Here is a 56,060-nt window from a genome sequence, read left to right on the forward strand (position 1 = left end):
CCTCGCCGTGCCGGAGCACGTGCACGATGGTGCGGGACTCGGACGGGGCAGGTTCGGTCACGTGGGAATTCCTCGAGTGTGCGTCGGGTGTGGTGGCGTGGGAGGGCCCGCTCAGACGGTGGCGGCCGCCGCGGCCTTCGCTGCGTGCGGCAGTGCGTCGGCGATGCGGGAGAACGCGTCGTCGTCGAGCACGGAGGAGACGAACCACGTCTCGAACGCGCTCGGCGGGGCGTAGACGCCGTGGTCGAGCAGGGCGTGGAAGAACGCCGGGAACCGCCACGTCTGCGCGGCCTTGGCCTGCGCGTAGTCGGTCACCGGATCCTCGGTGAAGAAGACGCTGAGCATCGTGCCGGCGAACTGGACCCGGTGCGCGACGCCCTCGGCCGTGAGTGCCTCGCCGATCATCCGTCCGAGGGTGGTGGCGTTCCGGTCGAGCGCGGCGTAGGCGGCGCTGTCGGCGGCGCGCAGGCTGGCCAGCCCGGCGGCGACGGCGACCGGATTACCCGACAGGGTGCCGGCCTGGTAGACGGGCCCCGCCGGCGCGAGGTGGGCCATGACGTCGGCGCGGCCGCCGAACGCGGCCGCGGGCAGGCCGCCGCTCATCACCTTGCCGAACGTCATGAGGTCGCCGGCGACACCGTCGATGCCGTACCAGCCGGCCGGTCCCGCCCGGAACCCGGTCATCACCTCGTCCATGATCAGCAGCGCGCCGTGCTCGCGGGTCAGCTCGCGCAGGCCGGCGTTGAAGCCCGGCAGCGGCGGGACGGTGCCCATGTTGCCGGCGGCGGCCTCGGTGATCACCGCGGCGATCTTCCCCGGGTTGGCCGCGAACGCCGCGCGCACCGCCTCGAGGTCGTTGTACGGCACGACGATGGTGTCCTCGGCCTGCGCACCGGTCACACCCGGCGACGTCGGCAGCCCGAAGGTGGCGACGCCGGAGCCGGCGTCGGCGAGCAGGGCGTCGACGTGACCGTGATAACAGCCCGCAAATTTGACGATCTTGGTTCGGCCGGTGAATCCGCGTGCCAGCCGCACTGCGCTCATCGTCGCCTCGGTGCCCGAGTTGACGAGCCGGACCTGCTCGACGGGCTCGATGCGCCCCACGATCTCCTCGGCGAGTTCCACCTCACCGGCCGTCGGCGCGCCGAACGACAGGCCCGTCGTGGCGGCGCTGCACACCGCGTCGACGACCGCCGGGTGCGCGTGGCCGAGGATCATCGGCCCCCACGAACACACCAGGTCGACATAGGAATTGCCGTCCACGTCGGTCAGCGTGTAGCCCGAGGCGGACGCGACGAAGCGCGGGGTCCCGCCGACCGATCCGAATGCGCGGACCGGAGAGTTCACACCCCCGGGAATCACCTTCGACGCCCGGTCGAACAGTGCGGTGGAAACGGAGTCGCGGGCGCGAGATGCATCGGGGGTCGCAGTCACGACCTCCAGTGTCCCAGTTTCGCGGGATTTACCAAAAGGCGTGGACCCTGCAACGGCGGTCGTTCCGGTAGGAATGTGACCATGGTCTCGTTCGACGACGTCCGGATCGCCCTCGCGGACCGCTTCCGGGTGGTCACCGCCGCGTTGTCCGCCGACGGCCGTGAGGTACTTCTCACCGGACCGGTGGACGTCGGTGTCGACGTCGGCGGGTTCGCGGTCGTCGAACTCGACGACGGGCGCCGCCTCGCCGTGCAGGTCCGCAGCGTGCGCATCGTCGAACGCGAGGGCGCCGACGTCGACGTCACCGTCGACGAACCGGGTCTGCCGGTGCGGTCGGTGCGGGGCCGGGCGATGGTGCGGACGCTGGCGGGTTCCGCGACCGTCCTGGGGGTGTTCGGCGACGGCCGGTTCGTCGCCACGCCGGAGACGGAGCCGTTTCCCGAGCGGCATGTGCGTCCGGCCACCGAGGCCGAGACCGCGACGATCGCCGCCGCGCTCGCCGGCACCCTCGACGTGGGCACCATGCTGCACGCCCCGGCGGTGCCGGCGCGGCTGCACCCGGCGGGCTTCGCCCGGCACACCTTCATGTGCGGCCAGTCCGGCTCCGGCAAGACGTACACGACCGGCGCGGTCCTCGAACGGCTGCTCGCCGCGACGACCCTGCCGATCGTGGTGCTCGACCCCAACTCCGACCACGTGCAGCTCGGCCGGCTGCGGGATCCGGGGGACGACTCCCCCGCCGCGCGCCGGCATCGCGAGGCCGCGACCGGAGTGCGGGTGGTACGGGCCCGCGGCGCCGACTCCGACCACCTGCTGTGCCTGGATCTCAGCGACCTTCCCCTCGTCGCGCAGGCGCTGCTGCTGCGCCTGGACCCCGTGCACGACCTCGACGAGTACTCGGCGTTGCGCCGCGTCACCGCCTCCCTCGCCGTCCCCTACTCGGTCGCGGACGTGCGGTCCGCGGCGGCGGCCGACCCCGCGACCGCGCGTCTCGCGACCCGCATCGACAACCTGGGGATCGCGGCGTGGGAGCTGTGGCGCCGGGGGGACGAACGCTCGGCCGCCGAACTCGACATGACGGCGGGCCGGTGCTTCGTGATCGATCTCGGCAGCCTGAACTCCCCCGGCGAGCGGGCCGCGGTGGCGCTCGGCCTGCTGGGCCGGCTGTGGATGCTGCGGCGGCGCCGCCTGCCGATGCTCCTGGTGGTGGACGAGGCGCACAACATCCTGCCGGCGGCCACGGCGGACCCGTTGTCGTCGAGCACCGCGGATCTGGGGGTGCTCATCGCCGGCGAGGGCCGCAAGTTCGGGCTGCACCTGTTCGTCGCCACGCAGCGCCCCGGGAAGGTGCATCCGAACGTCGTGTCCCAGTGCGACAACCTGTTGCTGATGCGCATGAACGGCAGCACCGACATCGAGGAGCTCGCACACCTGTTCTCGCACGTCCCGCCGGCGATGCTGCACCGCGCCACGACGTTCGGGCTGGGCCAGGCCCTCTTCGCGGGACCGATCGCTCCGACCCCCCTGCTGGCCCGCGTCGGGACGCGGGTCAGTCCGGAAGGCGGGCGCGCGGACGTCCCGACGGACTGGGCGCATCCTGCAGCCGATACCGGCGTTCTCACATACCCACACGAGGGGCCCGAATCGTCCTAGTGTCGAGTCCATGACGACCACAGCTGAGCACATCCGCATCACCCTGGACGGCGCGTGGCGGCAGGCGCGCGAGCGGGCCCGCGCGGATCTGGACCGGCCCGAGTTCGCCCCGCACTACACGCCGGACCTGGACGCGGCCCGGGCGATCACGCTGAAGCAGATGCGGATGCTCGCCGAATCCGGCTATGCCCGGGCGGGCTTCTCCAAGGCGGTGGGCGGGGGCGGCGACGCCGGTGGTGCGGTGGCGTCGATCGAGATGCTCGCCATGTCGGACCTGTCGCTGATGGTCAAGGCCGGGGTGCAGTGGGGCCTGTTCGGCGGCGCGATCGAGAATCTCGGCACGACCCGTCACCACGAGCGCTACCTCGGCCCGCTCATCGACCTCGATCTGCTCGGCTGCTTCGCGATGACCGAGACCGGTCACGGCTCCGACGTCCAGTCGCTCGAGACGACGGCGTCGTACGACCCGGGCACCGAGGAGTTCGTGATCCACTCCCCCACCCCGTCCTCACGCAAGGACTACATCGGCGGCGCGGCGCAGCACGCGACGGTCGCCGCGGTGTTCGCGCAACTGATCACCGGGGGCAAGTCCCAGGGCGTGCACTGCTTCGTCGTGCCGATCCGCGACGAGAACGGCGACGACCTGCCCGGCGTCACCACCTCCGACTGCGGCCACAAGGGCGGCCTGCCGGGCGTGGACAACGGGCGGATCATGTTCGACCACGTGCGGATCCCGCGGGAGAGCCTGCTCAACCGGTACGCCGACGTCGAGCCCGACGGGACCTACGTCTCGGCGATCGAGAACCCGAACCGCCGCTTCTTCACCATGGTGGGCACGCTCGTGCGGGGCCGGGTCACCGTCGGCGGCTCGGCGGGTGCCGCGGCCCGCGTCGCGCTGTCGATCGCGACGCGGTACGCGTTGCAGCGCCGCCAATTCAGCGCCCCGGGCGACGAGAACGAGGTGCTGCTGATGGACTACCTGGTGCATCAGCGCCGCCTGCTGCCGCTCATCGCGAGGTCGTACGCGCTGACCTTCGCGCAGAACGAGCTGGTCTCGACCATGGACCGGATCCAGACCACGCCCGTCGACGACGTCGACCCCCAGGAGCAGCGTGAGCTCGAGAGCCGCGCCGCCGGACTGAAGGTCGCCAACACCGCCCACGCGACGCGCGCCATCCAGGAGTGCCGCGAGGCCTGCGGCGGCGCCGGATACATGGCCGAGAACCGGCTGACGGCGTTGAAGGCGGACACCGACGTGTTCACCACCTTCGAGGGCGACAACCACGTGCTGACCCAGCTCGTCGCCAAGGAACTGCTCACCGCCTACGCGGACGAGGTCCGCGGGATGAGCCCGGTGGAGTGGATGAAGTTCGCCGCCGTCACGGTGTCGGACATCGTCAAGAAGCGCACCGCCGCGCAGCAGATCCTCCAGACCCTCGTCGACACCCGGAAGGACAACGAGGAGGACGGCAGCCTCTTCGACCGGGGCACGCAGATGGCGATGTTCGAGTCCCGGGAGCAGTACCTGCTCTCGACGGCGGCGCGGCGGCTGCAGGCCGCGTCGAAGCGCGAGGAGAACATGTTCGACGCGTTCAACTTCGTGCAGGACCACGTGCTGCACGCCGCGCAGGCCCACATCGACCGGGTCGTGCTCGAGGCGTTCGTCGCGGGCATCGACTCGTGTCCCGACGAGGCGGGCCGCGAGCTGCTGTCGGACCTGTGCGACCTGTACGCGCTGAGTGTCATCGACGAGGACAAGGCCTGGTACATGGAGCACCGGCAGCTGTCGGTGGAGCGGGCGAAGGCCGTGTCACGCGGCATCAACGAACGCTGCCGGACCCTGCGCCCGCACGTGACGACGCTCGTCGAGGGTCTCGGCGTGCCGGAGCACCTGCTGGGGTCGGCGATGCTCGACGGTCCGGGCACGGACGCCGGTCGCCTCGGCTGACCCGCCGGGCCGGGTGCGCGGATCAGACCAGTGCCAGCACCCGGCACGGTCCGCCGGTGCCGCCGACGTGCTTGGGCGCGCCGACGACGACGGTCGCGCCGCGCGGCGGCACGGCCGCGAGGTTCGCCATCGCCTCGATGCCGTAGCGGCCCGCGCCGAGCAGCTCCACGTGGGCGCCGAAGTCGCTGCTGCTCGCCCGGTCGAGGCTGAGGGTGTCGACGCCGAGCCCCACGACGTTCCGTTCGTGCACGAGCATCCGCACGGCGTCGCGGTCGAATCCCGGCGCGTGCGGGATGCGCAGCGCGTCGGCGTTGACGAAGCGGGCGGGGTCGGCGAGGCGGGCCTCCCAGCCCGAGTGCATCGCGACGAACGCGCCCGGCGGGATCGGGCCGTGCTGCTGTTCCCAGGCCCGCACGTCGGCGACGGTGACCACGGAGTCGTCGTCCTGCGCGGCCTTGCCGGCGATGTCGACGACGGCGAGCGGGGCCACGAAGTCGCGCACCGGCAGCGCCTCGACGGTGGCGCCGCCGCGCACGATGTGGGCCGGGGCATCGAGATGGGTGCCGGTGTGCTCCCACAGCGACATCTCGTTGACGGCGAACCGCCCGGTGTCGAGCGTTGCGACGGGACGCATCGTGAACTGCTCGTTGCCGGGCCAGACCGGGAACTGCGGGGTCAGCGTGTGGGTCAGGTCGATCACCGCGTCGGCCCGCACGGGGGTGGTGTTCCCGCCGGCCCGTGCGGCGGGCGTCGCGGCGAGGCCCGCGGCGGTCACGCCCACTGCGGCGAGGAAGGACCGGCGGCCGAATCGGCTTCGGCTGTCCTGGATCTCGCGATACACCCGGTCGAGCACCGTCGGTGAGCACATCGTCTCGCCCTCTCAGTCGGCGGCAGGTTCCACCAGCAGGACGCGGTCGCCGCTTCCGTTGTCCGTCGTGACGAGCAGTGCCCCGTCGGGCCGCGCGGTCACCGACCGCAGCCGGCCGAATCGGCCCTCGAGCGCGGTCGCGGTCTCGTCCACCGCGCGGCCGTCGGCGGTGAGTTCGAGGAACAGCAGCTTCTCCTGCTGTTGGCTCGTGATCACCAGTGCGCCGTCCCACCCGTTCCAGCCGGCACCGGCGACGAACGTGCCGCCGGGAGTCGCGAGGGTGGGGGCGCCGGAACTCCACACGGCCCCGATCGCCCCCGGAACGCGGGCCGGGTCGGTCATGGGCACCGACTCGTCGTAGACGAACGGGAAGCGGTCGGGCCGGTAGCCGTAGTTGCCACCCGGCAGCAGCAGATTCACCTCGTCGTCGCGGCCGGTGCCCTGCTCGACCGCATAGAGTTCGCCGGTGCCGGGACGCTGCGCCAGTCCCTGCACGTTGCGGTGGCCGAGAGTGAACACCGGGCTGTTCGGATCGGGGGTGCCCGCCGCGGGAGTGCCGTCGGGATCGATGTGGAGCACCTTGCCGCCCAGGCTGTTCCGGTCCTGAGGAACCTGGGGGTGGGCGGTGTCACCCGTGCCGACGTACAGCGATCCGTCGGGGTGGGCGAGCAGCCGGCAGCCGCCGTGACGGCCGCCCTGTCCGGCCGGAATGCCGGCGAGCACGGTGGCACCACGGGTCAATTCCGTCCATCCGGCATCGACCGTCCACGACTGCACGCGGATGTCGGTGCCGTCCGGGCCGCGATGACCCTGGCAGCTGTAGAGGGTCCGGCTCGTCCCGAAATCGGGCGCCAGCGCCAGTCCCATCAGACCGGTCTCGCCCTCGGCGTACAGGTCGGACAGGTCGGCGCGCACGTCGCGGACGTCACCGTCCGGGCCACGGGCCACGAAGCGGCCCCTGCGTTCTCCGGTGAGGATCGTCCCGTCCGGCGCGGCGACGACGTCCCAGGGCTTGCTCAGCCCCTCCATCAGCGGCGTCACGGTCAGCGCCGGCAGCGCGCCCGCCTCGGGTGGCGCCGCGTGGGCGCTCGGCGCCCCTGCCGCGAGCACGCCCGCTGCGATCGCCGCCGCGCACCTCCCCGGGATTCGCACGCGCATCTCCTCCTCGCCGGATCCCGGCGATGTTACGGAAGGCGATGCGCCGGACGGCGACGACACGCGCGGCGGCGTCAGATTCGTTCGGGTTCCGCTGCGGAGGAGTCCGCCGGGACCGACCGGAGCCGGTGCGCGCGGGCCGGAACCGCGCGGCGCGCGGCGAGCACGCCGAGCACCGCCACGGCCGCGAACCCGAACAGCAGGAGCCGCGCCGAGCGCACGTCGGACGGTTGTCCCGCGTTGACGAGGACCCCGGCCAGTGCTGCGCCGAACGCGTTCGCGATCAACTGGACGGTGTTGATCGCGGCGGACGCCCTGCCGCTTTCGCGCGGGTCGGCGACGGCGTTCATCGCGCCGACCGCGAGGTGCGGCCACGCGATGCCGATGCCCGCGCCCGCGACGACCAGTCCCGTGACCCACGCCGCGACCGCAGCCGGTCCGGCCTCGTCACGCACGACGGTCGCCATGAGCGCGAGACCGAGGCCGACGAGCACCGGAGCGCTCACCACGATGCGGTGCACGGTCCGTGGCGCGGACGCCGAGGCGCTCGGGATCTCGCCGAGCGTCCACCCCACCGCGAGCGCGGCGCCGAGGAAGCCGGCGGCCAGCGGCGCGAGGCCGGCGAGGCGCTGCCCGAACAACGGGACGAACGTCTCGGCGGTCGAGGCGACCGCCAGCACTGCGATCGTCAGGTACACCCAGCGCAGCCGGGCGGTGGTGAACGTCGCCGCGGGCAGGATGCCGTGCGGGCTGCGGCGGTCGACGGCGACGAACGCGACCACGGCAGCGGACGCGACCGCGATGAGGGTGATCGTGGGCGCACTGCCGGTCACGACGGCGGCCACGCTGACCGCCAGGGCCGCGGCGGTGAGCAGGGCGAGCGAACCGAGCGGAATCCTGCCGGCATCCCGCGATCCGCGGGCGTGCGCCGGCAGGGTGAAGGGCACCGCGGCGGCGACCGCGAGCGTGCAGACCACTAGCGCGCCGAACGCCCATCGCCAGGCGTGGAACTGGGCGAACACGCCGCCGACGGCGGGTCCCGCAAAGGTCCCCACGCCCCACATCGCCGATACGAGCGCCGCGCCGCGGCTCCAGAGGCGTTCGGGCAGTGCACTGTTCAGAACGGCGTAGCCGAGCCCGGCGAGCAGGCCGCCGCCGAGTCCCTGGACCGCCCGGCCCGCCAGCAGCGTCTCCATGGACGGGGCGAGCGCACACACGAGGGTGCCGGCCGCGAAGGTCCCGAGCGCCACGAGGTAGGCGCCCCGGGGTCCGCGGGCGGCGAGGAGGCGGGCCACGGCCGTCGAGGAGATCACCGACGCGATGAGGAACACCGTCGCCGTCCACGCGTAGTAGGCGTGGCCGCCGATCTCCTCGACCGCGGTCGGCAGCAGGCTCGTGGTGAGGTACACGTTGGTGGCGTAGAGGGCAACTCCGCCGGCGAGAACCGATGCTGTACCGAGGTATTCGCGGCCGAGAAGTTCCGACCAGGAGCCGGCGCGAGTCGTGGATCCGTGCATGCCGGTGACTGTAGAGTCTCGAGTGCACTTGAGATCAAGCGCGGGGAACGGAGTCGTGATGAGCCGCACGAGCGAAGAACTGCTGGCGATCGGTGAGGTCTCCCGGCGCACGGGCGCCGCCGTGTCTGCGATTCGCTACTACGAGTCGCTGGGACTTGTGACGGCACACCGCACCGCAGGCGGCACGCGCCGCTTCCCCCGGCACACGATCCGGCGCATCTCGATCATCCAGCTGGCGACCCGGTTCGGCATTCCGCTCGCCGAGGTGGCCGAGGTGTTCTCGGCGCTGCCGGCCGACAGGCCCCCGACCCGACGGGACTGGATGCGCATCTCGCGGGCATGGCACGAGCGCCTCGAGGAACGCAAGCAGGCGATCGACCGGATGCAGCGCGAACTGGCGGGGTGCATCGGCTGCGGCTGCCTGTCACTGCAGGCGTGCACCCTGTTCAATCCGGGCGATCGGCTGGGCGAGGACGGCGCGGGCGCGCGGCGCGTCGACCCAGGGCCACGCTAGACGGGGGCGACCTGCAGAATCTTGTCGCCGGAGCCGTTGTCGGTGGTGACGAGGAGCGAGCCGTCGGGCAGCGGGGTGAGCGACCGCAGGCGGCCGTACTCCCCCTCGAGCAGCGTCGCCGACTCGGTGACGCTGCGGCCGTCGCCGGACAGGCGCAGCAGCAGGAGCTTCTCGTCCTGCTGGCTGCTGACGACGAGCGCACCGGACCACGGGCCCCACGCCGGCCCGGCCGCGAACGCCAGCCCCGGGGTGGCGATGGTGGGCGAGCCGGAACTCCACACCGCCGGGATCGCGCCGGGCACGCGCTCGGGATCGGTCATCGGCACCGATTCGTCGTACGTGCCGGGTTCGCGGTCGGGACGCCAGCCGTAGTTGCCGCCCGGCACGAGCAGGTTGACCTCGTCGTCGCGGCTGCTGCCCTGCTCCACCGAGTAGAGCCGGCCGGTGCCGGGCTGCAGCGCCAGCCCCTGCACGTTGCGGTGGCCGAGGGTGAACACGACGCTGCCCGGATCCGGGTTGCCGGGCGCCGGCGACCCGTCGGGGTTCAGGTGCAGCACCTTGCCGCCGAGGCCGGCCGGATCCTGCGGCGCCGTCGGGCGGGTGGCGTCGCCCGTGCCGATGTACAGGGTGCCGTCGGGGTGCGCGAGGATCCGGCAGCCGCCGTGGCGCCCGCCGCGGGCGACGGGCAGGCCCTCGACGACGGTGCGCTGCCGCGTCATCGTGGTCCAGCCGGGATCGACGGTCCAGGCGTAGACGCGGACGTCGTCGGGGTCGCGGTGCCCCTGGCACGCGTAGACGGTGCGGCTGGACTCGAAGTCGTGGCCGAGCGCCACGCCCATGAGCCCGGTCTCCCCCACCGCGTACAGGTCCGGCAGGTCGGCGCGCAGTTCCTCGACGCGCCCGTCGGGCCGCCGGACGACGAACCGGCCCGACCGTTCCCCGGTCAGCAGCGTCCCGTCGGGGGCCTGCACCACGTCCCACGGATGGTCGAGACCGTCGACGACGGTGGTGACGGTGACCCGCGGCGCGGCCGGCGACTCGGGGACCGCGCTCGGCGTACCCGAGAGCACCGTCCGCGCGGGCTCCTCCGGCGCACACGCCGTCAGGACGCACGCCAGCCCCGCAGCGCACAGTCCGTGGGCGATCCGCATGCCGATCGGGCTCCTCGGGCGATCAGGGTTTGAGAACGAGGCGGGCGATCGCGTCCGAGGCCTCCTGGATCTTCGCGTCGGCCTCCGGTCCGCCCTGCCGGGCGGCGTCGACGACGCAGCCGGCCAGGTGCGCGTCCAGCAGCTTGAGCGAGACCGTCTGCAGGGCCTTGGTGACGGCGGAAACCTGGGTCAGGACGTCGATGCAGTAGCGGTCGTCCTCGATCATCCGGGCAATGCCCGCAACCTGTCCCTCGATCCGGCGCAGGCGCTTGAGCAGGTCCTCCTGGTGCGGGGTGTATCCGGCCATACCCGCATCGTACCCCTAGGGGGTATTAAAGCAAGGGTGGATCGGCGCGCTCGGCCAGCACCGTCCCGAGTTCGGACCGCAGCCGCTCGTGGTCCCTGGCCCAGGCCCGCACCAGGGCGCCGCCGCGCAACCGCAGGCCGACGGCCGTGCGACCCCGCGGCACGTTCGACAGCTCCCCCAGCGGCCGGGCCGTCTCCCAGCGCTCGGGTTCGCGGGCCCGGGGATCGGCCGCCGGCAGCACCGCGTCGATCTCCTCGAGCGGCAGCTCCTCGGTGCCGAGGCGCAGCGTCGCCGCGGTCAGCTCCACGCTCACGTGCCGCCGGGCCGCGACGACCGTCACGTACGCGAAACCGCTGAGGACGAGAGCGATCACCGGCAGGGAGACCCAGTGGACCACCGGCCCGGTCAGCAGCTCCACCGCGAGCACGACGACGCAGAGCACCGGGCCGAGCGCCACGGTGCGCCAACGCGCACCGGGCTCGTGGAATCGGGGCTCGGCCGGCTCGCTCACGTCGCGATCAGGCGCTGAGCATGCCCGGAACGACGACCAGCACCAGGGTCACCACACCCAGGACGGCGATGAGGCCGATCAGAACCAGCTCACGACGACGACCGTAGGGCCGGGGCTCCACCTGCATGAAAGTCCTCTTCGCTCGTCGGGAACGACCGCGCGGGCCGTGGGTCGTCAGACACCGTACTCCGCGCGCCCGGGGGGTCAGCTCGGGGGCAACCGAAGGAAGTACAGGTTCGGCTCGCGGCGGTGCATGAGCACGATCGCCCCGACCGAGCACACACCCTGCAGGATGCTCACGAGGCCGATCACGAGTCCGGCCCCACCGCCCAGCGCACCGACGCCGAACACCGTGGGGAGCGCCGTGAAGGTCAGGAAGACGCCGATCATCGTGAGCAGCATGCGCGCCCAGTTCCGGCCGCGGCGCATCGCGAAGACCACCAGCAGGAACAGGCCGGTGAAGGCCAGGCCCAGGACGGCGGTGATCCCGAAACCCAACGGCAGCAACGATTCCACCGATTCCCGGGGCATCTCCACCGGGGGCGTCTGCCGCGCCAGCTCGGCCGTCATCTGGTCGACGAACTCGTCCCTGCGCTCCCACATCAGCGCCACGCTCGCACCGAGGTACACCAGGCCCAGGACCGCGACCGCACACCACAGCTGGAACGCGGTCTCCACGTCCACGGGGGTGGGGCGCCGCTCCCCCGGCGCCGTCCCGGGCGGCGTGGCCGGCGGCCCGGGCCACTGCGACGGTTCGGGCGTGCTCACGCGAGCCGGCCCGCGACCTCGGCCGCCCAGTAGGTGAGCACGATGTCGGCGCCGGCGCGGCGGATACTCGTCAGCGACTCCAGTATTGCCGCGTCCCGGTCGATCCAGCCGTTCTGCGCGGCGGCGGTGATCATCGCGTACTCGCCGGAGATCTGATACGCCGCGACGGGCACGTCCGAGCGGTCCGCGACCTCGCGCAGCACGTCGAGGTACGACATCGCGGGCTTGACCATCACCAGGTCGGCGCCCTCGGCGAGATCGAGATCGACTTCGCGCAGCGCCTCCCGACGGTTCGCCGGATCCTGCTGGTAGGTGCGCCGATCGCCCTCGAGCGAGGAACCCACCGCGTCGCGGAACGGCCCGTAGAACGCCGACGCGTACTTCGCGGAGTACGCGATCTGCCCCACGTCCTGATGCCCCGCGGCGTCGAGCGCCGCCCGGATCGACGCGACCTGGCCGTCCATCATCCCGCTCGGCCCGAGCAGGTGCGCGCCCGCCTCGGCCTGCGCGACGGCCATCTCCGCGTACCGCTCGAGCGTCGCGTCGTTGTCCACCTCACCCGAAGCGCCCAGGACGCCACAGTGACCGTGGTCGGTGAACTCGTCGAGGCACGTGTCGGCCATCAGGACCGTCGCGTCGCCGAGTTCGGCGCGCAGGTCGCGCAGCGCGCGGTTGAGCACGCCCTCCGGGTCGGTGCCGCCGGATCCGCGGGCGTCCTTGTCCTCGGCCCGCGGCACGCCGAAGAGCATCAGCCCGCCGACACCGGCCTCGACCGCGGCGGTCGCCGCGGCCGGCAGCGAGTCGGGGGTGTGCTGGTACACGCAGGGCATCGAGGGAATCTCGCGCGGCGCGTCGAGCCCGTCGGCGACGAACATCGGCAGCACCAGATGCCGCGGCTCGAGGGAGGTTTCGGCGACCAGCCGGCGCATGGCCGGGGTGGTGCGCAGCCTGCGGGGACGGACATCGGGATACATCGGCGGACTCACCTTCCATGCAAGCCGTGCGCGGTTTCGGTAGCGGCAGCCACCGGAACCGCGCACGGTGGGTCAGCGGCGGGCGCGGGACTTCTTGCGGGGCGGCGGCAGCGCGCCCTCGGCCCGCAGCCGGGCGGCGTGCTCGGCGAGCGCCTCCACCAGGGGACCGATCTGGGCGGTCTCCGGCTGCACGTCCACCCGCAGGCCGAACTCGATCGCGGTCTCCGCGGTCTTCGGCCCGATGCACGCGACGATGGTGCGCGCGTGCGGCTTACCGGCGATACCCACGAGGTTGCGGACCGTCGAGGACGAGGTGAAGCACACCGCGTCGAACCCACCGGTCTTGATCATCTCGCGGGTCTCGGCCGGCGGCGGCGCTGCCCGCACCGTGCGGTAGGCCGTCACGTCGTCGATCTCCCAGCCCCGCTCGCGCAGGCCCTCGGCGAGGGTCTCGGTGGCGATGTCGGCGCGCGGCAGCAGCACCCGGTTGACCGGGTCGAAAACGTCGTCGTACGGGGCGAACTCGGCCAGCAGGCCCTCGCTGGACTGCTCACCGGAGGGCACCAGCTCGGGGGTGATCCCGAACGAGCGCACCTTGTCCGCCGTCGCCTGCCCGACACACGCGATCTTCACGCCCGAGAAGGCGCGGGCGTCGAGGCCGAACGCCTCGAACTTCTCCCACACCGCGCGCACCGCGTTGGTGGAGGTGAACACCACCCACTGGTAGCGGCCGTCCACGAGACCCTTGACGGCCCTCTCCATCTGGGCCGGGCTGCGGGGCGGCTCGACGGCGATGGTCGGCACCTCGATCGGGATGGCGCCGTGCGCGACGAGCCGCTCGCTCATCTCCCCGGCCTGCTCCTTGGTGCGCGGCACCAGCACCGTCCAGCCGTACAGCGCGCGGGACTCCCACCACGAGAGCTTGCCGCGCTGCGAGACGATCTTGCCGACGGTGACGATGAGCGGCCCCACCAACTCGGAGCCGGCATCGTTGAGCGTGGCGAGGGTGGCCTCGACGGTGCGCTGTTGACGGGTCGTGCCCCGGACGGTGATCGCCGCGGGGGTCTGCGGCGCCAGCCCGTGCTCGACGAGGGCGCTGGCGGTCTCCGCGAGGTGACCGGACGTGGCGTGCAGCACCAGCGGGCCGGGCGCGGCGGCGAGCGCCGCCCAGTCCACCTCGCCGCGCACGTCGACCTCGGTGTGGCACGAGCCCAGGGCCATGCCCGCGTAGCTCGGCACGGCCGAGCCGGGGGTCAGGCCCGGCAGGACCTCGAACACCACCTGGGTGCGGGCGACGGCGTTGACCTCGGCGATCACCGAGTCGGTGGTCAGCGGATCACCGGCGACGAGGCGCACGACGTCGTGGCCGTTCTTCGCCTCCGCGACGAGGGTCTTGGCGACCTCGGTGGGCTCGCCCAGCGCGGGACGCACCTCGGCGACGGGCTCCCCGGTCTCCGGGTCCCGGCCGGCGGTGGTACCGACGAGCGCGACCACCCCCTTGTCGACGTCGGGGTCGGTGAAGGCGATCGTCGCGCCCGCGAGCACGTCGCGGGCTCGCACGGTCAGCAGAGCCGGGTCGCCCGGCCCAGCTCCCACGAACAGGATCCGTCCGGGATTGTGCTTACGGACTCGGCTCATCGGTCATTCTCCAGTGCGGTCAAATCTGCGGTAAGGGGAAACCTGGGGTGTGGACGGAGGGCGTCAAACATCTGCGGTGCCCTGTTCCGGCGCGTCGTCCGCACGGCTGGTCATCAGCTCGCGCGCACCGAGATCGAGCAACTCGCGGGCCACCGCCCGGCCCAGCTCCTCCGCGCGGTCGGGATCGCCGACGGCGCTCGCGCGCAGCACGTCCGAGCCGTCCAGGGCGGCGGCGCAGCCGCGCACGGACAGTTCCTCGATCACGCGGCCGTCGTCGTCGAGGGATTCGACGACCTCGGCAACGGCCCCGACCGGGGCGGTGCAGCCGGCCTCGAGCTCGGCGAGCAGGGCCCGTTCGGCGACGACCGCGACGCGGCTGGCGCGGTCGTCGAGGCCGGCGAGGATCTCGATCAGTGCGGTGTCCCCGGCGCGGCATTCGACCGCGAGGGCCCCCTGGGAGGGCGCCGGCAGCATCTGCACCGGCTCGAGCGACTCGGTGATCCGGTCGAGGCGGCCGATGCGCGAGAGCCCCGCCCGGGCGATGACGATGGCGTCCAGTTCGCCGGACGCGACCTTCCCGAGCCGGGTGTCGATGTTCCCGCGCAGCGGCTGGATGTCGAGGCCCAGGCCCATGGCGGCGAGCTGGGCACGCCGCCGCGGCGCGGAGGTGCCCACGCGGGAGCCGGGCGGCAGTTCGCCGAGCACCAGGCCGTCGCGGGCGACGAGCGCGTCACGCGGATCCTCACGCGGCGGCACGGCCGCGATCACCAGACGCGGATCCTGCGCGGTCGGCAGATCCTTGTACGAGTGCACGGCCAGGTCGACGTCGCCGGCGAGCAGCGCCTCGCGCAGCTCGGCGGTGAAGACGCCGACGCCGATCCGCTCGACCGGACCGGCGGTCACGTCGCCCTTGGTGGTGATGACGACCAGCTCGGCGGGATGGCCGGCGGCGATCAGCGCGTCCCGGACGGTGCCCGCCTGCGTGGTCGCCAGCAGGCTGCCGCGCGTTCCGATCCGCAGCGTGCGGCTGCCGGTCCCGGCTTCGATCCGGGTGTCCGATGCGACCTCGGCGCTCATGCCTGCCTTTCCTCTCGGGGAGCCCCCAGCGGGCCGGGAAACTGCTTCCGGGGAGCCTGCAGCTCCGTGGTGACGGCCGGATCCAGCGCGGCCGAGAGATCGGTCGCGCCGGTCACGTCGGGCAGCGCGCCGAGCTCCTTCGCCACCGGGGTGGCGACGGCCTCGGCGGCACCCGGACGCAGTTCGAACAGCTCGCGCAGCGCCTCGGCGTACTGGTCGCCGCCGGGGGTGGACGCCAGTTGTTTGACGCGCACCGTCGGCGCGTGCAGCAGCTTGTCCACGACGCGGCGCACCGTGCGGGCGACCTCCCCGCGCTGGCCGTCGTCGAGCCCCGGCAACCGGGACTCGAGCCGCAGCAGCTCGCCCTCGACGACCTCGGCGGCACGCTGGCGCAGGGCGGTGACGGTGGGGGTGACCTCGGCGAGGCGCTGGGACGCGAGGTAGTCGGCGAGTTCGCCGGCGACGATCGAGCGGGCGGCCTCGGTGTCGGAGGCGGCGGCCCCGGCCGCGGGATCGCGTTGCAGCGACTCCATGTCGAAGACGGTGACGCCGGGCAGACCCGAGACGGCAGGCTCCACGTCGCGCGGCAGGCCGAGATCGCAGATCACCAGCGGGCGGGTGCTGCGCTCGGGCTGGGCGAGGGCCCGGTGCGCGTCGGCGAGGGTGACGACCGTACCAACGGCCCCCGTGCAGGTGACGGCCACATCGGCCTGCGACAACGCGGCGGCGAGCCGCTCGAACGGCATGACGTCGGCCTCGACGCCGTTGCCGCGTGCGGTCTCGGCGAGCCGCTCGGCGCGCTCGCGGGTCCGGTTGACCACCACGATGCGCCCGATTCCGGCGCGGGTGAGGTGCGCGACGGCGAGCCCGCCCATCGCGCCCGCGCCGATCACGGCGGCGGTGCGGCCGGCGAGACCGTCGAGCGATGTCGCGGCCTTGTCCAGCGCCACCGACACGACGGAGGCACCCGCCGCGTCGATGCCGGTCTCGGTGTGCACCCGCTTGCCCACACGCAGCGCCTGCTGGGCCAGCTCGTGCAGGGCCCGGCCGGCGGCCTGCTGGGCGTCGGCGCTCGCGTAGGCGGTACGGATCTGGCCGAGGATCTGCTGCTCGCCGACCACCATGGAGTCCAGCCCGCTGGCCACGGCGAACAGATGCTCGGCGGCCGCCTCGCTGTAGCGCACGTACGCGTGCTTGTGCAGGTCGACGAGGGTCAGGCCCGAGTGCTCAGCCATGAGCTCGCTGACGTCGGCCAGCGCACCGTGGAACGCGTCGACCACCGCGTAGATCTCCACCCGGTTGCAGGTGGAGACGATCATCGCCTCCGAGATGTGGTCGGAGGCCATCATCTTGTCGGTCAGCTTGGGTCGATCGGTGTCGGTGACGGCGACCTTCTCGAGGACCGAGACGGGCGCGGTCCTGTGCGAGACCCCGACGAGGAGAACACTCACGGCGCAATCACCGATCCGTTTCTTGTCGCTGCCGAGGCCACTGGGCTCGGCGTTCCTGATGCGGTGTGCCCGTTCGCGCTCGGCGCGGTGAGCCCCGACGCGGCGCGCCGGGTGTCGGTCAGGCCCGCGTGACTGCCGCCCGCCACCTGGGCGAGTGCGTCGTTGCGGGCGCTGTGGAACGAGAGGACCTGCATTTCCACGGACAGGTCGACCCGCCGGACCTCGACATGGTCGGGCACCGCGAGGGGCGCCGAGGCGAAGCTCAGCACGGACCGGACACCGGAGCGCACCAGCAGGTCGCACACACCCTGGGCGGCGTCGTCCGGGGTGGCGATGACGCCGATCGTGGCACCGAGTTCGCGGGCCGCCGCTTCGAGCCCGTCGACGTGGCGGATGGTCAGGTTCCCCACCCGCGTCCCCACCCGCGCCGGGTCGGCGTCGAACAGTCCGGCCATCGTGAACCCTCGGCGGTCGAAGCCGGCGTACCCGGCCAGGGCACGGCCGAGATTGCCGACGCCGACGAGCACCACGCGGTGCCCCCGGTCGAGGCCGAGTGCGTTCTCGATGCGGGCCTGCAGGCGCAGCACGTCGTAGCCGACGCCGCGCACCCCGTTGGGCCCGAGAAAGGACAGATCCTTGCGAAGCTTCGCGGAACCGACCCCGGACGCGGTGGCGAGTTCCTCGCTCGAGACGATGAGCGTGCCCTCGTCGGCGAGCATTCCGAGGACCCGCAGATACGTCGCGAGACGCGTCACAGTAGCCTGGGGGATGTCCCGCACAGGGACACCGGGAGACGCACCCCCGCCGACTTCGGCGACGCCGCCGCGGGCAGCGTCGCCCTGCGGGGGGTGCAGCTCTGTCACGTTCGTGGCTCCTCGTCCGGCCGACGGGTACACGTCGGTCCTCACGGTGATCCGGGGGATTCGTTCACACCACGGTAACCGCTTGTGAAGCCCTGCACAAAGTTGCTCGAACGGCCCCGAATGTGCTTCTCACCTGCACGACGGTTCCGCCCAGGGGCGCTCAACCGGCGAGATCGGCCCGCAACCGCGGCTCGTCGACCTCCCAGTAGCTGTGCTCACGGCCGTCGAGCAGCACCACCGGCAGACGATCGCCGAATTCGGCGCGCAGGTCGGGATCCGTTGAGGCAGCCCGATCGACGTCGATGCACGTCAGCCCGGCTCCGAACTCGTCGCACAGTTGCTCGAGCAGAGTCAGTGCCGGCGCGCAGGCACCGCAGCCGGCTCGGACGAGGAGGGTGATCTCGTGGCGGGTGCCGGATGTGGCGGCGGGTCCGGGCAGATGTTCGCTCATGGGGTCAACTGTGCGTCATACCCCGCCGAGACGAACGTCACACCCACCGGCCACATGCGGCAACGCGCGGAGGGGGCCGTGTCGCGGGCTAGGCTGGGGCGGTCTGCCACACACGACGGCCGGCCGCCGACGAACCGGCCGGCAGCACTCGACGGCGCGGCCGTCGCGCAACAGGGAGGTGCAGGTGCCGGAACGGCCAGTGCCACACGGCTGGGGATTCGGCGAGAACCTGGCCGGCCGCGTCAGCGAGACCCTGGCGGGTCTGATCCGGCCCGGCCGGCGCCGGCTGCTGAGCAAGTTCGGCCCCAGCGAGGCCGAGGTCCGCGCGAACCTCGCCGGCCAGGCGAGCGCCGACGCCGCTCTCGCGCTGCAGGAGGCCCGCACCGAGGCCGAGCCCGCCGACACCTCGACCACCGCCGTTCCGCAGGACCTGACCGCGGCCGCGTTCTTCGACGTCGACAACACGATGGTGCAGGGCGCGTCGATCATCCATTTCGCGCGCGGACTCGCCGCCCGCGACTACTTCACCAAGTCCGACCTGGCCGAATTCGCCTGGCAGCAGGTCAAGTTCCGGGTCACCGGCAAGGAGAACTCGGACGACGTCGCCAGCGGCCGCGAGAAGGCGCTGTCGTTCGTCGCCGGCCGGTCCACGGCGGAGCTGGCCCGCCTCGGCGAGGAGATCTACGACGAGATCATCGCGGACAAGATCTGGCCCGGCACCCGGGCGCTGGCGCAGATGCACCTCGACGCCGGGCAGCAGGTGTGGCTGGTGACGGCCACCCCGGTCGAACTGGCGAACGTCATCGCCGAGCGGCTCGGTCTGACCGGCGCCCTCGGCACCGTCGCCGAATCGGAGGACGGCGTGTTCACCGGCCGCCTCGTCGGGGACATCCTGCACGGCCTGGGCAAGGCCCACGCGGTGCGGGCCCTGGCGATCCGCGAGGGCCTGAACCTCAAGCGCTGCACGGCGTACTCCGACAGCCACAACGACGTGCCCATGCTCTCGCTCGTCGGCACGCCGGTCGCCGTCAACCCGGATGCCGACCTGCGGGAGCTGGCGAAGACCCGGGGCTGGGAGATCCGGGATTTCCGCACGGCCCGCAAGGCGGCGCGCATCGGGGTGCCGACGGCGCTGGCGCTCGGCGCGGCCGGCGGAGCGCTCGCCGCCGCCCTCGGCCGGCGCCGCGACCCCGCCGCGTGACGCGGGGCCGGTGCCCTAGCCGAGAAAGACGTTGCGCCGCTTGGTGAGCAACCGGTACAGCGTCTGCTGGATGGTCTCCCGCACGTGGTCGGTGACCTCGAACAGCACCATCGGATCCTCCACCGCGGCGTCGTCGTAGACGTCGGTGGCGATCGGTGTGCCGAACTCGATGTACCACTTCGAGGGCAGCGGAACGATGCCCAGCGGGCCGAGAGCCGGGAAGAGCGGGGTGATCGGGAAGTACGGAAGGCCGAGGAGCCGGGCGATGGACGTGAGGTCGGCGATCTTCGGGTAGATCTCCTCCGAGCCCACGATCGAACAGGGCACGATCGGTGCCTTGGTCTGGAGCGCGGCCGAGACGAAGCCCCCGCGCCCGAACCGCTGTAGCTTGTAGCGTTCGCTGAACGGCTTGCCGAGCCCCTTGTACCCCTCGGGGAACACCGCGACGACCTGATCCTCGCGGAGGAGCCGCTCGGCGTCGGGATGGCACGCGAGGGTGTGCCCGGCCTTGCGGGTGACGCTGCCGACGACCGGCATCCCGAAGGCGAGGTCGGCCGCGAGCATCCGCAGCGGACGGTGGGCGAGGTCGTGCACCGCGACGGAGGTCATCAGCGCATCCACCGGCAACGTGCCGGCATGGTTGGCGACGATCAGCGCGCGGCCGTCGGCCGGAATGTTCTCGATGCCCCGCACCTCGACGCGGAACCACTTCTCGAACAGCGGCCGCAGCGCGGGCAGCAGGACGTTGTCGGTGAAATGCGGATCGAACCCGAAGTCGTCCACCTCGTAGTCGCCCGTGATGCGGCGCCGGAGGAACTCGGCGGTACCGGTGATCTGCCCGACCAGCTTGTGCCGCAGATCGTCGAGGAACCCGTCGGCCGCCGTCTCCTGCACGGGCAGCTCGGGGCGCTCGGGTGGGGTCGGCGAGCCGAGGCCGTACGTCGACGGATGACCGGAACCGGCCCCCGGGCGTGCGGCCGCCCGCCGCGCCGACCCCGTCCCACCGTGGAGCGGAATCACCTTGGCAACTTCTGTCATCGCGCCTCCATCCGCTCTCCGAGCGCCGAGAGCAGGACCGACTCGGTTCGATCGACCCATTCCGTCCGGACGACCCGCCGCAGTCCGACGTTGCGGGCGAAGTCGTCGAGTGCCTGCTTGGTGGTCCACCTCGGCTCGAAGCCGAGTTCGGTGCGCATCCGCGTGGTGTCCAGGCCGCGCCCGAAGTGGAAGTAGTCGAGTTCTTCCTTGTTGAACGATTTCATCACCGGCCCCATCAGTGCCTGCCCGACGGTGCGGAACAACCCGTAGGGCATCGGCACGGTCAGTCCGCCGGCCCGCCGCACGGCCTGCGACATCATCACGATGCCGTCGCCGGCGACGTTGTAGGTCCCGGGCGGCCCCGCGACGGTGGCCCGTTCGAGCGCCGAGAGGGCGTCCTCCTCGTGCAGCAACTGCAACCGGGCGTCGCGACCGAGGATGGTGGGCACGATCGGCGAGGTGAGGTACCGCGAGACCGAGCCGGGCATATGGTTGCCCACCGTCGGGGCGAGACGCAGGATCGTCGCGGCGATGTCGGGCCGCCGGCGCGCCATTCCGCGCAGGTAGCCCTCGACCTCGATCATGTCGCGGGCGAAGGCGCCGGTCGGCCGCCGGCGCGCGCTCATCTCCTCGGTGAACTTCGCGGGGTCCTTCGCGCTCGAGCCGTACACCACCGACGACGAGCGCAGCACGACGCGCCGCACGGACGGGGTCTTCTGGCACACGGCGAACAACTGCATCGCGCCGAGGACGTTCATGTCCTTCATCGCGGCGCGGCTACCGGACTTGGGAGCTTTGGTGAGGGTCGACGCGTGGACGACGGTGTCGACGTCCATGTTCCGGATGACCTTGCCGATGAGGGGGTTGCGGATGTCGGCGAGCACGAACTCGGCGCGGCCCATGCGCCGCAGCATGTCCTTGGTGGGCGACTGGGTGTCGACCGCGATGACGCGCTCGACCGCCGGATGCTGCGCCAGCCGGGTGACCAGGTAGCCACCGAGGAATCGGCTCGCTCCGGTCACCAGGGCCACCCTCGGCGGGTCGATACCGTCGATCTCCGAACTCACCCACATACCCCCTGCCGTCACTCCGGTCTCTCACGATACGGTGACTTTCGCAACAAAGCATTACACCGGAGTAACCGATCACCGGAATGGCCCCTGTGCGGGACCTTCGGCCCCTCGGGCGCACACTCCGCATTCCGGCCGAACCGGACATTCCGCTCGCCGGCCGCCGACGAGCCGGCGGAAACGCTCGATGCCCGCCACCGCGGGGTGACGGGCATCGGGAGATCGATCTACTTGCCGAGTTTACGACGCTGCACTCGGGTGCGGCGGAGCAGCTTGCGGTGCTTCTTCTTCGACATGCGCTTGCGGCGCTTCTTGATCACAGAACCCATCTGGGTTTTCCCTCACGTTCTCTCTAGCGTTCCTGCGCGCACGCCGGTGACGTACGCCTGTTGTCGACGCTGGGCCTCGTGGTGACGAGCTCAGCGCCTCACGACACCGGGTGGCCGGTACGACGACAAGCAATCCTACCGGGGCGGGTTTCGATCGGTGAAACCGAGGTCCGCTCCGGGTTCGATTGCGGTCGTCGACCGCTCAGCCGACGTCGAAGTAGGACGTTTCCAAGTAGTCGTGCACAGCCTTGGCGTGCACCCGGAACGAACGCCCCACTCGCACGGCGGGCAGTTCCCCGCTGTGCACCAGCCTGTACACGGTCATCTTCGACACCCGCATCAGCGCCGCCACCTCGGCGACGGTGAGGAACTGGGTGCCGGAGAGAACCGACTGACCGTCCTCGGGTTGGCCCTTCGACGGTTTGCTTCCAGATACCATTACACACCTCCGGCACGTCCCGCGCCGCCGGCTTCCCCTCCGGCGGAACAGACACGCACGTGCTCGATCGAGCTTAGCGTGACCAATGGTTCCCGTGCGACGATGCGCGCGACGAATTTCCTCAATCCCCGGACGAACCGAGGGCCGCGGAGCGGTCCCGGGCCGCCGCGAGCGCCTCGTAGAACGCCGTCCGGACGCCGCCGCGCTCGAGTTCCCGGATCGCCGCCGCGGTGGTTCCGCCCGGCGATGTCACCGCTGCACGCAGGTCGGCGGCGTTCTCCCCCGACCGGGCGAGCATGGCCGCCGAACCGGTCATCGTCTGCACCACCAGCTCGGTGGTGGTCGCCCGCGTCAGGCCCAGAGCGACGCCCGCATCGATCATCGCCTCGGCGACGAGGAAGAAGTACGCCGGGCCGGAACCGGACACGGCGGTGACCGCGTCGATCTGGGACTCGGGAACCACCGTCACGGTACCCACGGACTCCAGGATCTCGCGCGCCAGCGCCAGATGGTCGGGCTTGACGTGCCGGCCGGCGGCGATCACGCTCGCACCCTCCCCCACCAGCATCGGGGTGTTGGGCATGACGCGCACGACCGGCGATCCGGCGGGCAGCTTGTTCTCGTACCGCGACGTGGGCACGCCGGCCACCAGCGACATCAGCAGCTTCTCGCGGTCGCTGTCCAGGTCGGCCTTGCCCAGGTCCGCGAGCACCACGTCCACGTCGCCCGGCTTGACCGCGATCACCAGCACGTCGGCGCCTTCGGCCGCGTCGGCGATCGAGTCGGTGACGCGGATCGAGTACTCGGTGGCCAGCTCCTCGGTCCGGGCCGGGAACTTCTCGACGACCACTAGATCCTTGGTCGCGAATCCACTCTGCAGCAGCCCCGAGACCAGCGCCTCGCCGATCCTGCCGCCACCGATCACCGCAATTCTCGTCATGGGCAACAGCCTGCCACGACCGTTGTCGTGCCCCGCATCGCCCCGACGATCAGCGCGGGATCATCGCGAGCTGGCGGCTCTGCACGACGACGGCGCCGGTGGCGTCGACGACGGTGTGGTCCTCCTCGAACCAGGCGTTGCCCAGGACCGTGCTGTCGGCCATGATCCGCAGCCAGCCGGGCGCCGGCAGTCGCCGCAGGTAGGCGGTGAGCTGCACGGTCGGAGCCCAGCCGAACAGGCCGCGATTCATCGTGACCGGGGCCGAGATGTCCCCGGCCATCAGCGCGAACAGCACGGCGGTGTCGACGTCGGCCTCGTCCCCCGGCCACGGCCGCGCCCACATCCGCACCACCGGTTCGCCCTGCTCTCCCGCGAGGAAGCGGGCACTGGTCTCGTCCACGACGAGGTCGGCCCCGCCGCACAGGTTCACCACCTGCGCCATGGGATGGCCGGGACCGATGAGGGGCGCGCCGGCGGGCGGCTGCACCGGCAGCCCGGTGACCGGGTGCGGCGCGGTGTATCGCGGCTCGCCCGCGTCGGGCTGTCCGAGCGTCACCGAGGCACGGACCGCGATGCGGTCGCCCTGAGCCAGCTCCACGTCGACCAGACCGACCTGCTTGCCCAGCTTGCGGACGGTGGTGGTCAGCTGCACGTCGCCGGGGTCGGGGGCGGCGACGAACCCGGCACTCACCGCGAGGGGCTGCACGGCCGGATCGGACCCGGCGGCCTGCAGCGCCGACCGGGCCGCCGCGGCGCACACGGCGAGCATGCAACCGCCGTGCACCTTGGGGCCGATCGTCCAGACCGGGGCGATGTGGGCGAGCCAGCGATCGTCGCCGGCGGCGTCGAGTGTCGTCAGGTCGCGGAACGGGTGGTTCTCGGGATCGGGCACGGCGTCGGTCACTGCTGCTCCTGGGAATCGGCGACGGGGCTGTCGGGGGAACCGGGTGGGAAGAACTCGGTGAAGCGGCGGGCGGCAAGGTGCTGGTGCGCGAGGCGGCGCATCGCGGTGAGGACGGGTTCGTACAGGGCCGTGCCGAGGACCGCCGCCTCGACCGTCGCATCCCGGGACCGGGTGGGCAGCAGGTCGAGGTCGAGCTCGGCGATGCCGAGCACGTGCCGTCCGTAGACGTCGATGCGCTCGTCGCTCATCGCCAGGCCGGCGGATTCGAGGGCGGCCAGGGCTCGCTCGAGCTGCGCGACGGCCGCGAACCGCGGGTCGTAGAGCTGGCCGAGCCGCTCGAGGACGCGCCGGGCACGCGGATAGTCGCGGGGTTCGGGCGCGTCGTCGTCGGGCGGGTAGGGCGGCAGCGCGGCAATGGCCCGGCCGAGGGCGACGAACAGCGACTCGTCGGTGCCGTCGAGGAGACGGACGATCTCGCGGATGCGCGGCAGCGGCAGCCCCTGGGCGGCGAGCGCACGGATCAGGGCGAGGCGGCGGACGTGCCGCTCGTCGTACCGGGCCTGGGTGGCGCTGGTCGCCTCGCCCGGCATCAGCAGGCCCTCGCGCAGGTAGTACTTCACGGTCGCCAACGGGACGCCGGTGCGGGCCACCAGTTCCGAGATCCGCATTGCCACCTCCTCTTGACATCGGATAGTACAACTATCCAGTGTTGGATATTGCAACTATCCAATTGTCTGCGAGGAGGACCTCGTGCATCCCGTACTCGTCATCGCCCTCGGCGCCACCCTGCTCACCGTCGCCGGGATCGCCTTCGGCGGCACGTTCCTGCTGCGCGTCACCGGCGGGCGGGTGCCGGCCAACGAGTTGCAGAAGGCCTTCTTCCGGGCCGGTCACGCCCACGCCGGCGTCCTCGTCACCCTGGGATTGCTCGTGGCGGTGCTCACCGACGCGGTCGGCGCCTCACCCGGATGGGCCGCGGCCGGCGCGCTCGCCGTGCTCGGCTCGGCGATCCTGATCCCGGCCGGATTCTTCCTGTCCGTGCTCGGCCCCGACCCCCGGCGGCCGGGCGCGATGATCGCCTCGGTGTGGCTCGGCGCCGCCGCCCTCGTCGCCGGGGTGACGATCTCAGGCGTCGTGGTTCTCGGCGCCGGGATCGGCGCCCTGGCCTGACGCGCGAACCTGCTCGATCGCCGTCGAACGCGGATGCTCGGGCCCGGTGGTGATCGCCAGTCGGGGGGCGCGGTGCAGATGCTCGCGCGCGAAGGCCAGCGCCTGGGCCAGCGCCCGTGCCCGCGCGGACCGGGTACGCGCCCCCTGGGTGCTGACCTCCAGGACGACGTGCCCGGAGAAGTCGCTCTCGGCGAGGAGCCGGCACACCTGCTCACACGGCTGGCCCCCCTCGCCCGGGAGCAGATGTTCGTCCGTCGAAGCACCGTGGCCGTCCGCGAGGTGCAGATGGGCCAGACCACCGCCCATGCGCTCGGCGAGCGCCACCGCGTCCATCCCCGCCGTGGCGGTGTGCGAGAGGTCCAGCGTGTAGTGCGCGAAGCCGGTGTCGGTGGGATCGATCGACGGGCTGTAGGCCGACACCGCCCGGCCCGGCCCGCCCCGCTTGCGCATGCGCTGGGCGGTCCGGTCGCGGCCGCCGAAAAACACGTCGGCGCGCATCGGGTACATGTTCTCCACCGCGACGACCACGTGACTGCGGTCCTCGAGGTCCGCCACCTGATCCGCGAAGCCGTCCGCGTAGCGGCGCTGCCACCGGAACGGCGGATGCACCACCACCGACGTGGCACCGAACGATTCCGCCGCCCGCACCGACCGCTCGAGCTTCGCGGCCGGGTCCGAGCCCCACACGCGTTGCGAGATCAGCAGGCACGGCACGTGCACCGCCAGCACCGGTACGCCGTACTTGCGCACCAGCGCCTGCACCGCCCGCACGTCCTGGCTCACCGACTCGGCCCAGATCATCAGCTCCACGCCGTCGTAGCCGAGTTCGGCCGCATAGCGGAAGGCCGCCTCGGTGTTCTCCGGATACACCGAGGCGGTCGACAACCCGACCAGGATCTCTCGCGAAAGGACGCTCATGACGACGTGCGGATCAGCCGGTGGGCAGCAGGAACAACAGTGGACCGAACGTCACGAAGGCGCCCACGGCGAGAGCGATGAGCTGGCTCGTGATGTCGTCGGTGCGGCGGAGGATGCGCACCATCGCCACCAGGCCGACAATGACCAGAAGTGCGAGCGCGAACGCCACCCACGGCAACGCGTCCCACAACTGTTCGAAGCCCTTGAACAGCAGCGCGCCCGCGATGATCGCGACGACGCCCTCGCCGATCAGCCGCACCCACTGACCGATCGCGCCGCGCGGCTCACCGGTGTCGGACGGGGCCTCGTCCGGCTCCGCCGCGGCCGGGGTCTCCGCCGGGGCGGCACTGCCGCGGCGACGGCGTGACCGCGCGGACCGCTCCTCCGGCTTCTCCTCGTCCGGCTCGTCCGCGGCGACGGGCTCGCCGATCGTCTCGGTGTCGCCGTCGGCGGTGTCGTCACCGTTGCCCCGCAGGTCGCTCGCGGGCCCGGACAGCAGCCTCGGCTCGGGGGCGTCGGCGGGCCGCGCCGGCGCGCTCGCGGTCACCTCGGCGTGGGCCCGCGCCCGCCGCGGCAGGACGGCCGGGCGGATGATCTCGGTCGGCGACTCGACCTTCACCGGCTGCACCCGCTCGGCGGCTGCCGGCTCCTCGCGCGTCCGGGGCGGCGACGGCGGGACCTGGGTCTCCGGCTCGACCTTCGGCGCCTCGAGTGCGAGGGGCTCGACCTTCGGCGTCGCCGGCACCACGGGCCCCGCCTTCGCCGGCACGACGGGCTGCGCCTGTGCCGGCACCACGGGCCCCACCTTCGGCTTCGCCGGCACCACGGGCTCCGCCTTCGCCGGCACCACGGGCTCCGCCTTCGCCGGCACGAGGGACTCCGCCTTCGGCGCCGCAGGCGGGGCGGACACGGCCGGCTCGGCCACCGGAGCCTCGGCCTCCGGGGCCTCCGGGGCCTTCGTCTCCGGAGGCTCGGTCGGCTCGGGCTCCGGAATACTGACGGGAATCTCTCCGGTCAGTTCCGCGACCGAGATTCCCCCACTGACGCCGCGGCGGCGACGTCCGCCGGCGCGGGAATTCACCTTCTGGCCGTTCCGGGCCAGCAGCTCCGCGACGGAGATCTGCCCGGTGTCGGTGCTGTGACCGTCCGTCATTGCGAAACCACCATCAATTCGCCCCCCATCTCGGTGTCGAGTTTGCGGAGGATGAGCCCCTCTCGCAGGGCCCAGGGACAGATGTCGAGCGTCTCCACTCCCAGCGCGCGCATGGCGGCCTCCGCGACCAGCGCACCGGCGACGATCTGCTGCGACCGGTCGGAGCTCACGCCCTCGAGCTCGGCACGGTCCGCGGTCGTCATGCGGGAGATGAACGCGATGAGCTGACGCAGCCCGGCGGCGGTCAGGGTGCGCCGCACGCGCGGGCCCGCCGACGACGGGGCGGCACCGGTCAGCCGCGCCAGGGTGCGGAAGGTCTTCGAGCTTCCGACGCACAGGTCGGGAACGCCGGCCGCACGAAGCTCCTGGGCGGGCCGGACGAGCTCGGCGTCGAGCCAGTCCCGCAGCACCGCGACGCGCCGCTTGCCGGGCGGGTCCTCGCTCAGCCAGTCCCGGGTGAGGCGACCGGCGCCGAGCTGCAGCGAGAACGCGCAGTCCGGGTCCTCGTCGCCGCCGAAGGTCAGCTCGAGGGAGCCTCCGCCGATGTCGAGGCACAGGATGCGTCCCGCGCTCCAGCCGTACCAGCGCCGGACCGCCAGGAACGTCAGCCGGGCCTCGTCCACGCCGGAGAGCACCTCGAGTGCGACGCCGGTCTCGGCGCGGACGCGACGGAGAACCGCTTCGGAGTTGTTGGCGTCGCGCACCGCGGAGGTCGCGAAGGCCATCAGCTCCTCGCACCCGGAGGTGCGGGCGATGCCCGCGAAGTCGGCGACCGTCTCGACCAGCCGGTCGGCGCCCTGCGGGGTGATGTCGCCGCGGTCGTCCGTGTTCTCGGACAGGCGCAGGGTGGCCTTCGTCGAACTCATGGGGGTGGGATGGCCACCGCGATGAGCGTCCACCACGAGCAGATGGACGGTGTTGCTTCCGACGTCGAGTACCCCTAGGCGCACATACATACGGTACTGGGTCTACCGTCGGGTCCTGTGACAGCAGGTATGCCCGGCGCCGCACACAAGCAGGTCCCGGCCCCCGAAGTTCCCCTCGACTTCCCGCGCGAATGGGTCGAGTTCACCGACCCGGACAACAGCGAGCACGTCGTCGCCGCCGACCTGACGTGGCTGCTCTCCCGCTGGACCTGCGTGTTCGGCACGCCCGCGTGCCAGGGCATCATCGCCGACCGCCCGGACGACGGGTGCTGCTCCCACGGGGCGTTCCTGTCGGACGACGACGATCGCGCCAAGCTGGACGCCGCCGTGAGACATCTCACTCCCGAGGACTGGCAGTTCATGGAGAAGGGACTCGGCAAGAAGGGCTACCTCGAGGAGGACGACCTCGAGGACGAGCCGGCCCTGCGCACCCGCCGCTACAAGGGTGCCTGCATCTTCCTCAACCGGCCCGGTTTCGCCGGTGGTATCGGCTGCTCGCTGCACAAGATGGCGCTGCGGCGCGGCATCGAACCCCTCGAGGTGAAGCCGGACGTGTGCTGGCAGCTGCCGATCCGCCGGACCCAGGACTGGGTCGAGCGCCCCGACGGCACCGAGGTGCTGCGCACCGTCGTCACCGAATACGACCGGCGCGGCTGGGGCGAGGGCGGCCACGACCTGGACTGGTACTGCTCCGGATCGCCGGACGCCCACGTGGGCGCCTCGCCGGTGTGGCAGTCGTACGCGCCGGAACTGCGCGAGCTGATCGGCGATGCCGCCTACGAGGAGCTCGCGCGGCTGTGCCGCCGCCGCGAGGGGCTGGGCCTGATCGCCGTGCACCCCGCGACGACGGCCGCCGCCGAGCGGACGCCGGAGCCCGCCCCCTACCCCTCGAGCTTGTAGCCGAGGCCGCGGACGGTGACCAGGTGCTGCGGCTTGGCGGGATCGGCCTCGATCTTCGAACGCAGCCGCTTGACGTGCACGTCGAGGGTCTTGGTGTCGCCGACGTAGTCGGCACCCCAGACCCGGTCGATGAGCTGGCCGCGCGTGAGCACCCGGCCGGAGTTGCGCAGGAGGTACTCGAGCAGGTCGAACTCCTTGAGCGGCAGGGTGACCGGTTTCCCGCCCACGTGCACGACGTGCCGGTCCACGTCCATCCGCACCGGCCCGGCCTCGAGGATCCCGTCGTCCTGTGCGGACTCGGCGTCGCTCTCCCCGCCGCGGCGCAGCACCGCGCGGATCCGGGCGATGAGTTCACGCGCCGAGTACGGCTTGGTGACGTAGTCGTCCGCTCCCAGCTCGAGGCCGACGACCTTGTCGATCTCGCTGTCGCGAGCGGTCACCATGATCACCGGCACGCCGGACCGGCTGCGCAGCTGCTTGCACACGTCGGTGCCGCTCATGCCGGGCAGCATCAGGTCGAGCAGGACGATGTCCGCGCCGGCCCGGTCGAACTCCGCGAGCGCCGACGGTCCGTCGCCGACGACGGTGGTGTCGAAGCCCTCCTTGCGCAGCAGGAACGCGAGCGGATCCGCCAGCGATTCCTCGTCCTCCACGATCAGCACACGCGTCACTGCTGGTCCTCCGTACCTTCCGTTACCTGGTGCATCCGGCTCGCTTCCGTTTCTCGTCGTGGATGTCGGCGTGGTCGTCACCGCTCCGCCGTCAGCGCCGCCCCGCCCTCGCGGCGAGGGGAGGCGACCTGTGACTCGCGGGGGTCGGCCGAGTGGGCGGGGATGAGGAGCGTGAACGTCGATCCGGTTCCCGGCTGGCTCCACAACCGGATCTCCCCGTTGTGGTTGGCGGCGACGTGCTTGACGATCGCCAGGCCGAGACCGGTGCCGCCGGTGGCGCGGGAACGGGCCTTGTCGACCCGGAAGAACCGTTCGAAGACGCGCTCCTGGTCCTCCTTCTCGATCCCGATGCCGCGGTCGGTCACCGCGATCGCCACCTTGCCCGCGCGCAGGGACCGGCTGACCGAGACCGGCGAGCCTGGGGACGAGTAGGCGACCGCGTTCTCGATGAGATTGGCCAGGGCGGTGACGAGCAGCGTCTGATCGCCGAGGACCTCGTAGCCGCTGGGGGCGTCGGTGGTGACGGTGATCTGCGCGTTCTCGGCGGTCAGGCGGGTGCGGCGCAGCGCCTCCTCGACGACGTCGTCGACCTCGACCACCTCGAGGTTCGGGAGCTTCTCGGCCCCCTGCAGACGCGAGAGCGCGATCAGTTCGGTCACCATGTTGCCGAGCCGGTTGGCCTCGCTCTGCAGCCGGGTTCCGAAGTGCCGCACGGATTCCGGGTCGTCGGCGGATTCGAGCAGGGCCTCGGCGAGCAAGGCCATCGCGCCCACCGGCGTCTTGAGTTCGTGGCTGACGTTGGCGACGAAGTCCCGGCGCGTGGCCTCCATCCGGACCTGCTCGGAGTCGTCGTAGGCGTAGAGCGCGACGAAGCGTGCGTCGTCGTCGAGCAGGCGCCGCGCGACGCAGCGCACCGCGACGCGCTCGCGACCGCGCGGGCTCTTCGCGGTGAGGTCGAGCTCGGCGGGCTCACCGGTCTCGAGGACCCGGGTGGCGGCCGCCCAGGCCGAGTCCTCGACGAGCCGGTTGCGGACGAGGCCGAGTTCCTCGGCGCGCGGGTTGAACAGGATGACGTCGTGGAACCGGTCGACGACGGCGATGCCCGTGTCCGCGCCGTAGACGACGCGGTCGAGCACCTGGGCCATGGTCAGGTCGGCGTCCGTGCGGTCGGTGGCCCGCCCCCGGAGGAGCCGCATCAGCACGATCGCGAACACGGCACCGAGGACGGCGGCCCCGGCGAGCAGCACGGCCTGCACAACAGTCACGTCTCGAATCGTACGTAGGCACGGCGGGACGGTGACAGCGGGTCGGGGCATTCCGCCGCACGTCACGCCGCATGTTCGCGGCATTTGCCGCGTGTTCACCGGCCGTTTCCCGGGGGCCGCGGGACGGCTGCCCGCGGCCCCCGGAGGGACTACCGTCCGCCCTGGCCGGCGACGGCGGCGGCACCGGCCGCGGCCGCCTCGGGATCGAGGTACGTGCCGCCCGGGTTCAGCGGGCGCAGGTTCTCGTCGAGGTCGTAGCGCAGCGGGATGCCGGTGGGGATGTTCAGCCCGGCGATCTCCTCGTCGGAGATCCCGTCGAGGTGCTTGACGAGGGCGCGCAACGAGTTGCCGTGGGCCGTGATCAGAACGGTCCGGCCGGCCCGCAGGTCCTGGGAGATGGTCTCCTCCCAGTACGGGATCAGGCGCTCGACGACGTCCTTCAGGCACTCGGTGAGCGGCACCTCGTCGACGTCCGCGTACCGGACGTCGCTGTCCTGGCTGTACTTGCTGCCGGGCTCGATCGGGGGCGGCGGGGTGTCGTAGCTGCGGCGCCACAGCATGAACTGCTCCTCGCCGAACTCCGCCTTGATCTCCGCCTTGTTCTTGCCCTGCAGCGCACCGTAGTGCCGCTCGTTCAGGCGCCAGTCACGCACGACCGGGATCCAGTGCCGATCCGCGGCGTCGAGCGCGTAGTTGGCGGTGCTGATCGCGCGGCGCAGCAGCGACGTGTACAGCACGTCCGGCAGGAGACCGTGCTCCGCGAGCAGCTCGCCGGCACGCTTGCCCTCGGCGATCCCCTTGTCGGTCAGGTGCACGTCCACCCACCCCGTGAAGAGGTTCATCGCGTTCCATTCGCTCTCGCCGTGGCGGAGCAACACAAGTGTTCCGTTGGTCATGGGCCAATCCTGGCACGCCCGGGCGGCGGTGCCACGTCCGCACCGTTCGGCGAATCCGCCCCGCGGGCCGCACACATCGGATATATGTGACAACGGTTGTTTTCAGAACGACGTCCGGATCGGGGGATTCTCGTGTTCGACACCCGGCTTTCCCGCCGCACCTTCCTCACCGCCCTGGGCGCGGTCGCGGTCGCGCCCACGACCGCTCACGCCGCACCGCGCTCGCCCGCGCTGCGCTCGGGGGGCCGGCGCGTCGCCGTGCTCGGCGGCGGGATAGCGGGCCTGACGGCCGCCCACGAACTGATCGAACGCGGCTTCGAGGTCACCGTCTTCGAACCGACCGCCCTCGGCGGCAAGGCCCGCAGCATCCCGTCGTCGGGCACCGGGTCCGGTGGACGCGCCGACCTGCCCGGCGAGCACGGCTTCCGCTTCTTCCCGGGCTTCTACCGGCACATCCCCGACACGATGCGGCGGATCCCCTTCCAGGGCAACCCGAACGGCGTGTTCGACAACCTCGTCGCCGGATCCGCCTTCCGGATGGCGATCCCCGGCGGGCCCGACCTGACCGCCCCCGCGTCGATCGCGCCGCTGCGCCCCGACGTCCTCGACCCCGCCTCGCTGCAGGAGTCCCTGGCCGCCGCCTTCTCCCTCGGCGGCGCGATCCCCCCGCACGAGCTGGCCGTCTTCACCCGCAAGCTGGTGATGTTCCTGACCAGCAGCCTCGAACGCCGCCACGGCCAGTGGGAGCACCAGACGTGGTCGCAGACGCTCGAGGCCGACGGCAAGTCGCCGGCCTACCGCAACATCCTCGTCTCGGCGCTGACCCGGCAACTGGTGGCCGCCCGGCCCACCGTCGCGTCCACCCGCACCATCGGCATCATGGGCCAGGCGTTCGTGTGGAACGCGATGGGCACCGTCCCCGAGTACGGTCACCTGGACCGGCTCCTCGCCGCCCCCACGAACGAGGCCTGGATCGACCCGTGGGCCGCGCACCTGCGCGCCCTCGGCGTTCGATTCGAAATGGGCTGGGCGGCCGAGGCTCTCGACATCTCCTCGGGCTCGATCACCGGAGTACGGCTGGTGGACGGCGGCGGCACCCGCGCCGTCGCCGAGGCCGACTGGTACGTCGCGGCGATGCCCGTGGAGCGGGCCGTGCCGCTGTGGTCACCGCGGATCGTCGCCGCCGATCCGCGGCTCGGAGCCATGCGGAACCTGCAGACGGACTGGATGGTGGGCATCCAGTACTTCCTGCGCCGGCCCACCCCGATCGCCGACGGGCACGTCGCCTACCTCGGCTCGCCGTGGGCCCTGACCTCCATCAGCCAGGGCCAGTTCTGGCGCGGGGACTTCGCCGCCCGCTACGGCGACGGCAGTGCCCATGACTGCCTGTCGGTGGACATCTCCGACTGGGACACCCCCGGCATCCTCCACGGGAAGACCGCGAAGGAGTGCACCGCCGAGGAGATCGCCCGGGAGACGTGGGCGCAGATGTCGGCGTGCCTCGACGACACCGGCACCGGCGTCCTCGACGAGAACGACGTCGTCTCGTGGTTCCTCGATCCCGGCGTCCGGTGGGACGCCGCGCAGGCCCGCAACACGAACGACACTCCCCTGCTCGTCAACACCGTCGGTTCGTGGGCCGACCGTCCGGACGCGCGCACCGCGATCCCGAACCTCTTCCTCGCCGGCGACTACGTCCGCACCGACATCGATCTCGCGACCATGGAATCGGCCGGCGAATCGGCGCGGGCGGCCGTCGCCGCGCTGCTCGAGGCCGCCGACTCGCCCGCCGCACCGCCGGCGCGGTACCGCCTGCACGAGCCGCCCGAGCTCGAGCCGATGCGGCGGATCGACGCCGACCGCTACCGCGCCGGGCTGCCGCACATCCTCGACGTGTGACGTCGGGGGCGCGCGCTGCCCGGCGGCGAGAGGGTCCGGAGCGTGGTCCCGTCGGCACGGAAGCAGGATGCGGCGAACGGGCACGCGCCGGAGGCGGATTCGGACATACTTCCCTCGAACGCGACGAAAGGGTATGCCCGATGAGCGAGACCTCGGTCCTGGTGGTCGGCGCCGGCCCGGTCGGACTGACCGCCGCGCTGGAACTGCGCCGGCGCGGCGTCGACGTCGTGATCGTCGATCGGCTCCCGGAGCCGCCGCAGTACGCCAAGGCGGTCGGTATCCAGCCGCGCACGCTCGAGGTGTGGGACGCGATGGGCGTGCTCCGGCCGTCGCTCGACGTGTCCGCGCCGATGCACGGGCAGCTCGTGTACGTCGACGGGCAGGAGGTGATGCGCCTCGAACTCGCACTGCCCGAGGACGTGCCGTACCGATTCGTCTGCATGCCCCAGTACGCCACCGAACGGGTGCTGACGCAGGCCCTGGCCGAGCACGGCACCGTCGTGCGCCGCGGCGTCGAACTGACCGGCTTCGACCGGACCGCGGACGGCGTGGTCGCCGCCCTGCGCGACGGCGAGGACACGACGCGGCTGGCCGCCCGCTATCTGGTCGGCTGCGACGGCGCGCACAGCGCCGTGCGCAAGGGCCTCGGGGTGTCCTTCGACGGCGACGCGTTCCCCGAGGAGTACATGCTCGCCGACGTCGAACTGGACTGGTCGATGCCGGCCGGTTACGGCATCCGCGCGTCGACGCGGACCGACGGCACGACGACGGACATGATGGTGTGCATCCCGCTGCCCGGCGACGGCCGCTACCGCCTGTCGACGTTCGTCGCGCCGGACCTGGCGACGTCCGCGCCCGGCGTCGGAACCGTCGCGCACGGACCCGAGGGCGGGCGCCGGCCCACCCTCGGTCACATCCAGGCGGTGCTCGACCGGCTGGCGCCGGAACCGACGCGGGCGAGTGCCCTGCGCTGGTCGTCGGTGTTCCGGATCAGCCACCGCCTCGCCGGGAACTACGGTGGGGGCCGGGTGTTCCTGGCCGGGGACGCCGCGCACATCCATCCGCCCACCGGGGCGCAGGGCATGAATACCGGCATCCAGGACGCCTACAACCTCGGCTGGAAGCTCGCGCTGGCGGTGCAGGGCCGCGCCGCCGACGGCCTGCTCGACAGCTACGACGCCGAGCGCCGGCCCATCGGGGAGGAGGTGGTGGGCCGCACCGTGCGGCACGCCCGGCAGGGCATCGGGGCCGGCGAGACGGACGCGGCGACCGCGATCGCGCGCGAGGCCCAGTTGCTGCTCGGCTACCCCGGCAGCCCGCTCGTGGGCGGCGACGTGCCGGACGGCGGCGGTCCGGCCCCGGGTGATCGCGCCCCGGACGCGACGGGACTGCGACAGGACGCCGTCGCGTCGCCGCTCCGGCTGCACGAGCTGCTGCGCCACCCCGGTCACACGGTGCTGCTGTGGGCGCCGACGGTGCAGGCGCTGGCGTCCCAGCGGGAGCTGGCCGAGCGGGCGGCGGACCGTTTCGGCGACGCGCTGCGGGCGTACGTGCTCGTGGCGGGACCCGCCGGGACGCCGGCCGACGGCAGGGTGCTGCGCGACGACGCGGGCCGCGCCGCGCAGGCGTACGGGTTCGGCGGTGCCGCCGCGGCCGTGGTGGTGCGGCCGGACGGCTACGTCGGGTTCCGGGCGCAGGATCCGACGATCGAGGCGCTCGCGGCGCATCTCGGCCGGATCCTGCGGCCCGGACGTTAACCGGCTACGCCGTCGGCGTGCGCAGATCCTTGCGCAGGATCTTGCCCGCGGCGGACTTCGGAACGATGTCGATGAACTGCACCCGGCGCACCTTCTTGTGGGGCGAGACGCGCTCGGCGACGAACTCGATGACCTCGTCCTCGGTCAGCTCCGCGTTCGGCTGGCGCACGACGAACGCCTTCGGCACCTCCTCGCCCTCGTCGTCGAGCACGCCCACGACCGCGGCGTCGGCGATCTGCGGGTGGGTCAGCAGCAGCGCCTCGAGCTCGGCCGGCGGCACCTGGTAGCCCTTGTACTTGATCAGTTCCTTGAGCCGGTCGACGATCGTGACGTTGCCGGCCGCGTCCACCGTGGCGATGTCGCCGGTGTGCAGGAACCCGTCGGCGTCGAGGGTCTCCGCGGTGGCCTGCGGGTTGCCGAGGTAGCCGACCATCACGTTCGGGCCCTTGCACCACAGCTCACCCGGCTCGGAGACACCCTCGCCGGTCGGGTACGCGACCTCCTCGAGCGTGCCCGGGTCGACCAGCTTGCACTCCATGTTGGCGATCGTCGGGCCGACCGAGTCGAGCGGCACGTCGTCGCCGTCGAACGGGATGGCGTGGCTGACCGGGCTCATCTCCGACATGCCGTAGCCCTGGCGGATCTTGCAGCCGAGCCGCGCGGACACCGCACCGCCGAGTTCCTTGTCCAGGGGCGCGGCACCCGAGAACACGGTGTGCACGCTGGACAGGTCGAACTGGTCGACGAGGGGGTGCTTGGCGAGGGCCACCGCGACGGGCGGCGCGATGAACACGTACGTGCACTTCTGCTCGGCGACGATCCGCAGGAACTCCGGCAGGTCGAACTTCGGCATCGTCACCAGCGACGCCCGGTTGTACAGGGCCGCGTTGAGCAGCACGGTCATGCCGTAGATGTGGAAGAACGGCAGCACGGCGAGGACCTTGTCGGCGGCGCCGATGCCCATGCGCGGGTTGATCTGGCACACGTTGGCGACCAGGTTGGTGTGCGTGAGCATCACACCCTTCGGGCGGCCCGTGGTGCCCGACGAGTACGGCAGCACCGCCAGATGGGTGGCCGGATCGAACGACACCTCGGGGGCGGGCGCGTTCTCGGCGAGCAGGTCGCGCAGGGACGGGTGCCCCTCGGCGCCGTCGAGCACGACGAGGCGGTCGTCGGCGATGCCCACCTTGGCCGCGGCCTCCTTCGCGTGCGGCAGCAGCGGGGAGACGGTGAACAGGAACGTCGCCTTGGAATCCTCGAGCTGCTTGGCGATGTCCTCGGCGGTGTAGAGGGCATTGATCGTGGTGGCGGTCGCGCCCGCCCGCAGGATGCCGTGGAAGACGGACGCGAAGGCGGGCACGTTCGGCGAGAGCAGGCCGACGACGTCGCCGACCCCCACGCCGCGCGCCGCGAGGGCCCCGGCGATCGCGTCGATCTGCCCGATCAGGGCGCGGTAGTCGGTGACGGCCCCCGACGCGCCCTCGATCAGCGCCGGGCGACCGAGGTCCGCCTCCGCGATCGAACCGAACAGGAAGTCGTAGACACTCAGTGCCGGGATTTCGACGTCGGGAAACGGGCTGCGAAAGCTCATGGGTTCTCCTCGGGAGCAGGACTCTGTGGCACGCCGTGCCAGACGTGCCGGGAGTACGGTACCTGACCGCTGTGAAGGCAGTCACACGCACGCCGGACATTACCGCGTCGGGGGCCGTCGCGTGCCCGGTCGCGCGCGCCCGGACCCAGCCGATCGGGCAGTGTCGGCGCCCGCCCCGGCGCTCTAGGCTCGGCCGGATGACGGACGTCGTGCATTCGCTGGACCCGTTCTCCGGCTGCGCCCCCTCGCCGGCGACGGTCTCGACGGACTGGGACGAGATCCGGGCGTGGTCGGACCAGGTGTACATGCCCTATCGCGTACGGCCGAGCGGGCGCCTGCTGCGCCCGCGATCGAGCATGTTCTCCGCCGCGATCGGCGACATCGTGCTCACCCGGTTCCGGTACGGGATCCCGGTGACCGTCGACCAGCTCTCGGCCGAGGCCGGCAACATCCTGGTGCTGACGACGATCCGCGGTCACGCCCGGCACCGGGTCGCAGCGGGCGAGGTGGAGATCGACTCCGGCGCCACCTTCGTGGCCGACTGCAGCCGGATCGAGCATCGCGTCGACTTCGACGACGAGCATCTCCAGCTCAACCTGACGGTGCCGCACCGGCTCGTCGCCGACCTCGCCGACCGCTGGTTCGGCGTCGTTCCCGACGACCGTCTGTGGCAGCACAAGTGCGTCGTCGGGGCCGGATCGTCGGGCTGGAACGCGCTGCTCGCGTATGCGGTCCGCGCGATCCGCGCCGATCCGGTGCGCATCGCGCAGGGCCCGCCGGGCGCTCACCTGCAGGAGCTGCTCCTCGGTCACCTCGTCACCGAATGGGCCGCCGCAGCGGGCGTCGCGCTCGACGCCGGCCGGCAGCCGGCCGCGTCGGCGTACGTCCGCCGCGCGGAACAGTACATCCGCGAGCACGCCGCGGATCTGCCCACGGTCTCCGAGATCGCCGCCGCCGTGGGCGTCAGCGTGCGCGCACTGTCGGGCGGGTTCCGCCGCCACCTGGACACGACGCCGAACCGGTACCTGAGCGACGTGCGATTGCAGCACATCCGCGACGAACTCGCCGCGGCGTCGGCCGAGTGCACCGTCTCCGCGGTGGCGGCCCGCTGGGGCTACGTCAACATGGGCGTCTTCGCCGCCGCCTACCGTCGCCGATTCGGCGAGAACCCGTCGCGGACCCTCGCCCGGGCCCGCGGACGGTGAGTGCCGAAATCCGACAGCGCGTGCCGATCGGAGGTGGCCCACGTCACACCCCTGTCCGTAGCGTCCGCATCCGACGCCGGTGAGCCCACCGGCGGCGGACCCGCGCACAGGAGGAACCGTGACAGACGACTTCGCGAGCACCATGGATGCAGCCCTACGGGAACTCACCCACAGCCCGGGGGGCCTGCCGGGCGTGGTGGCCATGCTCACCGACCGGGACGACGTGGTGTATTCGGGGGTGGCCGGGGAACGGGCTGCCGGGTCCGGCACGGCCATGACCGCCGATACCGTGTTCGCCGCCTTCTCCACGACGAAGGCGATCACCGGCACCGCGGCACTCCAGTGCGTCGAGGAGGGCCTGCTCGACCTCGACGCCCCCGCCGCCCGGTATGTGCCGGAGATCGGCGAACTCCAGGTTCTCAAGGGCTTCGGAACGGACGGCGAGCCCCTGCTGCGCGCGCCGAAACGGGACATCACCACCCGCATGCTGCTGCTCCACACGGCCGGCCTCGGGTACGACTTCTTCGACGAGAACTACCGGCGTCTCGCCGAGGAGCACGGTCAGCCCAGCGTCATCACGGCGTCGAAGGCCGCGCTGCGGACCCCGCTGCTGTTCGATCCGGGCGAGCGGTGGATGTACGGCTCGAACATCGACTGGTGCGGGCTGGTGGTCGAGGCCGTGCGGGGCCGGCGCCTCGGGGAGGTGATGCGCGAACGGATCTTCGAGCCCCTCGGGATGGCGGACACGGCGTTCACCCTCACCGCCGACATGCGCGACCGGCTCGCCGTCGTCCACCAGCGCGGCGAGGACGGGACCGTCGTACCGATGCCCGAGATGGTGCTCCCCCAGGATCCGGAGGTCCACATGGGGGGCCACGGTCTGTACACGACCGTCCCGGACTACCTGAGGTTCCTCCGGATGTGGCTGCGCGACGGGGACGCGCCCGGCGGCCGGGTGCTGGCCGCCGGAACGGTCGCCGACGCGGTGCGCGGCGGTTTGGACGGGCAGCAGATCACCGCCCTGCCGGGCGTGATCCCCGCGCTGTCGAACGATGCGGAGTTCTTCCCCGGGCTACCCAAGAACTGGGCATACACGTTCATGGTCAACGAGGAGCCGGCGCCGACGGGTCGGCCCGCCGGGGCGCTCGGCTGGGCCGGCCTGGCGAACCTGTACTACTGGATCGACCGCCAGAACGGCATCGCCGGTTTCTGGGCCACCCAGATCCTGCCCTTCGCCGACGCCGTCTCGTTCGGGGGATACCTCGACTTCGAGGCCGCCGCCTACCGCCGGTCGGCCGCGTCGCGGATCCGGTGAGAACCCGACGAACCCCGCGTGCGGTGCACGCGGGGTTCGTTCGGCTGCTACGGGCGTGAGCCCGGGCGGTGGGGTCAGAGGTACTGACCGCACACCGGCCACGCACCGACGCCCTGGCCGGCGAGGACGTTCTCGGCGATGGCGATCTGCTGCTCCCGGGTCGCCTGGTCGGCGGTGGGGGCGTACTGCTGGCCGCCGTAGGCGTTCCAGGTGCTCGGCGAGAACTGCAGGCCACCGTGGTAGCCGTTGCCGTTGTTGATGGCCCAGTTCCCACTGCTCTCGCACTGCGCGACGGCGTCCCAGTTGCCGGAGGCGGCGTTGGCGGTGCCGGTGCCGAGTGCGAACGGGGTGACGGCCAGGGCCGCGGTGGCGGCGACGGTGCCGAGGGCGCGCTTGAAGGTGAAGTTTGCCATGATGCGGTTGAATTCCTCTCGCGTCTGCTGGCGAGGCACTGCGGCGGCCGACGATGTCGATCCCGCTGCCCGGATTCGGAGCTGTGCCTCGTCCCTGCCCCTCGATCAGGTATCGAGTTCCGGTCCCGCGGGGCAGAGTCAGCGGCGACGGGCCGGTGTTGCTTGCCCGGTGGTATCGGGCTGATTACGACGCTAGAGACTCATCACGGATCGGTCACGCGCTGTTTTCCGGCACGCCCGTCTCACATTCCAAGATCGGGCGGCAGCGTTTTCCCAGGTGACGTCCGAGTAATCGCCGTTTCGAAACCGTGTAGTTACACGGCCGTTATGTGACCATGCTCACAGTAATATTGTGGCTCGGGTCACCGATATCGCGGCGTTACGGCTGCGCGTCCTCCACCACGAAGGGCCGGCCGTCCTCGATCAGGTGCCGGAAGGGTTCGAGATTGCGGAGCGACTCGCCCCGCGAGACCCGCCACTCCCACTCCCGCTTGATGGAGGTGAGGAATCCGAGTCCGAGAATGACGTTGAAATCGTGGTCGGCGGCCTCGAGCACCTGGCCGAGCACCGTGTCCAGTTCGTCCGGAGTGACCGAGGCCTCCGACATCCGGCCGACGAGGTAGATGTCCCCGATCTTGTCGAGGGTGTACGCGACCCCGTACAGCCGCCGATTGCGGCGGAGCAGGTACCGGTAGACGCCCTCGAAGTTCTCGTCGGGCTTGCGGCACACGAACGCCTCGATGCGCAGGCCGTGGTTGCCGGGACTGAGCAGCGTCGTCGTCTTGAGCTTGTTCTCCCCCGGCAGGTCGACGACGAAGTGCCCACCCTCCTTGCGGGAGAACTCGAGGCCGCGATCGCGCAGCGTCGCCTCGATCGTCTCGCTCAGTCGCTCGCTCACGCCCGTACCCCCGTCGTCCGCCGGATCTTCCACACTCCGCGTTGCCGGCGCAGCGGGAACTCGCCGGTCCCGAGCGAACGGTTCCGCAGCGCACCGGCCTTACGGTAACTGGCGAGCAGACCCTCCGCGGTGTGCTCCCAGGAGAAGTTCTCCGCGTGCAGGGGCGCGGCCGCCGCGAGCGCAGCCCGCCGTCCCGGGTCCGTGACCAGCGCGCGCAGCGCGGCGGCCCAGTCGTCGGTGCGATGGCCGTCGACGAGCAGCCCGGTCTCGCCGTCGCGCACCGCGACGCCGAGGCCACCGACGTTCGCGGCCAGCACGGGGGTCCCGCAGGCCTGCGCCTCGATCGCCACCAGGCCGAACGACTCGGAGTAGCTCGGCACCGCCACCACGTCCGAGGCGCGGTAGACCTGCACCAGCCGCTCGGGTGGCTGCGGGGGCAGGAACGTCACCCGGGCGGCGATTCCGAGCTCGGCGGCCAGTTCGATCAGCGAGTGCGGCCGCTCGAGTCCCGTGCCGGAGGGCCCGCCGACCACCAGCACGCGCAGGGGTACCTCCGGGTCGGCGGACATCGCCGCCGCAGCGGCCCGCAGCAGCACGTCCGGTGCCTTGAGCGGCTGGATGCGCCCGACGAAGGTCACGATCGTCTCGCGGGGGTCGAGGCCGAGGCCCGCCCGGGCGGCCGCCCGGTCCCCCGGCCGGTAACGGGACAGGTCCGCACCCGGCGCCACCACGTCCACCCGCGACGGGTCGGCGCCGTAGCTGCGTTCGAGCTGCGCCGCCTCGTCGACCGTGTTGGCGACGAGCCGGTCGGACTCGGCGACCACCTGCTGCTCGCCGATCTGCCGGGCCGCCGGCTCGGGCACGTCACCGTCGGCGAGCGAGGCGTTCTTCACGGCGGCGAGCGTGTGCGCGGTGTGCACCAGCGGGACTCCCCACCGGTCCCGGGCGAGCCAGCCCACCTGGCCGGACAGCCAGTAGTGCGAGTGCACGAGGTCGTAGTAGCCCTGCGGGTGACGGGCTTCCTCCCGCAGCACCCCGGCCGCGAACGCGCACAGCTGCGTGGGCAGGTCGTGCTTGTCGAGCCCCTCGTACGGACCGGCCGCGACGTTGCGCACGAGCACGCCGGGTGCCGCCTCCTGCACCACGGGGTCGGCCGACGACGTCGCCCGGGTGAAGATCTCCACCTCGACCCCGCGGCGCGCGAGCTGCACGGCGGTCTGCAGAACGTAGACGTTCATCCCGCCGGCGTCCCCGGTGCCGGGCTGCGCGAGCGGCGAGGTGTGGACCGACAGGACGGCCACGCGGCGGGGACGGCTGTTCGACTTCGACGTCACTTCTCCATACTGCCCTGCCGCACATCCCCGCCCGGCTCCGCCCTCCCCTGCGCTCCGGCGCGCTGCGGCTGCTCGACGCGGCACCCCGGCCGTTCAGGAATGCTCGCCGGCCTCGAAACCCGCGACGGCGCGGCGCACCGCCGCGTGGAAGGGGCTCCACAGGAACCAGGTCCCGAACTCGCGCACCAGCGCGGACGGCCCGTGCACCTGCACGCTGCCGTCGTCGATCGCCTCGGCGAGGGTCCGGGTGCCGGCGAAGACGCGCATCAGGGCCACCGGTTCCCCGGTCACGTACAGGTCGACGTCGAACCCCGGCGGCTTGCGGCACACCAACGGCTCGCCCCGGTCCAGGACGATCCACAGGCGAATCGGGGCGGGACCGGTGTAGTCGAACTCGATCACCACCCGCCGCTGCGGCACCCGGTCGCGGTCCACCCGGCGGTGCATCCACCACGTCAGCGTCACCGGGTCGACCTCGGCGGGCACCGGTTCGGCGAACAACCACTTCACCGCCCACTCCCCGATCGCGACGAGGATCGGGGCGAGTTCGCGGCCGGCCGGGGTCAGGCGGTACTCGCAGCCGCGGGCCTGCGGGACCCGCTCCAGCACGCCCTTGCGTTCGAGGTGCCGCAGCCGGGTGGCCAGCAGGGTGCGGGAGATGCCGGGGAGGCCGCGCTCGATCTCGTTGAAACGGGTACTGCCGTAGACCATTTCGCGCAGGATCAGCGGGGTCCACCGGTCGGCGAGCACTTCGCTGCCGATCGAGACCGGACAGTACTGCCCGTACTCGCGCACATCTCCAGAGTAGGTCCAGAACGTGCACTGGGCGGCATCGATCTGCACCCCTACCGTCGAGACATGACCACCGTAGACATCACCCAGTCCCCCCGCTCCCGCCCCCGCGAGGAACTCGCCGCCCGCACCGACGAACTGGGCCGGCGGATCGCCCCGTACGCCCGCGCCCACGACCGCGACGGCACGTTCGTCGCCGAGGCCTACGAGATCCTGCGCTCCGAGGGCCGCCTCGCGCTCGCCGTCCCGCGCGAGCTCGGCGGCGACGGCGCGACCGTGCGCGACGTCGCCACCGTGCAACGCACCCTGGCGCACCACTGCGCGGCCACCGCCCTCGCCTCGTCCATGCACCACCACGTCGTGCTCGCCGCCGCGTGGCGGTACCGGCACGGCGCGCCCGGCGCGGACCGGATGCTGCGCCGCGTCGCCGGGGAGGGACTCGTGCTCGTCTCCACCGGCGGCGCCGACCAGACCCGGCCGCGCGGGACCGCCCGGAAGGTGCCCGGTGGCTACCGCGTCGACGGCCGCAAGGTGTTCTGCAGCCAGGCCCCGGTCGGCGACGTGCTCGCCACCATGTTCCCGTACGACGACCCCGACGAGGGCCGCATCGTGCTCAACATGATGGTCCCGATGAAGGCCGACGGGGTGCGGGTCCTCGACAACTGGGACTCGCTCGGCATGCGCGGGACCGGCAGCCACGACGTCGAGCTGACCGACGTGTTCGTCCCGGACGCGGCCGTGGTCGCCCGCCGCCCGTACGGGGTGATCGACCCGCCGTTCCAGCTGGTGCTCAGCGTCGCCATGCCCGTCGTCGCGGCCGTGTACCTCGGGGTTGCGGAGGCCGCGCACGCGCACGCGACCGCGCTCGTCGCCGGGACGCCGCGGGCCGGCGACCCGAGCGTGCGACGCCAGCTCGGCGTCGCGGCCACCCGCCTGCAGGTCGCGTCGTGGGCCCTCGACGGTGCCCTCGACGTCGTCGGCGACGACCCGGTGCCGTCGATGACCACGGTCGCCGCGGTGATGACCGCCAAGGCCGAGATCGCGCGGACCGCGATCGAGGTGTGCGACCTGGCCCTCGACGTCGCCGGGGGCCGCGGCTTCTACCGGTCGAGCCCGCTCGAGCAGTGCTACCGCGACGTGCGCGGGGTCAAGTTCCACCCGCTCACGCCGGAGGAGACACTGCTGCTCGCCGGGGCGCAGGCGCTCGGGTCGGCAGCGGCTACAGCGATCCCGCGAAGCGCGTGACCTCCGCGGCGAACCGCTGCGGGTCCTCGACGAACGGGCCGTGGTCGGTGCCCTCCCAGAACGAGGTCGTCGCGTTCGGCAGCAGCGACGCCGCGTGCTCGGCGGCCGAGACGTCGACGACCGAGTCGGCCGTGCCGTGCAGGACGAGCACGGGCGTGTCGAGGCCCCGCAGCAGCTCGTCGTTGCGCACCGTCCGCGCGAACATCGCCGCCCGCACGCGGGGCGGGGTGCACAGGCTGGTGCCGAACAGCGCCTGTGCCGCGACGCCCTTGCCCTCCCCGGGCCCGGTGAGGGCCGTGCCGAAGGCGCCCAGGGCGCGGACCGCCGTCGCCGCGTCCTCGGACATCGCGTCGGGGACGGCCGCGCGCATGGCCGCCCCGACCTTGCCGCCCTTCTCGCCCCGGCCGATGCTGGTGATCGCGCCGACCAGCACGATCCCGGCGACGCGGTCGGTGCCGTGGGTCGCGAGGTAGTCGCAGATCACCAGGCCGCCGTAGGACCAGCCGAGCAGCACCGCGCCGTGGGCGCCTTCGGCGTCGAGCACGGCCTGCACGTCCGCGGCCCACAGCTTCGACTCGTCGTATCCGGTCTCCGGGGCCCCGGAGTACCCGTGTCCGCGCAGGTCGACGGCGATCACCCGGTGGGTGCGGGCCAGCTCGTCGAGCACGGCCTCGCCCCAGCACCGCGACGACTGGGCCCAGCCGTGCAGCAGGACCAGCGGGCGGTGGGCGGGATCGCCGGTGACGCGGTAGACGATGGGGGTGCCGTCGGAGCTCTCGACCTCGCGGATTGTCATGCGGGTCACCCTAGCCGGGCGAGCCGGGCCACTCCCACCGCGCACGCGCATCCGACGAGCGCGGCCACCACCGCGACCCCGATGCCCGCGCTCGGCCCGGACCGGTCGATGACCTGACCGACGACGGCGGAGCCGACCGCGACACCGACCCCGAGTCCCGTGACCGTCCAGGTGATGCCCTCGGTGAGCCGGCCCGGCGGCACGATCCGCTCGGTCAGGGAGGTCGCGACGATCATGGTGGGGGCGACGGCCACCCCGGCCGACAGGTAGAGCACCGCGAGGGCCGGCACCGTGTCGGCGAGCAGCAGCGGCCACAGCAGGACCGCGACGGCCGCCGTCGCGCCGAGCAGCTGCCGCGTCAGCGGCGCCCGCAGCCGCACCGCCCCGAAGACGAGGCCGCCGAGCGCGGACCCGGTCGCGAACATCGCCAGCACCACGGTCGCGGCGCCGGGCGCGCCCCGCTCGGCGGTGAAGGCGACCCCGACCACGTCGACGACGCCGAAGATCGTGCCCATCGCCGTCATCGCCACCACCAGCACGACGAGCACCGGGATCCGCAGCACGCTCGCGCCGGGTGCCCCCGCGACGACCGGGCGTGCCGGGGGTTCGGTGCCGCGCTGGGCGGCGAGCGCGACGGTGCCGATCACCAGCAGCACCGCCCCGAGCAACGCGCCCGCCTCCGGGAACGCGGCGACGCTCAGCCCCACCGACAGCACCGGCCCGACGATGAAGCACAGCTCGTCGATCACCGCCTCGAGCGCGAACGCGGTACGCAACCCGTCGGTGCCGCGGAGCAGCTCGGTCCACCGGGCGCGGACCATGGCGCCGATCGTGGGCATCAGTCCCGCCGGGACCGCGCACGCGAACAGCAGCGCCTCGGGCGCCTCCCACCGCACCCCCGCCAGCATCGCGGTGGTCGCGGCCGCGCTGATCGCCGCGGCGACCGGCAGGACCTGGGACTGCCCGTGCCGGTCCGCGGCCCGCGAGACCAGCGGGGTGAGCGCCGCGTACGACAGCGCGAACACCGCGGCCAGGGCGCCACCGAGGCCGTAATCACCCCGCAACTGCGAGAACATCGTCACGATGCCGATGCCGACCATCGCGATCGGCAACCGCGCGACGAACCCCGCCAGGCAGAAGGCGGCGGCGCCCGGCGCGGTGAACAGTGCACGGTAGGAGCGCATTCGTGCCAGCATGCAGTACGTGAGCGTGCTGGTGTGTTTCCATGCCCATCCCGACGACGAGGTGTTCACCACCGGCGGGGTGATGCGCCTCGCCGCGGACGCGGGGCATCGGGTGGTGCTGGTCGTGGCGACGGACGGCGCCGCGGGCGAGGTCCCCGACGGGCTGCTCGGTCCCGGCGAGTCCCTGGTGCAGCGTCGCCGCGCCGAGCTCGAGGCGTCGGCGGAGACGCTGGGAGTCGCCCGCCTGGTGCCGCTGGGCTACGCCGATTCGGGCATGGCCGGGGCGCCGCAGAACGCGGACCCGGCCGCGTTCTGCAACGTCGACGTGGACTCGGCCGCGGCCCGGCTCGCGGCCGTGCTCGCGGAGGAGAGCGCCGACGTCGTCACCATCTACGACCCCAACGGCGGATACGGGCACCCCGACCACGTGCAGGTGCACCGCGTCGGCGCCCGGGCCCAGGAGCTGACCGCGCACCCGTCGGTGTACGAGGCGGCGATGAACCGGGACCACATCCGTCGCCTGCTCGCCGCCAACCCGGACGTGAGCCCGGACGCGTCGCCCCCGGACCTGGACACGTTCGGCCTGCCGGAGGCCGAGATCACCACCACGATCGACGTGTCCGCGACGATCCCCGCGAAACGGGCGGCGATGCTCGCGCACGCCTCACAGGTCGGTGACTTCGGGCCGATGCTGGCGATGACGCCGGAACAGCTCGCGAGCGCCTTCGGCCTCGAATGGTTCCGCCGGCGCGGCGCGCAGCCGACGCTGCAGGAGAACGCCCTGCCCCTGTGATCGACCCGACCGAAGAGGAGCGCGAATGGGCCACCACGTCGAGCTGAGCCGTTTCGTCGACGCACCACCCGACCGGGTGTGGCGGGTGCTGACCTCCGTCGACTCGGCCCCGCAGATCCTGAGCGGGGTGCAGAGTGTCGAACGGCTCGCGGGCGTCGGCTACGAGGTCGGCACCCGCTGGCGCGAGACCCGCACGATGTTCGGCAGGGCCGCGACCGAGGAGATGACCGTGACGGCCGTGGAGCCGGGGCGGCACACGGCCGTCGAGGCCGAATCCGGCGGTGTGCGCTACCGCACCGAGTTCGACGTGGCCCCCGAGCGGGCCGGCACGACGCTGACCGTGCGGTTCTCGGCCGACGCCGGCCGTCCGGGACGGATCCGGCGGGCGCTGACGGCGCTCGTCGCTCCCCTGGCCCTGCGGGCGACGCGTAAGGCGCTGCACCAGGACCTCGACGACATCGCGGCCGCGGCCCGGGCCGGGATCTGAGCGTCGTGTCGCTGTGCTCGAGCTACCGCGCCACCGGCGCCGACCTGCCCTTCGGTGATCCGCTGGCGGCGCACGATGTCGCGATGGAGGGGTACTTCTGGCGGTTCACCCAGCCCGGGACCGGACGGGTGGTGATCGCGCTGTGCGGCGTCAACCGGGCCGCCGACGGGTCGTGGGCGACCCTCGGCCTGGCGGCGCACCCGGGCGGATTCCTGCGTACGACGGCGCATCCGGAGGGGTTCGCCGACCCGCGGCGGCTCGGCGCGTCGGCGGGCACGGCGTTCCGCGGGGAGCCCGACCGGCTGCGCGTGGACCTCGGCGCCGACGCACGCCTCGATGTGCGGGTGACGGCGCCCCGGCCGTGGCCCCGCCGCCGGTTCGGCGGATCCAGCGTCTTCCACGCGATCCCCGCGCTCAACCAGTACTGGCACCCGTGGCTGCTCGACGGGCGAGCCGAGGGCGAGGCCGTGCTCGGGGGCGAGACGTGGAACCTGGACGGCGCCCAGGTGTACGCGGAGAAGAACTGGGGCCGAGGCGGATTCCCGGAGTCGTGGTGGTGGGGCCAGGCGCACGGCTTCACCGACTCCGCCGCGTGCGTCGCCTTCGCCGGTGGGCAGGTCCACGCCGGACCGCTGCGGACCGAGGTGACGGCGGTGGTGGTCGCCCTGCCGGACGGACCCGTGATCCGGCTGGGCAACCCCGTGGTCTCCCCGGTGCGGGCCCACGTCGCCGACGAGCGGTGGTCGCTGTTCGGGCGCGGGCCGCGGTGGACCGTCGAGATCGAGGCGACCGCCCCGCTGAGCGCCGCGCACGTCCTGCCGGTTCCGCTGCCCCTCGAGCGCCGCAACGTGCCCGGCGCCCTCGAGCACCTCGCGGGCTCGCTGAGCGTGACCGTCCGCGACCGCGGCACGCTGGTCTGGGCGGGCGAGTCGCCCCTCGCGGCGCTCGAGCACGGCGGTCTGGCCCGCGCGCGGGCCGAACTGGACCGGCGGGGGGCGCCGGCGGACGCGACGGACGGCCCGCCACTGCACGGCGGCTGACCGGCGGCCCCGCATCCGCGCACTTCCCGGCCGTCCGCGCAGGAAATCGAATCGTCTGCGCGGATACCCATTCCGTGCGCGTATCAGACCAGCGCCCGGCGCATCGCGCCCAGCGGATCGGAGTACAGCGAACTCAAGGACACCACGCTCGCGGCGTGCGCCTGCACTCGGTCGCCGAATCCGGTGACCCGGACGTCGGCGCCCGACGGCGACGCGAGCGCGCGCGCGACGTGCGGTGCGGCCTCCGGGTACGCGGTGAACGCCTGGCCGCCGAGGATCACCCGGTCCGGGTTGAACAGGTCCCGGAGCATCGCGACGGACCGCCCCAGCACCTGTGCCCGCTCCACGAGGATCTCGTGGGCCTCGTGAGAACCGTTGCGGGCCAGCGCGTACAACGCGGCGACGGACGTGGCGCCCGCGTCGAGCAGGCCGGCGGCCCGCGCCCGGGTCAGCACCGCACGGTCGGCGACGGTGGCCTCGAGGCATCCGCGGGCACCGCAGGCGCACGGCACGGACGATCCGGTGGGCAGGTGCGACACCGAGCCCGGGCCGCCGCGCGGTGTGTGCACCCGGCCGTCGAATGCGATTGCGATACCGACGGTTTCGCGAGCGTAGAAGTACAGGGTGGCGCCCTCGACATCGGCGGTGTCGCGGTCGGGGGTGAGCAGCAACTCGGAGGCGGCCATCGCCTCGACGTGCGCGGCGACGGAAACCGGCAGGCCCAGGCCCCGGCTCACCACGGTCCCGACGGGCGCATCCTCCCAGCCGAGCCGCGGGTGGTCCACGGTTCCGGTGGCCGAGTCGACGCGGCCGCCGAGCGCGACGCCCGCCCACAGCGGCGTGCGCCGGTGCCAGCGCGACGCGAAGGCCCTGGCGCTGCTGGTGATCGCCCCGAGCGCCGCCTCCTGGCCGCCGCGCGGGGTGGGGATCTCCACCGCGCCGATCACACGCCCGCGCAGATCGCTCGCGACGATGCCGGTGACGGCCGCACCGATGTGGATGCCGACGGTCAGGTAGCGCTCGTGGTCGGTCTCGAACGGCACCCGGGGCCGGCCCACGGCACCGGACGCGGTCAGATCCGGCCGCTCCCGGAGCAGGCCCGCGGCGAGCAGCGCCGAGACCTGCCGGTTCACGGTGGCGATGCTCGCGCCCGTCGCCGTCGCCGCCTGGTCGCGGCAGATCGGCCCGCGCGCCGCGGCGACCCGGAACACCGCGGCGGCGGTGCCGTCGGCGACCTTCAGCTCGGGCGGCACGATCTGCACGCGCGTCGTCGATCGCACCCGGGCGGTGGCACTACGGGAACGGACGCCCGATCCGGAGGTCGGGCGAATAACATTGGTGGACAGGACATTTGACGTAGCTACTGCAGTCACTGCGACTCTTCCTCGAGATCGGGTCCGCAGACCCGGGGCGTGGCAGGGAGGCGCCGATCCGCTCGATCGTGAGGCAGAGGTCCACCGGCCGACGGCCGGGGGAAACGAAGCGGGGCGCGAAGGGCGGTGTCAGCGACAACACAGTTCGCGCGCCAGCGGCAGCCGCGAGCCCAGCGCGGCGGTCACGTAAGTGACCCGCGGAGCACGGAGACGGCGAGCTGGCATATCCGCAACCTAGCCGCCACGCGCCACTGTGTCCAATCCGCACGGCGACGCGGCGGCAACGGTCCCGATCACGGTGACGGAAACCCTTACGCCGGCCCGCCGCCGGTGATGAGGTCGACGGCACCAACGTTCGATCTACGAAAGGTCCTCCATGTCCGTGGATTTCGATACCCGCACCGCCTCCGCTCGCGACGTGTCCGTGGTCCGTCTGGGCGGGCACATCGGGGCCCGCATCGACGGCGTGCGGCTCGGCGGCGATCTCGACGAGGCCACCGTCGAAGCGATCCGACGCGCCCTGGCCGAGCACAAGGTGATCTTCTTCCGGGAACAGCACCACCTCGACGACGCGTCGCAGTACGCGTTCGCCGAGTTGCTCGGCACGCCGACCACCGCGCACCCGACGGTCACCTCGCGCGGGGCGCACGTGCTGCCGATCGACTCCGACTACGGCAAGGCGAACAGCTGGCACACCGACGTCTCGTTCGTCGATCGCATCCCGAAGGCTTCGATCCTGCGCGCGGTGGAACTGCCCGCCTACGGCGGTTCGACCACGTGGGCTTCCGGGGTGGCGGCCTACGAGGGCCTGCCCGCCCCGCTGAAGACCCTGGCGGAGAACCTGTGGGCCACCCACACCAACCTGTACGACTACGCCGCCGAGAGCGCGGAGCACCTCCGCGACGGCGCCGACGAGCGGGTCGCCGAGTACCGCGCCGAGTTCCGGTCCGAGTACTTCGAGACCGAGCACCCGGTGGTGCGCGTGCACCCCGAGACCGGGGAGCGGTCGCTGCTGCTCGGCCACTTCGTCAAGGGCTTCGTCGGGCTGAGCGGCCGGCAGTCGCAGGCGCTGTTCCGGCTGCTGCAGGACCACCAGACCCGGCTGGAGTACACCACCCGCTGGAACTGGGCCGCCGGGGACGTGGCGGTGTGGGACAACCGCGCCACCCAGCACTACGCCGTCGCCGACTACGAGGGCCTGCACCGCCGCCTGAACCGCATCACCCTCGCCGGGGACGTCCCGGTGAGCGTGCACGGCGAGGCGAGCCGGTCCGTCGCCGGCGACGCGAGCGCCTACTCGGTCGTCGAGGTGCCCCGGCCGCTCGCGTCGTGACGGACGCCGCGGTCGCGCGGACCCCCGCGCGACCGTATCCGGGGCACCCTAGGATCGCCTGCATGACGATTTCTCCCGATTCCCGCGTGGCCGTCGTCACCGGTGCCTCCTCCGGCATCGGCGAGGCCACCGCCCGAACCCTCGCAGCCCAGGGCTTCCACGTCGTCGTCGGCGCTCGCCGCGTCGACCGGATCGAGAAGCTCGCGGACGAGATCGGGGGCACGGCCCTCGAGCTGGACGTCACGGACGAGGACTCGGTGACCGCCTTCACGACGGTGCTCCCCCGGGTGGACGTGCTGGTCAACAACGCGGGCGGCGCCAAGGGCATGGCCCCGGTCGCCGAGGCGGACCTCGACGACTGGCGCTGGATGTGGGAGACCAACGTCCTCGGCACCCTGCGGATGACGAAGGCCCTGCTGCCGAAGCTCGTCGACTCCGGCGACGGCCTTATCGTCACGATCACGTCGGTGGCGGCCTTCCATGCCTACGACAACGGCGCGGGCTACACCTCCGCCAAGCATGCCCAGGCGGTGCTGCACCGCACGCTGCGCGGTGAGCTGCTCGGCAAGCCGGTGCGCCTGACCGAGATCGCGCCGGGTGCGGTGGAGACCGAGTTCTCCCTCGTGCGGTTCGAGGGGGACGCCGAGCGCGCCGCCAAGGTGTACGAGGGCATCACACCGCTGGTGGCCGAGGACATCGCGGAGATCGTCGGTTTCGTCGCGTCGCGCCCGCCGCACGTGAACCTGGACCAGATCATCGTGCAGCCGCGCGACCAGGCCGGCCCCATGCGCTTCCACCGCACCGCCGAGTAGGAACCGGTGGGCATCGAGAGGGACGCCGGGCAACGCCGCCTCTCCCCGGGGCCGTTGCTCGACGTGCGGGGCCGTCTCGCCGAAGCCGGCTGGGCCGGCACCGAGGTCCGGGCCTACGACCGGTCCCGGGTCGCGGCACCGCGGTGGCGGATCAAGGAGTGGGACTACTACTGCGTGCTCGCCGACGGCGACGACGGCCCGTTCGGTCTCGCGCTGACCGTCGCCGACAACAGCTACATGGGCCTGCTCGGCGTGAGCTGGCTCGACCTGGCCGGCCGTGCGGACACCACCGAGAACGCGATGATCCCGTTTCCGCTCGGACGGTTGCGGTTGCCCGCCTCCGCGGACGCGGGCGATGTGGTGCTCGACCGGCGTGGAATGCGCCTCGAGTTCCGGCACGAGCGCGGCGCCCGGCGGCTGATCGTCCGTCATCCCGGATTCGCGGGCGGGCGGGGCCTGTCGGGCGAGGTGGTGCTCACCTCGCCCGGTGCCGAGCGGATGGTCGTCGCGATCCCGTTCCCCGGCGACGAGGGGGCGTTCTACTACAACCAGAAGATCCCCGGCCTCACCGCCGCCGGCACCATCACGGTCGGCGGCCGCGAGCACACCTTCGACCCGGCCTCCGCGTTCGGGGTGTTCGACTGGGGCCGGGGCGTGTGGACGTACGACAACACCTGGTTCTGGGCGTCCGCATCGGGACGGCACGAGGGGCGTCCCTTCGGGTTCACCGTCGGTCACGGCTTCGGCGACACCGCCGCCGGAAGCGAGAACATGCTCCTGCTCGACGGCGTGGCGCACAAGCTGGACCGGGTGCGGTTCCATCTGCCTCACGGCACCTACGACGGCGCGCCGTGGCGGTTCTCGAGCAACGACGGCCGGTTCGAGATGGGGTTCAAGCCGATCCTCGACCGCGCCGCCGACGTGAACGCCCTCGTCCTGCGCTCGACGCAGCATCAGGTCTTCGGCCGGTTCACCGGCCACGTCACGCTCGACGACGGTGCCCGGCTCGAGGTGCGCGAGCTTCTCGGATTCGCCGAGAAGGTGCGCAACCGCTGGTAGTGCGCCTTGCCTACCGCGCGGACATCGACTGCCAGGTGGGCCAGTCGATCGCCCAGTCGTACAGGTCGCCGTCCGCGGCGGACAGCTCGATCGACGTTCCGGACACCTCGACCGGGTCGCCGTACATCGCCGTCGCGAAGTACTCCTGGGCGTCCCCGAGCGAGAGGTTGATGCAGCCGTTGGTGACGTTGGTCGCCCCCTGCTGGCCGAGGGTCGCGGGGTTGGCGTGGATGAACTCGCCGTTGTTGGAGATCCGCACCGCCCAGCGTTCCCGCACGTTCTCGTAGTACGGCGGGTTGGACATCAGGAAGTCCTCGTGCTTCTCGGTAACCACGTGGACGCCGCTGCGGGTGACGTTGCGGGCTTCGTTGCCCTGCCCGTAGCTCACCGGGATGTCCATGATCGTCACTCCGTCGCGCACCACCTGCATGCGGTGCGACGTGGCGTCGGCCACGACGACCTGGCTCCGGCCGACGGTGAAGTCGAGGGTGAGGTCCTCCGCCCCGTAGGCGCCGTCGCCGTAGTCGAGGCCGTAGAGCTGCGCGTCGAGGTGCACCGCCGTGCCCGGCGTCCAGTACTGCTGCGGGCGCCAGTGCGCGCGGGCACCGCCGTTGTCGTCGGGCAGCCACGCCCAGCTGCCGATGGTCGGCGGGTCGGTGCCGACCACCATGGCCTTCTCGACGGCGGCCTTGTCGGTGATCGGGCCATCGAACTGGACGATGATCGGGGCGGCGATCCCGACCGGCTGCGCGTCGGCGATGTTCAGGTTCGCGGAGACGACCCGGTCGGGGTCGACGGTGTCGAAGCTGCCCTCGACGGCCACGGCCTCGCCGTCGGAGCCGACGGCCGTGCCGGACCAGCGGTAGGTCGCGCCGTAGCCGAGCGGTTCGGCGACGGTGTAGCTGCGGCGGTCGGCGGCGAGGGCGCCACGCACGACGGTGCTCGTTCCGACGTTCGTGAGGGCGACGTCGGTGAGCTCGCCGTCGGTGACCGAGACGCGGATCGGGGTGGTGGGGTTCACGTCGGTGGCGCCGTCGGCGGGGTCGGTGACGATCGACACCACGGGCGCGGTGCCGGCGGGAACCGCGCTCCCGCCGGGGCCCGACGAGCACGCCGCGAGCACCGCGACGAGTGCGAGCAGCCCGAACCACAACAACCGACGACTTCGTTCACCCAGGTGGAGCACTCCGACGAGGGTACGCCCGCCGCGCGGTCGCGTCGCAGCGCGGCGGCAGGTCCGGCAGACCGGCTCTCAGATGAAGCAACCCACGGTGACCGGCTCCGGCTCGAGCCGCACACCGAACGCGTCCTGCACGCCGTCGCGCACCTCCCGCGCGAGGGCCACCAGATCGGCGGTGGTCGCGGTGCCGCGGTTGGTGAGCGCGAGGGTGTGCTTGGTGGACAGCCGCACCGGCGCGCCGGGGCCGGGGAAGCCCTTACCGAACCCGGCCCGCTCGATCAGCCATCCCGCGGAGAGCTTGGTGCCGCCACCGGCGGGGAACCGCGGGATCCGCACGTCGGGCCCGACGCGTTCCTCGACGGCCGCGAGCACGCGGGGCAGCTCGTCGGCGGCGAGCACGGGGTTGGTGAAGAACGACCCGGCGCTCCAGGTGTCGGGATCGTCCGGGTCGAGCACCATGCCCTTGCCCCGGCGCAGGGCGAGCACCTGCTCGCGGACCTCCGCGGCCGGGCGTCGCTCGCCCTCCTCGGCGTGCAGGGCCGACGCCAGCTCCCGGTAGCCGATGGGGGCGCTGGCCCCGTCCGGCCGCACGGCCAGGTCGACCTCGAGGACCAGGGCGTCGTCGGAGTGCTTGAGGACACTGGTGCGGTACCCGAGCCCGAGGTCCTCGGGGCCGATCCACCGGACGTCGCCGCTGGTGCGGTCGAGCAGCCGCACGGCCCTCAGAATCGACCCGACCTCGACGCCGTAGGCGCCGACGTTCTGTACCGGGGTCGCACCCGTGGAGCCGGGGATGCCGGACAGGCATTCGAGCCCGCCGAGGCCCGCCTTCACGGTCAGGGCGACGACGTCGTCCCACCCGGCGCCGGCCTCGGCGCGCACGGTGTCCTCCCCCGGCTCGATCCCGGTGGTCGCGATGCGCACGACCACACCGTCGAACCCGCCGTCGCCGATCACCAGGTTGGAGCCGCCGGCCAGGACGAGGGTGGGGACGCGTGCCGCGTCGAGCAGGCGGACGACCTCGACGAGGGTGTCGGTGGTGGTGCACTCGGCGAGCAGCCGGGCCGGACCGCCGAGCCGCAGCGTGGTCAGCGTCGACAGCGCCACGTCCTCGGACACGACGGCGCCCGCCTCGACGAGTTGGGCCCCAATACGCGGATCAGACACCCGCAAACGGTAGCGTGCCGACCATGGGCAGCCGCATCGACCATTACTCGCACTACGCGTTCCCCGTCGCCACGGTGCACGCGGCGCTCGTCGACGAGAACTACTGGCGGAGCCGCCTGGCGGAGATCGGCGGGCCGGGCGCGACGCTCGAGGACGTGCGCACCGGTGACGGGACGATCGACCTGCACATGACCCAGTCCATCCCGGCCGAGCACCTGCCGAGCTTCGTCACCAACTTCCATCCCGGCGACCTGGTCATCCATCGGCACGAGTCGTGGCAACCGGTG

55 protein-coding genes and 1 pseudogene (2 of these 56 only partly in view) are annotated in these 56,060 nt (G+C 72.3%); 18 read left to right on the forward strand and 38 right to left on the reverse strand.

What is annotated here, in order from left to right:
• Together HFP48_RS19775 and hemL are read right to left on the reverse strand one after the other, a co-directional pair.
• Positions 1-61: the beginning of a histidine phosphatase family protein gene (locus tag HFP48_RS19775; protein ID WP_006935931.1), read on the reverse strand. The gene continues 590 nt to the left of window position 1, outside the view; 61 of the gene's 651 nt are visible here — the first part of the coding sequence; the start codon lies at positions 59-61; its stop codon lies beyond the left edge, outside the window.
• 50 nt (positions 62-111) lie between these two features.
• Complete coding sequence (gene hemL / locus HFP48_RS19780; protein WP_168579902.1) at positions 112-1,434, reverse strand: glutamate-1-semialdehyde 2,1-aminomutase; 1,323 nt, start codon at positions 1,432-1,434, stop codon at positions 112-114.
• An 81-nt stretch (positions 1,435-1,515) separates the two neighbouring features.
• Here hemL and HFP48_RS19785 point away from each other — a divergent pair, with 81 nt between their 5' ends.
• The gene (locus HFP48_RS19785) at positions 1,516-3,087 is read left to right on the forward strand and encodes an ATP-binding protein (protein ID WP_168579903.1); all 1,572 of its coding nucleotides are present in this window, start codon (positions 1,516-1,518) and stop codon (positions 3,085-3,087) included.
• A gap of 10 nt (positions 3,088-3,097) precedes the next feature.
• Positions 3,098-5,035 carry an acyl-CoA dehydrogenase gene (locus tag HFP48_RS19790; protein ID WP_168579904.1) on the forward strand — a complete coding sequence of 646 codons (1,938 nt, stop codon included), beginning with the start codon at positions 3,098-3,100 and terminating at the stop codon, positions 5,033-5,035.
• A 22-nt stretch (positions 5,036-5,057) separates the two neighbouring features.
• Here HFP48_RS19790 and HFP48_RS19795 read toward each other — a convergent pair whose 3' ends face one another.
• The 3 genes from HFP48_RS19795 to HFP48_RS19805 all read right to left on the reverse strand — a co-directional run bounded on the left by HFP48_RS19795 (position 5,058) and on the right by HFP48_RS19805 (position 8,575).
• Positions 5,058-5,903: a cyclase family protein gene (locus HFP48_RS19795; protein WP_168579905.1), complete on the reverse strand. Its 846-nt coding sequence runs from the start codon at positions 5,901-5,903 to the stop codon at positions 5,058-5,060.
• A 12-nt stretch (positions 5,904-5,915) separates the two neighbouring features.
• Complete coding sequence (locus tag HFP48_RS19800) at positions 5,916-7,061, reverse strand: PQQ-dependent sugar dehydrogenase (RefSeq protein ID WP_168579906.1); 1,146 nt, start codon at positions 7,059-7,061, stop codon at positions 5,916-5,918.
• Between the two features lie 71 nt (positions 7,062-7,132).
• Entirely contained in the window at positions 7,133-8,575 is a 1,443-nt protein-coding gene (locus HFP48_RS19805) for an MFS transporter (RefSeq protein ID WP_050035618.1), read from the reverse strand.
• 58 nt (positions 8,576-8,633) lie between these two features.
• Between HFP48_RS19805 and soxR the strand changes: the two genes are divergently transcribed.
• On the forward strand, positions 8,634-9,089 hold the full coding sequence (gene soxR / locus HFP48_RS19810) for a redox-sensitive transcriptional activator SoxR (protein WP_006935946.1): 456 nt from the start codon (positions 8,634-8,636) through the stop codon (positions 9,087-9,089).
• Here soxR and HFP48_RS19815 read toward each other — a convergent pair.
• From HFP48_RS19815 to HFP48_RS19860, 10 genes are all read right to left on the reverse strand, one after another.
• Positions 9,086-10,240: a PQQ-dependent sugar dehydrogenase gene (locus tag HFP48_RS19815; protein WP_168579907.1), complete on the reverse strand. Its 1,155-nt coding sequence runs from the start codon at positions 10,238-10,240 to the stop codon at positions 9,086-9,088. The genes soxR and HFP48_RS19815 overlap by 4 nt on opposite strands.
• 22 nt (positions 10,241-10,262) lie before the next feature.
• A complete protein-coding gene (locus HFP48_RS19820; protein ID WP_003937563.1) occupies positions 10,263-10,547 on the reverse strand; it encodes a metal-sensitive transcriptional regulator in 285 nt (94 codons plus the stop codon).
• Positions 10,548-10,572: 25 nt separating this feature from the next.
• Positions 10,573-11,058: a hypothetical protein gene (locus HFP48_RS19825; protein ID WP_168579908.1), complete on the reverse strand. Its 486-nt coding sequence runs from the start codon at positions 11,056-11,058 to the stop codon at positions 10,573-10,575.
• A 204-nt stretch (positions 11,059-11,262) separates the two neighbouring features.
• A complete protein-coding gene (locus tag HFP48_RS19830; protein ID WP_006935953.1) occupies positions 11,263-11,742 on the reverse strand; it encodes a hypothetical protein in 480 nt (159 codons plus the stop codon).
• Between the two features lie 80 nt (positions 11,743-11,822).
• Positions 11,823-12,800 (reverse strand): porphobilinogen synthase, encoded by a 978-nt coding sequence (hemB, locus tag HFP48_RS19835; protein WP_168579909.1) that lies wholly within the window; start codon positions 12,798-12,800, stop codon positions 11,823-11,825.
• 72 nt (positions 12,801-12,872) lie between these two features.
• The gene (locus HFP48_RS19840; protein ID WP_006935959.1) at positions 12,873-14,438 is read right to left on the reverse strand and encodes a bifunctional uroporphyrinogen-III C-methyltransferase/uroporphyrinogen-III synthase; all 1,566 of its coding nucleotides are present in this window, start codon (positions 14,436-14,438) and stop codon (positions 12,873-12,875) included.
• 63 nt (positions 14,439-14,501) lie between these two features.
• On the reverse strand, positions 14,502-15,515 hold the full coding sequence (gene hemC, locus HFP48_RS19845) for a hydroxymethylbilane synthase (protein ID WP_006935961.1): 1,014 nt from the start codon (positions 15,513-15,515) through the stop codon (positions 14,502-14,504).
• Entirely contained in the window at positions 15,512-16,966 is a 1,455-nt protein-coding gene (locus tag HFP48_RS19850) for a glutamyl-tRNA reductase (protein WP_006935962.1), read from the reverse strand. Before HFP48_RS19850 ends, hemC begins: the two co-directional genes overlap by 4 nt.
• A complete protein-coding gene (locus HFP48_RS19855; protein ID WP_230304505.1) occupies positions 16,963-17,829 on the reverse strand; it encodes a redox-sensing transcriptional repressor Rex in 867 nt (288 codons plus the stop codon). The genes HFP48_RS19850 and HFP48_RS19855 overlap by 4 nt, the downstream gene beginning before the upstream one ends.
• 160 nt (positions 17,830-17,989) lie before the next feature.
• Positions 17,990-18,280 carry a glutaredoxin family protein gene (locus HFP48_RS19860; RefSeq protein ID WP_006935968.1) on the reverse strand — a complete coding sequence of 97 codons (291 nt, stop codon included), beginning with the start codon at positions 18,278-18,280 and terminating at the stop codon, positions 17,990-17,992.
• 199 nt (positions 18,281-18,479) lie between these two features.
• Here HFP48_RS19860 and HFP48_RS19865 point away from each other — a divergent pair, with 199 nt between their 5' ends.
• Positions 18,480-19,481 carry an HAD-IB family hydrolase gene (locus HFP48_RS19865; protein ID WP_139311034.1) on the forward strand — a complete coding sequence of 334 codons (1,002 nt, stop codon included), beginning with the start codon at positions 18,480-18,482 and terminating at the stop codon, positions 19,479-19,481.
• Between the two features lie 15 nt (positions 19,482-19,496).
• Here HFP48_RS19865 and HFP48_RS19870 read toward each other — a convergent pair whose 3' ends face one another.
• The 7 genes from HFP48_RS19870 to HFP48_RS19900 all read right to left on the reverse strand — a co-directional run bounded on the left by HFP48_RS19870 (position 19,497) and on the right by HFP48_RS19900 (position 24,869).
• Positions 19,497-20,519, reverse strand: coding sequence for a lysophospholipid acyltransferase family protein (locus HFP48_RS19870; RefSeq protein WP_006935972.1), 1,023 nt, complete (start codon positions 20,517-20,519; stop codon positions 19,497-19,499).
• Positions 20,516-21,586 (reverse strand): NAD-dependent epimerase/dehydratase family protein, encoded by a 1,071-nt coding sequence (locus HFP48_RS19875; protein WP_006935974.1) that lies wholly within the window; start codon positions 21,584-21,586, stop codon positions 20,516-20,518. The genes HFP48_RS19870 and HFP48_RS19875 overlap by 4 nt, the downstream gene beginning before the upstream one ends.
• A gap of 230 nt (positions 21,587-21,816) precedes the next feature.
• On the reverse strand, positions 21,817-21,918 hold the full coding sequence (locus HFP48_RS19880) for an AURKAIP1/COX24 domain-containing protein (RefSeq protein ID WP_003402602.1): 102 nt from the start codon (positions 21,916-21,918) through the stop codon (positions 21,817-21,819).
• Positions 21,919-22,120: 202 nt separating this feature from the next.
• Positions 22,121-22,357 carry a helix-turn-helix domain-containing protein gene (locus HFP48_RS19885; RefSeq protein WP_003937551.1) on the reverse strand — a complete coding sequence of 79 codons (237 nt, stop codon included), beginning with the start codon at positions 22,355-22,357 and terminating at the stop codon, positions 22,121-22,123.
• 121 nt (positions 22,358-22,478) lie between these two features.
• Positions 22,479-23,297, reverse strand: a complete 819-nt coding sequence (proC, locus tag HFP48_RS19890; protein WP_029545142.1) for a pyrroline-5-carboxylate reductase — start codon at positions 23,295-23,297, stop codon at positions 22,479-22,481.
• A 49-nt stretch (positions 23,298-23,346) separates the two neighbouring features.
• Entirely contained in the window at positions 23,347-24,201 is an 855-nt protein-coding gene (locus HFP48_RS19895; protein WP_006935980.1) for a thioesterase family protein, read from the reverse strand.
• Positions 24,198-24,869, reverse strand: coding sequence for a MerR family transcriptional regulator (locus HFP48_RS19900; protein ID WP_029545146.1), 672 nt, complete (start codon positions 24,867-24,869; stop codon positions 24,198-24,200). Before HFP48_RS19900 ends, HFP48_RS19895 begins: the two co-directional genes overlap by 4 nt.
• A gap of 82 nt (positions 24,870-24,951) precedes the next feature.
• Between HFP48_RS19900 and HFP48_RS19905 the strand changes: the two genes are divergently transcribed.
• A complete protein-coding gene (locus tag HFP48_RS19905) occupies positions 24,952-25,371 on the forward strand; it encodes a hypothetical protein (RefSeq protein WP_006935984.1) in 420 nt (139 codons plus the stop codon).
• On the opposite strand, the gene HFP48_RS19910 is transcribed toward HFP48_RS19905, so the two are convergent.
• From HFP48_RS19910 to HFP48_RS19920, 3 genes are read right to left on the reverse strand one after another with little or no spacing between them, the layout of a single operon-like run.
• Positions 25,327-26,289 carry a sugar phosphate isomerase/epimerase family protein gene (locus HFP48_RS19910; RefSeq protein ID WP_006935986.1) on the reverse strand — a complete coding sequence of 321 codons (963 nt, stop codon included), beginning with the start codon at positions 26,287-26,289 and terminating at the stop codon, positions 25,327-25,329. The genes HFP48_RS19905 and HFP48_RS19910 overlap by 45 nt on opposite strands.
• Before the next feature lie 13 nt (positions 26,290-26,302).
• A complete protein-coding gene (locus tag HFP48_RS19915) occupies positions 26,303-27,442 on the reverse strand; it encodes a hypothetical protein (protein WP_168579910.1) in 1,140 nt (379 codons plus the stop codon).
• On the reverse strand, positions 27,439-28,392 hold the full coding sequence (locus tag HFP48_RS19920; protein ID WP_029545150.1) for a Ppx/GppA phosphatase family protein: 954 nt from the start codon (positions 28,390-28,392) through the stop codon (positions 27,439-27,441). Before HFP48_RS19920 ends, HFP48_RS19915 begins: the two co-directional genes overlap by 4 nt.
• Before the next feature lie 45 nt (positions 28,393-28,437).
• Between HFP48_RS19920 and HFP48_RS19925 the strand changes: the two genes are divergently transcribed.
• Positions 28,438-29,268: a hypothetical protein gene (locus HFP48_RS19925; protein ID WP_006935994.1), complete on the forward strand. Its 831-nt coding sequence runs from the start codon at positions 28,438-28,440 to the stop codon at positions 29,266-29,268.
• Here HFP48_RS19925 and HFP48_RS19930 read toward each other — a convergent pair.
• The 3 genes from HFP48_RS19930 to HFP48_RS19940 all read right to left on the reverse strand — a co-directional run bounded on the left by HFP48_RS19930 (position 29,250) and on the right by HFP48_RS19940 (position 32,100).
• Complete coding sequence (locus HFP48_RS19930; RefSeq protein ID WP_029545153.1) at positions 29,250-29,939, reverse strand: response regulator transcription factor; 690 nt, start codon at positions 29,937-29,939, stop codon at positions 29,250-29,252. The two genes, HFP48_RS19925 and HFP48_RS19930, sit on opposite strands and share 19 nt — an antisense overlap.
• A gap of 77 nt (positions 29,940-30,016) precedes the next feature.
• Positions 30,017-31,204: an ATP-binding protein gene (locus tag HFP48_RS19935; RefSeq protein WP_029545155.1), complete on the reverse strand. Its 1,188-nt coding sequence runs from the start codon at positions 31,202-31,204 to the stop codon at positions 30,017-30,019.
• Between the two features lie 149 nt (positions 31,205-31,353).
• Positions 31,354-32,100: a phosphoglyceromutase gene (locus tag HFP48_RS19940; RefSeq protein WP_006936001.1), complete on the reverse strand. Its 747-nt coding sequence runs from the start codon at positions 32,098-32,100 to the stop codon at positions 31,354-31,356.
• A gap of 132 nt (positions 32,101-32,232) precedes the next feature.
• Between HFP48_RS19940 and HFP48_RS19945 the strand changes: the two genes are divergently transcribed.
• Together HFP48_RS19945 and HFP48_RS19950 are read left to right on the forward strand one after the other, a co-directional pair.
• The gene (locus HFP48_RS19945; RefSeq protein WP_168579911.1) at positions 32,233-33,999 is read left to right on the forward strand and encodes an FAD-dependent oxidoreductase; all 1,767 of its coding nucleotides are present in this window, start codon (positions 32,233-32,235) and stop codon (positions 33,997-33,999) included.
• Positions 34,000-34,139: 140 nt separating this feature from the next.
• Complete coding sequence (locus tag HFP48_RS19950; protein WP_168579912.1) at positions 34,140-35,756, forward strand: FAD-dependent oxidoreductase; 1,617 nt, start codon at positions 34,140-34,142, stop codon at positions 35,754-35,756.
• A gap of 4 nt (positions 35,757-35,760) precedes the next feature.
• On the opposite strand, the gene HFP48_RS19955 is transcribed toward HFP48_RS19950, so the two are convergent.
• Positions 35,761-37,347 carry an AMP-binding protein gene (locus HFP48_RS19955; protein WP_006936007.1) on the reverse strand — a complete coding sequence of 529 codons (1,587 nt, stop codon included), beginning with the start codon at positions 37,345-37,347 and terminating at the stop codon, positions 35,761-35,763.
• A 197-nt stretch (positions 37,348-37,544) separates the two neighbouring features.
• On the opposite strand from HFP48_RS19955, the gene HFP48_RS19960 reads away from it, so the two are divergent.
• Entirely contained in the window at positions 37,545-38,552 is a 1,008-nt protein-coding gene (locus HFP48_RS19960) for an AraC family transcriptional regulator (RefSeq protein ID WP_210432768.1), read from the forward strand.
• Between the two features lie 142 nt (positions 38,553-38,694).
• The gene (locus tag HFP48_RS19965) at positions 38,695-39,867 is read left to right on the forward strand and encodes a serine hydrolase domain-containing protein (RefSeq protein ID WP_246872573.1); all 1,173 of its coding nucleotides are present in this window, start codon (positions 38,695-38,697) and stop codon (positions 39,865-39,867) included.
• A 77-nt stretch (positions 39,868-39,944) separates the two neighbouring features.
• Here the strand turns inward: HFP48_RS19965 and HFP48_RS19970 are convergent.
• The 4 genes and pseudogenes from HFP48_RS19970 to HFP48_RS19985 form a co-directional block, all read right to left on the reverse strand.
• Positions 39,945-40,280: pseudogene (locus HFP48_RS19970) on the reverse strand (transglycosylase family protein); the annotation flags it as partial.
• A gap of 379 nt (positions 40,281-40,659) precedes the next feature.
• Complete coding sequence (locus tag HFP48_RS19975; protein ID WP_006936013.1) at positions 40,660-41,178, reverse strand: YbjN domain-containing protein; 519 nt, start codon at positions 41,176-41,178, stop codon at positions 40,660-40,662.
• Entirely contained in the window at positions 41,175-42,512 is a 1,338-nt protein-coding gene (mshA, locus tag HFP48_RS19980; protein WP_006936015.1) for a D-inositol-3-phosphate glycosyltransferase, read from the reverse strand. The genes HFP48_RS19975 and mshA overlap by 4 nt, the downstream gene beginning before the upstream one ends.
• A 93-nt stretch (positions 42,513-42,605) precedes the next feature.
• Positions 42,606-43,307 (reverse strand): helix-turn-helix domain-containing protein, encoded by a 702-nt coding sequence (locus tag HFP48_RS19985; RefSeq protein ID WP_168579914.1) that lies wholly within the window; start codon positions 43,305-43,307, stop codon positions 42,606-42,608.
• Between the two features lie 63 nt (positions 43,308-43,370).
• On the opposite strand from HFP48_RS19985, the gene HFP48_RS19990 reads away from it, so the two are divergent.
• On the forward strand, positions 43,371-44,549 hold the full coding sequence (locus HFP48_RS19990; protein WP_043803256.1) for an acyl-CoA dehydrogenase family protein: 1,179 nt from the start codon (positions 43,371-43,373) through the stop codon (positions 44,547-44,549).
• Here the strand turns inward: HFP48_RS19990 and HFP48_RS19995 are convergent.
• Complete coding sequence (locus tag HFP48_RS19995) at positions 44,524-45,345, reverse strand: alpha/beta hydrolase (RefSeq protein ID WP_168579915.1); 822 nt, start codon at positions 45,343-45,345, stop codon at positions 44,524-44,526. The genes HFP48_RS19990 and HFP48_RS19995 overlap by 26 nt on opposite strands.
• 5 nt (positions 45,346-45,350) lie before the next feature.
• A complete protein-coding gene (locus HFP48_RS20000) occupies positions 45,351-46,541 on the reverse strand; it encodes an MFS transporter (protein ID WP_168579916.1) in 1,191 nt (396 codons plus the stop codon).
• On the opposite strand from HFP48_RS20000, the gene HFP48_RS20005 reads away from it, so the two are divergent.
• Genes HFP48_RS20005 through HFP48_RS20015 form a run of 3 tightly spaced genes read left to right on the forward strand, consistent with a single transcriptional unit; the run spans position 46,540 to position 48,849 of the window.
• Positions 46,540-47,322 (forward strand): PIG-L family deacetylase, encoded by a 783-nt coding sequence (locus tag HFP48_RS20005; protein ID WP_168579917.1) that lies wholly within the window; start codon positions 46,540-46,542, stop codon positions 47,320-47,322. The genes HFP48_RS20000 and HFP48_RS20005 overlap by 2 nt on opposite strands.
• Positions 47,323-47,347: 25 nt before the next feature.
• Positions 47,348-47,809, forward strand: a complete 462-nt coding sequence (locus tag HFP48_RS20010; RefSeq protein ID WP_072635769.1) for an SRPBCC family protein — start codon at positions 47,348-47,350, stop codon at positions 47,807-47,809.
• Positions 47,810-47,814: 5 nt separating this feature from the next.
• Complete coding sequence (locus tag HFP48_RS20015) at positions 47,815-48,849, forward strand: tocopherol cyclase family protein (protein WP_168579918.1); 1,035 nt, start codon at positions 47,815-47,817, stop codon at positions 48,847-48,849.
• An 83-nt stretch (positions 48,850-48,932) separates the two neighbouring features.
• On the opposite strand, the gene HFP48_RS20020 is transcribed toward HFP48_RS20015, so the two are convergent.
• Positions 48,933-50,195 carry an ROK family protein gene (locus tag HFP48_RS20020; protein WP_168580612.1) on the reverse strand — a complete coding sequence of 421 codons (1,263 nt, stop codon included), beginning with the start codon at positions 50,193-50,195 and terminating at the stop codon, positions 48,933-48,935.
• 403 nt (positions 50,196-50,598) lie between these two features.
• On the opposite strand from HFP48_RS20020, the gene HFP48_RS20025 reads away from it, so the two are divergent.
• The 3 genes from HFP48_RS20025 (at position 50,599) to HFP48_RS20035 (ending at position 53,426) form a co-directional block, all read left to right on the forward strand.
• Complete coding sequence (locus HFP48_RS20025; RefSeq protein ID WP_006946544.1) at positions 50,599-51,555, forward strand: TauD/TfdA family dioxygenase; 957 nt, start codon at positions 50,599-50,601, stop codon at positions 51,553-51,555.
• A 62-nt stretch (positions 51,556-51,617) separates the two neighbouring features.
• Positions 51,618-52,367 (forward strand): SDR family oxidoreductase, encoded by a 750-nt coding sequence (locus HFP48_RS20030; RefSeq protein ID WP_006946542.1) that lies wholly within the window; start codon positions 51,618-51,620, stop codon positions 52,365-52,367.
• Between the two features lie 6 nt (positions 52,368-52,373).
• Complete coding sequence (locus HFP48_RS20035) at positions 52,374-53,426, forward strand: DUF2804 domain-containing protein (protein ID WP_168579919.1); 1,053 nt, start codon at positions 52,374-52,376, stop codon at positions 53,424-53,426.
• A 10-nt stretch (positions 53,427-53,436) separates the two neighbouring features.
• Here HFP48_RS20035 and HFP48_RS20040 read toward each other — a convergent pair whose 3' ends face one another.
• A complete protein-coding gene (locus HFP48_RS20040) occupies positions 53,437-54,579 on the reverse strand; it encodes an Ig-like domain-containing protein (RefSeq protein WP_246872574.1) in 1,143 nt (380 codons plus the stop codon).
• 99 nt (positions 54,580-54,678) lie between these two features.
• Complete coding sequence (locus HFP48_RS20045) at positions 54,679-55,725, reverse strand: UDP-N-acetylmuramate dehydrogenase (protein WP_168580614.1); 1,047 nt, start codon at positions 55,723-55,725, stop codon at positions 54,679-54,681.
• A 71-nt stretch (positions 55,726-55,796) separates the two neighbouring features.
• Between HFP48_RS20045 and HFP48_RS20050 the strand changes: the two genes are divergently transcribed.
• Positions 55,797-56,060, forward strand: the 5' portion of a protein-coding gene (locus HFP48_RS20050) for a DUF2505 domain-containing protein (protein WP_006946535.1). The gene runs 240 nt beyond the window's last position; only the first 264 of its 504 coding nucleotides appear in the window; it begins with the start codon at positions 55,797-55,799; its stop codon lies beyond the right edge, outside the window.

Source organism: Rhodococcus sp. DMU1, from assembly GCF_012272955.1.
Taxonomy (GTDB): domain Bacteria; phylum Actinomycetota; class Actinomycetes; order Mycobacteriales; family Mycobacteriaceae; genus Rhodococcus; species Rhodococcus aetherivorans.

Excerpts from the sequence above, each read along its gene's own strand:
- HFP48_RS19880 (WP_003402602.1), bottom strand. The coding sequence starts at position 21,918 with ATGGGTTCTGTGATCAAGAAGCGCCGCAAGCGCATGTCGAAGAAGAAG.
- HFP48_RS19910 (WP_006935986.1), bottom strand. The coding sequence starts at position 26,289 with ATGAGCGTCCTTTCGCGAGAGATCCTGGTCGGGTTGTCGACCGCCTCG.
- HFP48_RS19960 (WP_210432768.1), top strand. The coding sequence starts at position 37,545 with ATGACGGACGTCGTGCATTCGCTGGACCCGTTCTCCGGCTGCGCCCCC.
- HFP48_RS19800 (WP_168579906.1), bottom strand. The coding sequence starts at position 7,061 with ATGCGCGTGCGAATCCCGGGGAGGTGCGCGGCGGCGATCGCAGCGGGC.
- HFP48_RS19870 (WP_006935972.1), bottom strand. The coding sequence starts at position 20,519 with ATGACAGAAGTTGCCAAGGTGATTCCGCTCCACGGTGGGACGGGGTCG.
- HFP48_RS19860 (WP_006935968.1), bottom strand. The coding sequence starts at position 18,280 with ATGAGCGAACATCTGCCCGGACCCGCCGCCACATCCGGCACCCGCCAC.
- HFP48_RS20005 (WP_168579917.1), top strand. The coding sequence starts at position 46,540 with ATGCAGTACGTGAGCGTGCTGGTGTGTTTCCATGCCCATCCCGACGAC.
- soxR (WP_006935946.1), top strand. The coding sequence starts at position 8,634 with ATGAGCCGCACGAGCGAAGAACTGCTGGCGATCGGTGAGGTCTCCCGG.
- HFP48_RS19785 (WP_168579903.1), top strand. The coding sequence starts at position 1,516 with ATGGTCTCGTTCGACGACGTCCGGATCGCCCTCGCGGACCGCTTCCGG.
- HFP48_RS19925 (WP_006935994.1), top strand. The coding sequence starts at position 28,438 with ATGCCCGGCGCCGCACACAAGCAGGTCCCGGCCCCCGAAGTTCCCCTC.
- HFP48_RS20010 (WP_072635769.1), top strand. The coding sequence starts at position 47,348 with ATGGGCCACCACGTCGAGCTGAGCCGTTTCGTCGACGCACCACCCGAC.
- HFP48_RS19820 (WP_003937563.1), bottom strand. The coding sequence starts at position 10,547 with ATGGCCGGATACACCCCGCACCAGGAGGACCTGCTCAAGCGCCTGCGC.
- HFP48_RS19790 (WP_168579904.1), top strand. The coding sequence starts at position 3,098 with ATGACGACCACAGCTGAGCACATCCGCATCACCCTGGACGGCGCGTGG.
- HFP48_RS20000 (WP_168579916.1), bottom strand. The coding sequence starts at position 46,541 with ATGCTGGCACGAATGCGCTCCTACCGTGCACTGTTCACCGCGCCGGGC.
- HFP48_RS19990 (WP_043803256.1), top strand. The coding sequence starts at position 43,371 with ATGACCACCGTAGACATCACCCAGTCCCCCCGCTCCCGCCCCCGCGAG.
- HFP48_RS19900 (WP_029545146.1), bottom strand. The coding sequence starts at position 24,869 with ATGCGGATCTCGGAACTGGTGGCCCGCACCGGCGTCCCGTTGGCGACC.
- HFP48_RS20030 (WP_006946542.1), top strand. The coding sequence starts at position 51,618 with ATGACGATTTCTCCCGATTCCCGCGTGGCCGTCGTCACCGGTGCCTCC.
- HFP48_RS19885 (WP_003937551.1), bottom strand. The coding sequence starts at position 22,357 with ATGGTATCTGGAAGCAAACCGTCGAAGGGCCAACCCGAGGACGGTCAG.
- HFP48_RS19795 (WP_168579905.1), bottom strand. The coding sequence starts at position 5,903 with ATGTGCTCACCGACGGTGCTCGACCGGGTGTATCGCGAGATCCAGGAC.
- hemB (WP_168579909.1), bottom strand. The coding sequence starts at position 12,800 with ATGTATCCCGATGTCCGTCCCCGCAGGCTGCGCACCACCCCGGCCATG.
- HFP48_RS19955 (WP_006936007.1), bottom strand. The coding sequence starts at position 37,347 with ATGAGCTTTCGCAGCCCGTTTCCCGACGTCGAAATCCCGGCACTGAGT.
- HFP48_RS19915 (WP_168579910.1), bottom strand. The coding sequence starts at position 27,442 with ATGACGGACGGTCACAGCACCGACACCGGGCAGATCTCCGTCGCGGAG.
- proC (WP_029545142.1), bottom strand. The coding sequence starts at position 23,297 with ATGACGAGAATTGCGGTGATCGGTGGCGGCAGGATCGGCGAGGCGCTG.
- HFP48_RS19805 (WP_050035618.1), bottom strand. The coding sequence starts at position 8,575 with ATGCACGGATCCACGACTCGCGCCGGCTCCTGGTCGGAACTTCTCGGC.
- HFP48_RS19950 (WP_168579912.1), top strand. The coding sequence starts at position 34,140 with ATGAGCGAGACCTCGGTCCTGGTGGTCGGCGCCGGCCCGGTCGGACTG.
- hemC (WP_006935961.1), bottom strand. The coding sequence starts at position 15,515 with ATGAGCGCCGAGGTCGCATCGGACACCCGGATCGAAGCCGGGACCGGC.
- HFP48_RS19995 (WP_168579915.1), bottom strand. The coding sequence starts at position 45,345 with ATGACAATCCGCGAGGTCGAGAGCTCCGACGGCACCCCCATCGTCTAC.
- HFP48_RS19815 (WP_168579907.1), bottom strand. The coding sequence starts at position 10,240 with ATGCGGATCGCCCACGGACTGTGCGCTGCGGGGCTGGCGTGCGTCCTG.
- HFP48_RS19840 (WP_006935959.1), bottom strand. The coding sequence starts at position 14,438 with ATGAGCCGAGTCCGTAAGCACAATCCCGGACGGATCCTGTTCGTGGGA.
- HFP48_RS19940 (WP_006936001.1), bottom strand. The coding sequence starts at position 32,100 with ATGACCAACGGAACACTTGTGTTGCTCCGCCACGGCGAGAGCGAATGG.
- HFP48_RS19965 (WP_246872573.1), top strand. The coding sequence starts at position 38,695 with ATGGATGCAGCCCTACGGGAACTCACCCACAGCCCGGGGGGCCTGCCG.
- HFP48_RS20025 (WP_006946544.1), top strand. The coding sequence starts at position 50,599 with ATGTCCGTGGATTTCGATACCCGCACCGCCTCCGCTCGCGACGTGTCC.